Origin of the sequence: Cobetia crustatorum, from assembly GCF_000591415.1 — a bacterium.
GTDB lineage: Bacteria > Pseudomonadota > Gammaproteobacteria > Pseudomonadales > Halomonadaceae > Cobetia > Cobetia crustatorum.
Genome location: NZ_JEMF01000011.1, coordinates 57,672 through 110,407, shown reverse-complemented (window position 1 = coordinate 110,407; position 52,736 = coordinate 57,672). Strand labels below are relative to the sequence as shown.

General features: G+C 58.3%; 46 protein-coding genes and 1 pseudogene (1 of these 47 only partly in view). 13 read left to right on the top strand and 34 right to left on the bottom strand.

What is annotated here, in order from left to right; genetic code table 11:
• Positions 1-278: 278 nt before the first annotated feature.
• The 3 genes and pseudogenes from BF12_RS22610 to BF12_RS23520 form a co-directional block, all read right to left on the bottom strand.
• The gene (locus BF12_RS22610; protein WP_248623603.1) at positions 279-485 is read right to left on the bottom strand and encodes a hypothetical protein; all 207 of its coding nucleotides are present in this window, start codon (positions 483-485) and stop codon (positions 279-281) included.
• A gap of 502 nt (positions 486-987) precedes the next feature.
• Positions 988-1,323, bottom strand: a complete 336-nt coding sequence (gene tnpB / locus BF12_RS0102715) for an IS66 family insertion sequence element accessory protein TnpB (protein WP_024950930.1) — start codon at positions 1,321-1,323, stop codon at positions 988-990.
• A pseudogene (locus BF12_RS23520) lies at positions 1,320-1,640 on the bottom strand (transposase); the annotation flags it as partial. The pseudogene BF12_RS23520 and the gene tnpB, both read right to left, overlap by 4 nt.
• A gap of 311 nt (positions 1,641-1,951) precedes the next feature.
• Here BF12_RS23520 and BF12_RS0102710 point away from each other — a divergent pair.
• A complete protein-coding gene (locus BF12_RS0102710) occupies positions 1,952-3,358 on the top strand; it encodes an APC family permease (protein ID WP_024950929.1) in 1,407 nt (468 codons plus the stop codon).
• Between the two features lie 102 nt (positions 3,359-3,460).
• On the opposite strand, the gene BF12_RS0102705 is transcribed toward BF12_RS0102710, so the two are convergent.
• The 5 genes from BF12_RS0102705 to hpaD all read right to left on the bottom strand — a co-directional run bounded on the left by BF12_RS0102705 (position 3,461) and on the right by hpaD (position 9,057).
• The gene (locus BF12_RS0102705) at positions 3,461-5,086 is read right to left on the bottom strand and encodes a GMC family oxidoreductase (RefSeq protein ID WP_024950928.1); all 1,626 of its coding nucleotides are present in this window, start codon (positions 5,084-5,086) and stop codon (positions 3,461-3,463) included.
• Between the two features lie 293 nt (positions 5,087-5,379).
• Positions 5,380-5,811, bottom strand: coding sequence for a homoprotocatechuate degradation operon regulator HpaR (gene hpaR, locus BF12_RS0102700; protein WP_024950927.1), 432 nt, complete (start codon positions 5,809-5,811; stop codon positions 5,380-5,382).
• Between the two features lie 69 nt (positions 5,812-5,880).
• A complete protein-coding gene (gabD, locus tag BF12_RS0102695; protein ID WP_024950926.1) occupies positions 5,881-7,332 on the bottom strand; it encodes an NADP-dependent succinate-semialdehyde dehydrogenase in 1,452 nt (483 codons plus the stop codon).
• Between the two features lie 58 nt (positions 7,333-7,390).
• The gene (hpaI, locus tag BF12_RS0102690) at positions 7,391-8,194 is read right to left on the bottom strand and encodes a 4-hydroxy-2-oxoheptanedioate aldolase (RefSeq protein ID WP_024950925.1); all 804 of its coding nucleotides are present in this window, start codon (positions 8,192-8,194) and stop codon (positions 7,391-7,393) included.
• 122 nt (positions 8,195-8,316) lie between these two features.
• Positions 8,317-9,057, bottom strand: coding sequence for a 3,4-dihydroxyphenylacetate 2,3-dioxygenase (gene hpaD, locus BF12_RS18385; protein WP_248623604.1), 741 nt, complete (start codon positions 9,055-9,057; stop codon positions 8,317-8,319).
• Between the two features lie 261 nt (positions 9,058-9,318).
• Between hpaD and hpaA the strand changes: the two genes are divergently transcribed.
• Positions 9,319-10,212 carry a 4-hydroxyphenylacetate catabolism regulatory protein HpaA gene (gene hpaA, locus BF12_RS0102680; protein ID WP_024950924.1) on the top strand — a complete coding sequence of 298 codons (894 nt, stop codon included), beginning with the start codon at positions 9,319-9,321 and terminating at the stop codon, positions 10,210-10,212.
• Positions 10,213-10,227: 15 nt separating this feature from the next.
• Here the strand turns inward: hpaA and BF12_RS0102675 are convergent, their stop codons facing one another.
• From BF12_RS0102675 to BF12_RS0102660, 4 genes are all read right to left on the bottom strand, one after another.
• Complete coding sequence (locus BF12_RS0102675) at positions 10,228-11,016, bottom strand: FAA hydrolase family protein (RefSeq protein ID WP_156941113.1); 789 nt, start codon at positions 11,014-11,016, stop codon at positions 10,228-10,230.
• Complete coding sequence (locus BF12_RS0102670; RefSeq protein ID WP_024950922.1) at positions 11,007-11,891, bottom strand: fumarylacetoacetate hydrolase family protein; 885 nt, start codon at positions 11,889-11,891, stop codon at positions 11,007-11,009. Before BF12_RS0102670 ends, BF12_RS0102675 begins: the two co-directional genes overlap by 10 nt.
• Positions 11,892-11,990: 99 nt before the next feature.
• Positions 11,991-13,499 carry a 5-carboxymethyl-2-hydroxymuconate semialdehyde dehydrogenase gene (gene hpaE, locus BF12_RS0102665; protein WP_024950921.1) on the bottom strand — a complete coding sequence of 503 codons (1,509 nt, stop codon included), beginning with the start codon at positions 13,497-13,499 and terminating at the stop codon, positions 11,991-11,993.
• Between the two features lie 32 nt (positions 13,500-13,531).
• Positions 13,532-13,918, bottom strand: coding sequence for a 5-carboxymethyl-2-hydroxymuconate Delta-isomerase (locus BF12_RS0102660; protein ID WP_024950920.1), 387 nt, complete (start codon positions 13,916-13,918; stop codon positions 13,532-13,534).
• A gap of 624 nt (positions 13,919-14,542) precedes the next feature.
• Between BF12_RS0102660 and BF12_RS18380 the strand changes: the two genes are divergently transcribed.
• From BF12_RS18380 to BF12_RS0102625, 8 genes are all read left to right on the top strand, one after another.
• Entirely contained in the window at positions 14,543-16,420 is a 1,878-nt protein-coding gene (locus BF12_RS18380; protein WP_035158734.1) for an FAD-binding monooxygenase, read from the top strand.
• Between the two features lie 287 nt (positions 16,421-16,707).
• Positions 16,708-17,439 (top strand): TRAP transporter substrate-binding protein, encoded by a 732-nt coding sequence (locus BF12_RS23065; protein WP_211242370.1) that lies wholly within the window; start codon positions 16,708-16,710, stop codon positions 17,437-17,439.
• A gap of 17 nt (positions 17,440-17,456) precedes the next feature.
• Entirely contained in the window at positions 17,457-17,768 is a 312-nt protein-coding gene (locus BF12_RS23060; RefSeq protein WP_211242369.1) for a type 2 periplasmic-binding domain-containing protein, read from the top strand.
• 140 nt (positions 17,769-17,908) lie between these two features.
• A complete protein-coding gene (locus BF12_RS0102645) occupies positions 17,909-18,415 on the top strand; it encodes a TRAP transporter small permease (RefSeq protein WP_051510673.1) in 507 nt (168 codons plus the stop codon).
• Positions 18,412-19,731 carry a TRAP transporter large permease gene (locus tag BF12_RS18370; protein ID WP_248623600.1) on the top strand — a complete coding sequence of 440 codons (1,320 nt, stop codon included), beginning with the start codon at positions 18,412-18,414 and terminating at the stop codon, positions 19,729-19,731. The genes BF12_RS0102645 and BF12_RS18370 overlap by 4 nt, the downstream gene beginning before the upstream one ends.
• A 104-nt stretch (positions 19,732-19,835) precedes the next feature.
• On the top strand, positions 19,836-20,798 hold the full coding sequence (locus tag BF12_RS0102635) for an MBL fold metallo-hydrolase (protein ID WP_024950918.1): 963 nt from the start codon (positions 19,836-19,838) through the stop codon (positions 20,796-20,798).
• Positions 20,799-21,021: 223 nt separating this feature from the next.
• The gene (locus tag BF12_RS0102630; protein ID WP_024950917.1) at positions 21,022-22,356 is read left to right on the top strand and encodes an alginate export family protein; all 1,335 of its coding nucleotides are present in this window, start codon (positions 21,022-21,024) and stop codon (positions 22,354-22,356) included.
• Between the two features lie 154 nt (positions 22,357-22,510).
• The gene (locus tag BF12_RS0102625) at positions 22,511-24,001 is read left to right on the top strand and encodes an aldehyde dehydrogenase family protein (RefSeq protein WP_024950916.1); all 1,491 of its coding nucleotides are present in this window, start codon (positions 22,511-22,513) and stop codon (positions 23,999-24,001) included.
• A gap of 72 nt (positions 24,002-24,073) precedes the next feature.
• Here BF12_RS0102625 and feaR read toward each other — a convergent pair whose 3' ends face one another.
• On the bottom strand, positions 24,074-25,015 hold the full coding sequence (feaR, locus tag BF12_RS0102620) for a transcriptional regulator FeaR (protein WP_024950915.1): 942 nt from the start codon (positions 25,013-25,015) through the stop codon (positions 24,074-24,076).
• 199 nt (positions 25,016-25,214) lie between these two features.
• Here feaR and BF12_RS0102615 point away from each other — a divergent pair, with 199 nt between their 5' ends.
• Positions 25,215-26,132 (top strand): helix-turn-helix domain-containing protein, encoded by a 918-nt coding sequence (locus BF12_RS0102615; protein ID WP_024950914.1) that lies wholly within the window; start codon positions 25,215-25,217, stop codon positions 26,130-26,132.
• A gap of 28 nt (positions 26,133-26,160) precedes the next feature.
• Here the strand turns inward: BF12_RS0102615 and BF12_RS0102610 are convergent, their stop codons facing one another.
• The 13 genes from BF12_RS0102610 to BF12_RS0102550 form a co-directional block, all read right to left on the bottom strand.
• A complete protein-coding gene (locus BF12_RS0102610; protein ID WP_024950913.1) occupies positions 26,161-27,462 on the bottom strand; it encodes an NAD(P)/FAD-dependent oxidoreductase in 1,302 nt (433 codons plus the stop codon).
• A gap of 52 nt (positions 27,463-27,514) precedes the next feature.
• A complete protein-coding gene (locus tag BF12_RS0102605; protein ID WP_024950912.1) occupies positions 27,515-27,937 on the bottom strand; it encodes a Rid family hydrolase in 423 nt (140 codons plus the stop codon).
• Between the two features lie 68 nt (positions 27,938-28,005).
• Complete coding sequence (locus BF12_RS0102600; RefSeq protein WP_024950911.1) at positions 28,006-29,145, bottom strand: ornithine cyclodeaminase family protein; 1,140 nt, start codon at positions 29,143-29,145, stop codon at positions 28,006-28,008.
• A 511-nt stretch (positions 29,146-29,656) separates the two neighbouring features.
• Positions 29,657-30,712 carry a LacI family DNA-binding transcriptional regulator gene (locus BF12_RS0102595; protein ID WP_024950910.1) on the bottom strand — a complete coding sequence of 352 codons (1,056 nt, stop codon included), beginning with the start codon at positions 30,710-30,712 and terminating at the stop codon, positions 29,657-29,659.
• 190 nt (positions 30,713-30,902) lie between these two features.
• Positions 30,903-32,621, bottom strand: a complete 1,719-nt coding sequence (locus tag BF12_RS0102590; RefSeq protein ID WP_024950909.1) for an alpha-amylase family glycosyl hydrolase — start codon at positions 32,619-32,621, stop codon at positions 30,903-30,905.
• A 136-nt stretch (positions 32,622-32,757) separates the two neighbouring features.
• Positions 32,758-34,029, bottom strand: coding sequence for an ABC transporter substrate-binding protein (locus BF12_RS0102585; protein WP_024950908.1), 1,272 nt, complete (start codon positions 34,027-34,029; stop codon positions 32,758-32,760).
• Between the two features lie 125 nt (positions 34,030-34,154).
• Complete coding sequence (locus tag BF12_RS0102580; RefSeq protein WP_394805768.1) at positions 34,155-35,822, bottom strand: alpha-amylase family glycosyl hydrolase; 1,668 nt, start codon at positions 35,820-35,822, stop codon at positions 34,155-34,157.
• A gap of 38 nt (positions 35,823-35,860) precedes the next feature.
• Positions 35,861-37,510, bottom strand: a complete 1,650-nt coding sequence (locus tag BF12_RS0102575) for an alpha-amylase family glycosyl hydrolase (protein WP_024950906.1) — start codon at positions 37,508-37,510, stop codon at positions 35,861-35,863.
• A gap of 151 nt (positions 37,511-37,661) precedes the next feature.
• Complete coding sequence (locus BF12_RS0102570; RefSeq protein ID WP_024950905.1) at positions 37,662-38,768, bottom strand: ABC transporter ATP-binding protein; 1,107 nt, start codon at positions 38,766-38,768, stop codon at positions 37,662-37,664.
• Between the two features lie 45 nt (positions 38,769-38,813).
• Entirely contained in the window at positions 38,814-40,454 is a 1,641-nt protein-coding gene (locus BF12_RS0102565) for an alpha-glucosidase (RefSeq protein ID WP_024950904.1), read from the bottom strand.
• A 26-nt stretch (positions 40,455-40,480) separates the two neighbouring features.
• On the bottom strand, positions 40,481-41,323 hold the full coding sequence (locus tag BF12_RS0102560) for a carbohydrate ABC transporter permease (protein WP_035158765.1): 843 nt from the start codon (positions 41,321-41,323) through the stop codon (positions 40,481-40,483).
• Positions 41,324-41,334: 11 nt separating this feature from the next.
• Positions 41,335-42,309, bottom strand: a complete 975-nt coding sequence (locus BF12_RS0102555; protein WP_024950902.1) for a carbohydrate ABC transporter permease — start codon at positions 42,307-42,309, stop codon at positions 41,335-41,337.
• A gap of 15 nt (positions 42,310-42,324) precedes the next feature.
• Entirely contained in the window at positions 42,325-43,593 is a 1,269-nt protein-coding gene (locus BF12_RS0102550) for an ABC transporter substrate-binding protein (protein WP_024950901.1), read from the bottom strand.
• Positions 43,594-43,966: 373 nt separating this feature from the next.
• Between BF12_RS0102550 and BF12_RS0102545 the strand changes: the two genes are divergently transcribed.
• Positions 43,967-45,508, top strand: a complete 1,542-nt coding sequence (locus tag BF12_RS0102545; RefSeq protein WP_024950900.1) for a carbohydrate porin — start codon at positions 43,967-43,969, stop codon at positions 45,506-45,508.
• Positions 45,509-45,712: 204 nt separating this feature from the next.
• On the opposite strand, the gene BF12_RS0102540 is transcribed toward BF12_RS0102545, so the two are convergent.
• Positions 45,713-46,081 carry a PH domain-containing protein gene (locus tag BF12_RS0102540; protein ID WP_024950899.1) on the bottom strand — a complete coding sequence of 123 codons (369 nt, stop codon included), beginning with the start codon at positions 46,079-46,081 and terminating at the stop codon, positions 45,713-45,715.
• Between the two features lie 387 nt (positions 46,082-46,468).
• On the opposite strand from BF12_RS0102540, the gene BF12_RS0102535 reads away from it, so the two are divergent.
• The gene (locus BF12_RS0102535) at positions 46,469-46,663 is read left to right on the top strand and encodes a CsbD family protein (RefSeq protein WP_024950898.1); all 195 of its coding nucleotides are present in this window, start codon (positions 46,469-46,471) and stop codon (positions 46,661-46,663) included.
• Positions 46,664-46,850: 187 nt separating this feature from the next.
• Here the strand turns inward: BF12_RS0102535 and phnP are convergent, their stop codons facing one another.
• The 7 genes from phnP to BF12_RS0102500 form a co-directional block, all read right to left on the bottom strand.
• Positions 46,851-47,666, bottom strand: a complete 816-nt coding sequence (gene phnP / locus BF12_RS0102530) for a phosphonate metabolism protein PhnP (RefSeq protein ID WP_024950897.1) — start codon at positions 47,664-47,666, stop codon at positions 46,851-46,853.
• A gap of 131 nt (positions 47,667-47,797) precedes the next feature.
• Positions 47,798-48,358 (bottom strand): ribose 1,5-bisphosphokinase, encoded by a 561-nt coding sequence (gene phnN / locus BF12_RS0102525; RefSeq protein ID WP_024950896.1) that lies wholly within the window; start codon positions 48,356-48,358, stop codon positions 47,798-47,800.
• Entirely contained in the window at positions 48,358-49,518 is a 1,161-nt protein-coding gene (locus tag BF12_RS0102520) for an alpha-D-ribose 1-methylphosphonate 5-triphosphate diphosphatase (protein ID WP_035158730.1), read from the bottom strand. Before BF12_RS0102520 ends, phnN begins: the two co-directional genes overlap by 1 nt.
• On the bottom strand, positions 49,515-50,309 hold the full coding sequence (phnL, locus tag BF12_RS0102515) for a phosphonate C-P lyase system protein PhnL (protein ID WP_024950894.1): 795 nt from the start codon (positions 50,307-50,309) through the stop codon (positions 49,515-49,517). Before phnL ends, BF12_RS0102520 begins: the two co-directional genes overlap by 4 nt.
• Before the next feature lie 76 nt (positions 50,310-50,385).
• The gene (phnK, locus tag BF12_RS0102510; protein ID WP_035158728.1) at positions 50,386-51,204 is read right to left on the bottom strand and encodes a phosphonate C-P lyase system protein PhnK; all 819 of its coding nucleotides are present in this window, start codon (positions 51,202-51,204) and stop codon (positions 50,386-50,388) included.
• Positions 51,201-52,061: an alpha-D-ribose 1-methylphosphonate 5-phosphate C-P-lyase PhnJ gene (locus BF12_RS0102505; protein WP_024950892.1), complete on the bottom strand. Its 861-nt coding sequence runs from the start codon at positions 52,059-52,061 to the stop codon at positions 51,201-51,203. The genes phnK and BF12_RS0102505 overlap by 4 nt, the downstream gene beginning before the upstream one ends.
• Positions 52,058-52,736: the 3' portion of a carbon-phosphorus lyase complex subunit gene (locus BF12_RS0102500; RefSeq protein ID WP_024950891.1), read on the bottom strand. Its footprint extends 578 nt past the window's final position; only the last 679 of its 1,257 coding nucleotides appear in the window; the start codon falls outside the window, past its right edge; it ends in the stop codon at positions 52,058-52,060. The genes BF12_RS0102505 and BF12_RS0102500 overlap by 4 nt, the downstream gene beginning before the upstream one ends.

The window sequence follows — 52,736 nt, the reverse complement described above, 5'->3', positions numbered from 1 at the left end:
GCGAGGAACTTCCAACACGCTTGATTCCGTCATGATAAGTGTCCACTTATTGATAGGTGGACATCTAACGTGACGGAATTCAGGACTCTGCGGTAGATGGGATCACCGGTCGCTTACATTAGAAGTCCTAGATTCATAGAATAACCGCAGCACTTTGGACCGCACGGTAGAGGCAGGAGGGCCGGCACCGGTACCCTTCTCGGCTCACCGACCAAAGTGAAGCAGAGTATGGAATACCGACAGCTGACCCAGACCCAACGATACCAGATCCACGCCCGCTATGACTTGGGCATGGGCCAGCGCCAGATCGGCAGGTGATCAGCGTATTTGGCGATCAGCACCTGGGCCAGAAGGCCGGCGGTGGGGATGCCCTTGTCGATGATCTGCGTCGGCATTGGTGTTTGGATCAGCTTCTCGCATTGGTCGTAGACCCACTTGCCACGGATATGGCGCTCGACATGGAACATGTCCGGTGTGTAGTTCAACTTCTCACTGATCTCCTCGCCGATCCGCCGTAGCTGACAACTACACGGGCAGTGATCATTCTTCGGGTCATGATGAATCTCGATGAGCGGCAGTTAGGGAGGTAAGGGTGCGCGCTTGAGCATATTCTTTGCCACTGGCGTGGCAGCAGTGAGATGGAACTCTTCCAGCTCGGTCTCGATGGCGGCATCCACCCCTTACTCCAGCAGGCTGATCTGAAGGATATTGAGTAGCTTGCTGCGCTTGCCGAAGGCATGGCGCTTGAGCAATGCCATTTCATAGGTCATCTATTGATTGACCTGCTCGCTGTGCCGTAGCGCTTTCTCATTTCATCTACCTGCTCCATCAGCGTTGCCGCCAAATGTCGGAGTTGGTCGGGAGAAAGCTGAGACAGGTCGGGAGGCGTAGTCATTCTGCAAATATGCCAGCCTGCCGAAGGTGGTGGGGTTGGCGCATCATCGAATAGCGAGCCGGGAGGTTCTGTGCCGTACCTGGCCTGGTGTGTCAGACCACAGAGATGACGCTGTCGGTGCTGAGATGCTGCCAGGATAGGCCCTGCACCAGCGCCATGACCTTCTCGGAGAAGAGCTCGACGCAATCGCCATGTCGGTTGCCAGCCCAGTAGAACTTGCCCTGGTTCAGGCGCCTGGTGCACAGCCAGATGCCCAGGCCATCGTGGAGCAGCACCTTCATGCGGTTGCCGCACCGGTTGGCGAACAGGTAAGCACAGTGTGGGCGAGCCGCACCGACGACCTTCACCACCAGGGCTAGCGCCGTGTCCGGGCCAGCCCGCATATCCAAGGGTTCGATATCCAGCCAGATTTCGTCGATGCGGATCATGCGAGCAGTTCCCGGATCAGAGATCGGCAGATGTCGGCTTCCGAGGCAGGCCACTCGATAACCATCGGACCGTTGGGGTGCGGGATTGTGAGGCGAACACGGTCCGCCACCTGATGCTGCCGAGTGGCCAGCAATGAATCACGGGTCATGGGCGCCGGTACAAACGCCGGTATCTCTGGCGCAGCCGTTAGCTGACAGGTGGTAGGGGGCCAATTGTGGACCTGGTTGGCGTTCAGGCTGTGCTCCAAAGCCACTTCGGCAACTGAGACAGCGGGTTGCTGACACGCTTCGACGATCCTAGCCTTGAAGGCGGCAGTGAAGCGGCGACGCTAGCGAGGGGCTTCCAACACGCTTACTTCCGTCACGTTAGATGTCCACTTATTGATAGGTGAACATCTAACGTGACGGAATTCAGGGCGCTGCGGTAGATGGAGTCACCGATCGCTTACCCTTGTTCTCGTGATTAGCTCAGTTTCATCAGACCTCTCGGCAGTGATGGATAATTGATTGGCAGGGTCAGTCAAGACTAGGGAGTAGGATGCAGGCATTTTGAGACCACGACTCAGCAGAAAGGCTCTGCTATCTGAGTGAACTACAACAATAATGGCATCATGCATGAGGTATCCCCATGGTAGATACTGTAACGACTGGGCTAGAGGATTCTAAGCCCCTAGACTGTTCATCAGCTAAGCCCCCGATTGGCTTCAGAACCATGATCGCCATCTGTGTCGGTTGTGTCGTGGTGCAAGGGGCTATGGCATCAGCGCTGCTAGGATTCGGCATCGGCGGGCTCAGCTTCATTGCCGCGATGGCGCTGGCGTTGGTTTTCGCTTTTTGTAACGCAATGAGCTTCTCTGAGCTATCCTTGATGTACCCATCGTCATCAGGGACGCTCGCGACTTACACGCAGAAAGCTATCGGGCACTTCCCAGCGATCGTGTCTGTTTTCGCCGGATATGTTGTGGTAGCCATGTTTGGCCTGTCTGCGGAGCTGATTCTGGTTGATGCGCTGCTGCAGACCCTGTTCCCCGGAATTTTGCCCGAGCGTGTCATTCCGCTCGTCTTGCTGCTAGGACTGGCCACCTTGAACATCCTCGGGACTGATGTTTTCGCGAAGTTACAGAACTTGTTTACCTTTGCCATGATTGCGGCGATTCTTCTCGTAGGCGCTACGGCACTGCTGGATACCCCTAATGCAACCGTCTCTCAGGTGGCGGCTGGGATGAATTGGGGCTTCGATGGGATCACTGATGGGAGCTTCATCGCCCTGACGGCACTCGCGATGTGGATGTTCGTCGGATGTGAGTTCATCTGCCCGATGATCAAGGATATCCGACAGCCCGAGCGCCGTGTGCCGCGTGCCATGTTTCTGTCGCTGATCATCATCTTCGTGCTGTTCGTGTTGTTCTGCCTGGGGGCGAGTCGCTATCTGTCCTTGGATATCATGACGACGTCGCCCTTGCCCTATCTTGATCTGGTGGATGGTGTCTTTGGAAAGGCCGGTCTTGTCATTGCGACAGTCATGGGCTTGACGGCCACTTGTAGTACCGTCAATACCGTATTGGCTTCAGTACCGCGCATGCTCTCTGGCATGGCAGAAAACGGTCAGGTATTTTCGATAATGGGCAAGATGCACTCGCGGTTTGATACACCGTGGATCGGCATCATCTTCCTAGCCTTCGTGGTAGCGATCCCGTTTCTACTGGTGAAACCGGATCACATCATACTGTTGCTTATCGGTGCCTCTACCAGTTGGATACTGGCTTACATCGTGGCCCACATAAATGTCATCGTGTTGCGTGTGAGAAGTCCGAGTGTCAAGCGTCCTTATCGTACGCCGCTTTACCCGATTCCTCAGATCATCGGTATCCTCGGTATGGGCTATATCGCGATGAATGCATCGCCTGCCCCCGAAATGACGACAACGGTCTATACATTGCTTGGCGCGGTCCTAGGGACTGTCAGTGTCATTGCCATCTTCTGGGTCAAATTGAAGATGAAGAAGGGGTTATTTGAAGCAGACCTTACTGACTGATTATCCAGGCCAGAACACTGAACGCTGTTTTCTGAAGGCACAAACGAGAAGGCCGCCCGATATGGGCGGCCTTCTTGTTTGTGATAGTAGCAGGTGGTGGCGTTAGTAGGCAGCGGCGATTAAGAGCTCTGCAGCTTTTTCTGCCACGGCAATGGTGGGGGCGTTGGTATTGCCGCGGGGCAAGGTCGGGAAGACAGAGCAGTCAATGACCCGCAATCCCTGCAGGCCATGCACCTTGAGTTCGAGGTCCACCACGGAACTCTTCGGATCAGGGCCCATGCGACAGGTACCCACCGGGTGATAGGTGGTCTTGCAATGGCCTCTGATGAACGCTTCCAAGGCTTCGCGGGAGGCATCCTCTTCTAGTGCCATCAATTCCTGCGCTTGTGGTGGTGAGAAGACTTCATCAATCAGTTCAGCAAGTGCTGACGTCTTGAGAAATGCCAGACCTGCGCGCAGAGCCCGCACTTGATGCTCGACGTCGATCGCTTCCGCCAGGAAGTTGGCCTTTATCACCAGGGGCTGATCATGCCGTGGGCCACCGAGCAGCACTCGGCCACGTGAAACAGGCTGAAGGTGACCCACCTTGAGAGTCAATCCGTGGGTACGGCCTTTGCCTATACCTGACGGGTCATCCCAGGAATCGAGCATTGGCATGAAGTGGATTTGGGTGTCGGGCCGGCCTTCGTTGGCCGTATCCAGAAAGGCGCCACCTTCCAGGATATTGGAGGTGATTACCCCGCGACGACGCAGTAGCCACTCGATGCCATGCCCCCAGGATTTCGGACCGCTATCTTCTCCGTAGAGCGAGATCGGGTCTTTCAGCGTCGCATTGATCGACATGTGCAGGTGATCCTGCAGGTTTTCCCCAACGGGCAACTCTTCACGACATTCAATGCCGTGTTCTGCCAGGTGTGAGGCTGGGCCGATACCTGAGCGCAGCAGAATTCCCGCGCTACCGATGGCGCCGGCACAGACGATGACCTGCTGACGTGCTTTGAGAGTCATCGTCCCTTTCTTGGCATGATGCGCCACAATGCCACGGGCATGGGGACCTTCAAAGATGATGTGGTCCACTTCTGTGTGAGTCATCATCGTGAGGCGTGGATGATCACGCAAACCATTGAGATACGCCTTGGCAGAGCTGCAGCGTTCACCATTGTGTGTCGTCGTCTGATAGTAGCCGACGCCGTGGCGCCCGTTGTCATTGAAGTCATTGACGTACGGCAGGCCCACTTCCTGACCGGCACGGATGAAGGCCTGGGTCAGAGGATGGCGATAGCGGTTCTCGCTGACCTTGAGTGGGCCTGCGACTCCATGCAGGGGGTGGGTCAATGACTCATTGCCTTCACAGCGCCGAAAATAAGGCAACAGATCGTCATAGCCCCACCCAAGGCACCCCTCATCCTGAACCCAGCCATCATAATCAGCACGATGCCCCCGGATATAGATCATGCCGTTCACCGAGCTGCTGCCACCGATCAACTTGCCTTGGGCGATGCTCATCTCACGGTTGTCCGTGGCGGCATCTGGTGTCGTGACATAAGGCCAGGTACGGGTGGGAATGACCTTTCCCACTGCAGCCGGCATCTGGATGAGCAGGCTGTTGTCATTGCCTCCGGCTTCGATGAGAAGCACGCTCTTGTCGGTCTGTTCCAATAGGTGATGTGCGATGACGCATCCGGCCGATCCGGCGCCGACGATGATGTAGTCGTAACATGTCTGCATGGCTGGCTCTTTTTTATTGGACAACGCTGAAAGGCTGTCGAGAGACCAGAGTAGGGAGAGGAATATCAAGAAAATTGAATTTACATGCCAGCGTGTTGATCAGGCATGACGACATGGCATCGTGGGGGCGTTCTGGAGAAGAGAGGAAAAGACAAGAGGGGATGAATTGAAAGGAAGGAAAGGATAGGGGAGGGAAGCGAAGGAAAAGGATCACCGCTGTCTGCCGGAAGCCAATGATGGCTTTGACGGTGGTGACCCTGAACTGGCGTTTGTCTTTGCTGATGCAGGCGCTATCAATGCTCTGACGGAAGGTCTTTGACTTCCTCCAGCAGGTTCATGAGGGTGCGGTATTTCTCCGGCCCCAAGGACTCTTGAATCTTCCGATACTGGCTCATCATCTCGTCTTTCATGTCATCAAACAGTGCATTGCCCTGTGGAGTCAGGGTGACGCAGAGACGACGTTGATCATTGGCCGGCTTCCAACGGCGTATCAAGCCATTCTGTTCAAGTCGCACCAGTACCCCGGTCAGACTTGGGCGCAGAATGCACGCCAGCTCCGACAGTCTTCGGCTCTCCAGAGTCTGCTCATCGGATTGCCAGAGGATGCGAATGACCCGCCATTGTTGTTCGGTCAGGCCATGCTGATTCAGGTGTGGCCTGAAAAATCCCATCGCGGATTCTCGAGCCTGAAGCAATGCGAGGGTCAAGGAAGGGGTCGGGCGCATGTCATTACCTTGTCAATGACGCCGGGGGTACTGACTCCCCGGCGTCGTCTGCATGAAAATGGACCGTGATCAATGGATGCCCATGCAGAGATATTTCACTTCAAGATAGTCTTCAATGCCGTAGTGGGAGCCTTCACGACCCACGCCAGAGGCCTTGATACCACCGAAGGGTGCGACTTCCGTTGAGATGATGCCTTCATTGATGCCGACCATACCATATTCAAGTGCCTCTCCCACGCGCCAGCTGCGGGCCATGTTCTGGGTATAGGCATAGGCTGCCAGACCGAACGGCGTGTCATTGGCCATGCGAATGGCGTCTTCTTCCTCCTTGAAGCGGAACAGTGCGGCGAGGGGGCCGAAGGTTTCCTCGTTGGCGACATCCATTTCCTGCGTCACTTCACCAATGACGGTAGGTTCAAAGAAGCTGCCGCCCAGTGCGTGTGATTTGCCGCCACACAGGACCTGGGCGCCTTTGCTTATGGCATTGTCGATATGCGCCGTCACCTTGTCGACCGCCTGCTGATTGATGAGCGGGCCTTGTTGAGCGCCTTCATCGTCAGCTGCTGCCACCTTCAGCTGCTTGACGGCTTCGACCAGCTTCTGGCTGAAGGCATCGTAGACGGAGTCCTGTACCAGGATGCGATTGGTGCAGACACAGGTCTGACCGCTGTTGCGGAATTTTGACGCCATGGCGCCTTCCACGGCAGCGTCCAGGTCGGCATCGTCGAAGACGATGAAGGGCGCATTGCCGCCGAGTTCCATGCTGACTTTCTTGATGGTCTCGGCGCAGCCCTTCATTAGTTCACGGCCGATCTCGGTAGAGCCGGTGAATGACAGCTTGCGGACCAGCGCGTTCTGCGTCAGTTCATCACCGATCTCACCTGCACTGCCCGTGACGACATTGAAGACACCTGCCGGGATGCCGGCGCGTTCAGCCAGCACTGCCAGAGCCAATGCGGACAGCGGCGTGCTTGAGGCAGGCTTCAATACCATGGTGCAACCCGCTGCCAGAGCAGGGCCTGCCTTGCGAGTGATCATGGCTACCGGGAAGTTCCAGGGCGTGATGGCCGCGACGACACCGACAGGTTGCTTGATGACGACCAGGCGACGGTCAGGCTTGTCGTTGGGAATGATATCGCCATAGACACGCTTGCCTTCCTCGGCAAACCATTCGATGAAGTTGGCGCCATAATCTATCTCGCCACGGCTCTCGGCCATCGGTTTGCCTTGTTCCTCGCTCAGCAGTCGAGCGAGATCTTCCCGATGCTCCTGCATCAATCTGAACCAACGCTGCAGCAGTGCGCCGCGTGCCTTGGCTGTCATGTCACGCCAGGCAGGGAGGGCGGCGGAGGCGGCATCGATGGCACGACGTGTTTCCGTCGCTCCGACACGCGCAACCTCGGCGATGAGGGAGCCATTGGCTGGGTTGGTGACGGTAAAGGTCTTGCCATCATCGGCATTGGTCCATTCGCCATTGATGTAGGCAGACTGCTTGAGCAAGTGGGAATCCGTGAGGTTCATGACTATGTCCGATAAGTGAGAAAGAATAGTGGGGCGCTGAATTGCCCAGAAAATGTTGTCAGTACACCGACGGTCCGGTGGGCGCAGTCTCCGAGCTGCCCTTGAACTCGCCAGCCAGTGATTTGAGCGCTCCCATCAACAGGCTGGTGTCGACACCGACCGCGACGAAGGTGCAGCCAATCTCGAGATAGTGTCTGGCAAGTCCTCGATCGGCCGACAGGATCCCGGCAGCCTTGCCGGCTTTGCGGATGCGACGAATGCCCTCATCAATGGCGAGCTGTACGTCCGGATGACCGGGGTTGCCGCGATGTCCGAGAGAGGCACTCAGGTCGGCGGGTCCAATGAAGACGCCATCCACGCCATCGACCGCGGCGATTTCGTCAAGGTTCTCAAGGCCCTTGAGCGTCTCGACCTGTACCAGCAGGCAGATCTCATCGTCTGCCTTGTCCAGGTAACCCGGGATGCTGTTCCAGCGCGATGCGCGCGCCAGCGCACTGCCGACACCGCGGATGCCGGCGGGGGGATAGCGGGTCGCGCGGACCATGTCACGTGCCTGTTCTTCGGTATCGATCATCGGGATCAGCAAGGTCTGCAGGCCGATGTCCAGGTATTGCTTGATCAAGGCGCTATCGCCGACAGGAGGCCTTGCAACGGGCGCCACATCGTAGGGGGCGACCGCCTGGACCTGGTCAAGAATGGTGCGCAGGTCGTTGGGCGCATGCTCTCCATCGATCAATAGCCAATCAAAGCCGGCGTTGGCCGTCAGCTCGGCGCAGTAGCCATTGGCCAGGCCCATCCACACGCCAATCTGTGCTTCATCGTTGGCGAGCGCCCGCTTGAAGGTGTTGAGTGGCATTTTCATGAGAGGCTCCTGAAGGGGGGCAGTGTTGTCCAGGCAAGCACGTCGCTGAACGCCAGGGCTTGGGTCAACAAGGGGCGAGCCTGAGCCCTGGCGAATGGCATGCCTGGCGGGTAGAGAAAGGCTTAGAGCGGGAAGACGGCGTTGATCTGCCCCGTCCCTGAGCTACCGAAGGGCTCGGTCAGAATCTCTGCCTTGCCGTGATAGTCCTTGCCTAGCACACCCATCAGCATCGCGGTGTCATGCATGCCACCTTCGCCATAACAATGCTCGGCATAGTCCGGCAGCATGGCCTTGAATTCGTTGAATTTTCCCTGGCGCCACAGATCTACCACGTGAAGGTCTACCTGATGATCGAATTCACGTGACCAGCGGTGCATGTTCTCCGCTGCCGAACGGTTATCCGTGAAGCGGTGGGAGAGGGAGCCAGACGCGAGCACCATGACCTTGTAGTCACTGGCTTCGATCGCGGAGCGCACGGCGGCGCCGAAGGCAATGCTGTCTTCCAGGTCATGCCAGGCATCCCAGGACGCCACGGAAATCACCTTGAATGCCTGATCCTTCTCGGCCTCCATGTGCATGTAGCGCATCGGCACGAGAGTGCCATATTCCAGCTTCAGGCTATCGATGTTGTGCGCCAGGGTACGGACACCCGAGGCATTGGCCGCTTTGGCGATCTTCTCGCCCAGCGCCGGACAACCGTCATAGGAATACTCGAGATCCTGGATGAAGTGCGGGAGCTCATTGCTGGTGTAGACGTCTTCAAAGTGCGCGCCACAGTTGATGTGGTAGCCACTGTTCACCATCCAGTGCGTATCGAAGACCACGACGACTTCAGCGCCTGATGCCCGCGCCCGGCGCGCAATTTCCTTGTGGGCTTCTATGGCTTGTGCACGACAGCCTGGTGAATGCCCGGCTGTTCCGAGAGATACATGGAAGGGACGTGCGTCACCTTCGCTGCGAGTACGATCTCACCCATGGGAAATACCTTTGCTTCCGTATGGCCCCGGCTGGCCAGAGGAGTTGGAGCGATACCGCACGCCGGGAATGGAGTGGCGGTTCACTACTTTGTTAATATGTGAACAGGCTGCTGGGCTAGTGAGCCCAGTCAAAGACGAGGTGGCACGATGTCGGACCCCATCCCGAATATCACGATCGGGCAGGAATATGATCAGCGTTATGCCGATGCGGCCGTTCACTATGATTCTCTCGGGCGTATGGCGGACTTCTATGGACGCAACATGCCGGTCCATCATCACGACCGGTTCTTTCAAGTGCACTATGTCAAAAGCGGCATGGTGCGCGTTTACCTGGATGATCGGCCCTACCATCAACAGGGGCCGATGTTCTTCCTTACTCCGCCTGGCATACCGCATTCCTTCACGACCGAAGAGGAGTGTGATGGCCATGTCCTGACGGTACGGCAACAGTTGGTGTGGTCGCTGCTCGAGGAAAGCACCGAGCTCGGGAGCATGTCCGAGGTGGCGCCGGTCTGTGTCGCGACCGGTCGTGTCAGTCAGGAGGCGCGCATGGATGTCACTCGCCTCGAGCGTCTGTTCGAGGAGCTGGCGCTGGAGTTTGACCATCAGCGCCCGGAGCGAGAACTGGCACTCACTACCCTGACGCGCCTGATCTTCATCGGCCTGTTCCGTCTGTCCGCGAACTCGATCAAGGCGCAGTCCGTGCGTCATGACGACCTGATGCTGTTTCGGCGCTTCAATCTCGAGATCGAGGCCCATTATCGAGAGCATTGGACCCTGACACGATATGCGACGACGCTGGGTATCACCGAGGCTCGCCTCAACAGTGTCTGTCGCCGTATCGCTGGCGAACCCAGCAAACGCATCGTCCATGATCGCCTGATGCAGGAAGCGCGACGGATGCTGATATTCACCCGCATGTCGATCAACGAGATCTGCTACCGACTCGGTTTTCAGGACCCGGGCTATTTCAGTCGCTTCTTCACTCGCCATGTGGGTACCACTCCGTCGCGCTATCGTCATCAGCAGGACGCTCCCTGAACCGTTATTCGAAGCTCAACGAGACGTGCCCGAAGGTCCGAAGTCGGCCTCGATCTCGGTCCCCGCAGGACATTCCACCGGGCCGATGAACGACCCCGAGAGCACCACCTGACCTGCCTCGATACGCTGGCCATATTTCGCCATGCGTCGCGCCAGCCACACGAGTCCTGTGACGGGGTCATCCAGCACACCGGCACCAAGCCCCGTGGCCACCACATCGCCATTCTTCTTGACCACCGCGCCGACCCAACGCAGGTCGAAGTCTTGTGGCGCGTGCTGCTCCTTGCCCATCACGATGCCGGCATTGGCGGCATTGTCAGAGATGGTGTCGAAGATCACGCGCGTCTTGCCGCTGGCCTCGTCCTTGCGAACGATGCGGGTGTCGAGAATTTCCAGTGAGGGCGTCACATGATCCGTGGCAGCGATAACCTGCTCGCGCGTGACCTCACCTTCCAGGGGGGCTTTCAGCACGAAGGCGATCTCGGCCTCGATACGTGGCTGAATGAAGCGATCCTTCGCGATGACAGCCCCTGACTCGTAGCGCATGAAGTCATAGAGCACTCCGCTGTCTGGCGTAGTGATGCCCAATGCGTCCTGCATGACTTTGGAGGTCAGGCCGATCTTCCAGCCGATGACCTCGTGGGAGCGCTGCTGACGAGTCATCTGCGCCACCTGGATGGCATAGGCGTCATCCAGCGTCATGTCCGGATACTTCAATGACAACAGGCCAATCTGCTGACGCTGCGTCTCTGCATTGAGCAGGGCCTCCGCGGCCTCGGTGATCTGCGTGTCCGTCAGCGGCATGCTTCATCCTCGATTCCGTTGACCAGCTTGCCGATGCCTTCCGCTTCCACTTCCACCACGTCACCCGGCTTGAGCCAGATGGGCGGATCAAAGCGAGCACCTGCCCCTGTCGGAGTTCCGCAGACAATCACGTCACCCGGCACCAGCGTGGTGAAGGTCGAGACGTAATTCACGATATAGCGGAAGTCGAACATCATGCGCGAGGTGCGATCCTGCTGGCGGATTTCCCCATTTACGCGCGTCGTCAGCTCGATATCATCCAGCTGTGCGGCATTGGTGAAGGGCACCAGCCACGGGCCGATGGCACCGGTCGCATCGAAGTTCTTGCCCTGGGTGACATTGAACTTGGCATGTCGGACCCAATCGCGAATGGTGCCTTCATTGCACAGTGTCAGTGCCGCGATGTGCTCATAGGCCTTCTCTCTGGGAATGCGACGGCCCCCCTTGCCGATCACGATGGTCACTTCGCCTTCGTAATCGAGTTGCTCACTTTCCGGAGGGCGTACCAGGTTCTGCTGATGGCCGGTGAAGCTGCGCGGGAAACGAATGAACAGGGAAGGCTTGCTGGGTGCAGCCTGGCCATCCTTGTATTCTTCATTGCGCGACGGGAAGTTGACGCCGACGCAGATCAATTTCTCGGGCTGCGCGACGGGAATCAGGTAGCTGACATCCTCTTCGCGGTAGCCGGGACGGCGGTCCTTGGCGGCCTGCACCAGCTCATCGATGGCACCGGCTTCGATGACTTCCTTGAGTCCCTTGAAGCGGGTGCCGAATTCTGGCGTCAGATCAATGATGCCGTCATCGGTGACAAGGCCATATCGGTCAGCACCATTGGCATGGAATGACGCTAGGCGGGCGGGCTGAGTGCGGTTCATGACGTCTCTCTCGATATCAGTCTGAAGGGGACAGGGCGTTGGCGTGTGCATGCGAGGTGGCGAACCACCTCGCATGTCAGCATGTCTGGCGGAGTGCGCTCAGCCGAGTGCCGGTACCTGATGCATCTTGCGCGGGAAGGAAACGTTGACGGTTTCCATATAGAAGTCGAAGGACCAGTCACCACCATCACGACCGATACCGGAGGACTTCACGCCACCGAACGGCGCCGGCAGGTGACGGACGTTCTCGGAGTTGACCCACATCATTCCGGCCTCCAGTTCGTCGGTCATGCGCATCGCACGGTTGAGGTCGTTGGTCCACAGGTAGGCTGCCAGACCGTATTCGGTATCGTTGGCCATGTGCAGGGCCTCGGCTTCGTCCTTGAAGGCAATGGCGGTCAGCACCGGGCCGAAGATCTCTTCCTGGGCGACGGCCATGTCCTGTTTGGCTTGCGTGAACAGCGTCGGGCGCACGAAGCAGCCTTCGCTTCCCACTTTCTCTCCGCCGGTGGCGATGGTCGCGCCTTGCTCGCGGGCCTTCTCGAAGTAGGACAGCACCTTGGTCTCGTGCTCCGGGTGGATCAGCGGGCCGACGACGGTGGACGGGTCGAGCGGGTGGCCGACCTGGATGTTGTTGGCAATGTCAGCGACGCGACGGGTGACTTCGTCGTAGATGCTGTCCTGAACCAGCAGGCGAGAAGAGGACGTGCAGCGTTCACCGTTGAGGGAGTAGATCATGAAGCAGGCGGCATCGACGGCACGGTCGATGTCGGCATCATCGAAGATAATCACCGGATTCTTGCCGCCCAGCTCGAAGTGGAAGCGCTTCAGGGTAGGAGCGGCCTGCGCCATGATCATCTGGCCGGTGCGGCTCTCGCCGACAAAGGCGATGGCCTTGATGCCCGGGTGCTCGGTCAACGCCTTGCCGGCATCTTCGCCCATGCCGTTGACCAGATTCAGTACACCCTTGGGCAGGCCAGCTTCTTCGGCGATCTCGACCAGCAGCTTGGCGGTCATCGGTGAGAATTCGGCAGGCTTGTGCACCACGGTACAGCCAGAGGCCAGTGCCGGAGCAATCTTCCAGGTCGACAGCATGAACGGCGTGTTCCAGGGCGTGATCACCGCGATTGGGCCGATAGGACGCTTGGAAGTGACGTTCATCTGATTTTCATTGCGCAGTGCCAGGCCATCCTCGGCATCTGGCGCCTTGTCAGCGAAGAAGCGGAAGTTGGCCGCCCCTCGAATCGCTGCCTTGGACATGAAGCGCAGCGCCTGGCCGGTATCCATGCACTCGGTGAAGGCGATCTCTTCTGCGCGCGCTTCAATGGCTTCTGCCACCTTGATCAGGATTTCGCGACGTTGCTTGCCTGGCATCTTGCTCCAGGTCTTGAAGGCTTCCTGAGCAGCTTTCACGGCGCGATCGACATCGCTGGCGCCGCCTTTTGCCACATTGGCCAGGGGGGTGAGGTCCACGGGAGACAGTGTCTCGAAGGTCTTGCCTGAGTCAGCCGGGACTGACTCGCCATTGATGTGGTTCAACACACCCTGTTCACGAAAACGCTGCATGTAAGCCTGGGCGCGCGCGATGTTGTCGTTCAAGTCACTCATCGATGAATCCTCTTTGTTCTTGGGGTCAGGGCTCACTGTGCAGACAGGCGAGCGTGAATGGGGGTGTCTTTCCAGCTCAGGTCCGCGTTGATCTCGCGTATCTCCAGCGAGAGCGCGAAGTGGGGCGTGGACAAGGGCAGTTCCAGTGCGTGTTTCATGGTCGTGAAGAGATGATCGCCGGCAGCCTTGAGCGCCTCCGGCTCGCGTCCAGCGCCCACGGAGAGCGTCATGGCGAGAAAGTCATTGTCCGGATGGTTGTCGGCGACGATGCAATGGTCTGCCGCAAAGGCACGAACGCGTATCCCCGCGAGCGGAAAGATACCGCTGTCCTTCATGGCGCGATGCGCTGCCAGGCAGACTTCGTGCAAGTCAACGCGTTGCTCGAGTGCCGGTGAGTATTCGATATGTAGGTGTGGCACATCATTCTCCTGATCGGTTGCGCAAGGCCGCGTATGCAGCGGGGAGACGCTTATCATGCTCAAGTGATGAAATGTGGTATCTCAATTACGTTAACATATTAATGATTGATCGGGCCTTCATTGTCAATAGGGCTTGTGGCGAAGGTTTTCCTCGACGAAAAGGATCTTGCTTGGATGCCATGGGTCGCAAGGTATTGCGCATGTGGTCTGTGATTAAAGAGTCTTGAGATGAGAGGACGGTGTATCGAAGAAGACAATGTTCATAGGTTAACGATATTTTCCGACATATTTCCCGTCTGGCGACTAATGTCGGTGGGTCATCTTCGAAAAGTACAATTGAGTCGATGAAAAACACATCCCCAAGAGGCTCGAACTTCCTCAGCATGAGTAGTGCCTGCTCTTTCAGCGATGCGTTCCGTGTGAAAAGGCTTGAGGCAACAGCACGACACAACAACACGACACAAGAAGTGTCCCGCCGTTTCAAAGGCACCTATCACGTCGCAAGCGTATGCCGGTCAGTGCGAACGAGAGGTTGGCAGCGTGTCTGCCCAATGCCCCTCCCCTGGTCGACGAAGATCGTTTCCCGGCATGCGAATGCACTGCGCCATCACGAGGTAACTGTTCATGCAATTCCATCACTACGGCTATGTCTCGAAAGATCCACGCGTTCAGCCTGCAAAAGGAGAGGGCGTGAATCGCGCCGATGTGCTGCCTGAAGAGGTTGACGTTCTCATCGTGGGAACCGGCCCTGCGGGCATGATGCTGGCGGCTCAGCTCGGCCAGTTCCCGGGCGTCAAGACGCGCATTGTCGAACGACGCGGCGGGCGTCTGGAAATCGGGCATGCCGATGGTATTCAGGCACGTAGTGTCGAGACCTTCCAGGCGTTCGGTTTTGCGGACCGCATCATCGCCGAGGCCTATCGCATCAGTGAGATGGCTTTCTGGAAGCCCGATACCGAGCAGCCAGGCAATATCGTGCGCACGGCACGTACACCGGATGATCCGGCGGGTATCAGCGAGTTCCCGCACCTGATCGTCAATCAGGCACGAGTGCTGGATTATCTGGCGGAATCTGCGGTGAATGGACCGGCACGGGTCCGTCCTGACTATGGCTATGCCTTCGTGGATCTCGAGGTCGCCGAGCAAGGCGAATATCCCGTGACGGTGACGCTTGAGGAGACCGAAGGAAGCCGTAAGGGCGAACAGAGAACGGTTCGAGTCAAGTATGTGGTGGGCAGTGATGGCGCGCGCAGCAAGGTACGTTGCGCCATCGGGTGCAAGCTGGCGGGAGATCAGGCAAATCATGCCTGGGGTGTCATGGATGTGCTGGCGGTCACGGACTTCCCGGACATCCGTACCAAGTGTGCTATCCAGTCGCATTCCGGCGGCAGCATTCTGCTCATTCCGCGTGAGGGTGGCCATCTCTTCCGCATGTATGTCGATCTCGGCGAGGTGCCGGTCAATGACGACAATGCGGTGCGTGCCACCCCGATCGAGCGGATCATCGCCAAGGCCAATGAGATTCTGCATCCCTATACGCTCGACGTGCGAGATGTTGCCTGGCACAGCGTCTATGAGGTGGGCCATCGCCTGACGGACCGCTTCGATGATGTGGTGGATCCGGACTCGGGCGCGTTGCCGCGAGTCTTCATCACGGGGGATGCCTGCCATACGCACAGTGCCAAGGCGGGACAGGGCATGAATGTCTCCATGCAGGATGGGTTCAATCTGGGCTGGAAGCTGGGCCATGTGTTATCCGGCCTGAGCCCTGCCTCTCTGTTGTCGACCTATTCCGCAGAGCGCCAGGTCGTTGCCAAGAATCTGATCGACTTCGACAAGGAGTGGTCGTCCATGATGGCCAAGCGCCCTGAAGAATTCGAGGACCCCGCGGAGCTTGAGAACTTCTATACCCGTACCATCGAGTTCCCTGCGGGATTCATGACGGAATACACTCCATCGCTGATCACAGGCAAGGCAGACTACCAGCACCTTGCGACCGGTTTCCCCATGGGCAAGCGTTTCAAGTCTTCAGCGGTTTCCCGCGTCTGTGATGGCAACCCGCTGCAGTTGGGGCATCTGGCGCGTGCTGATGGTCGCTGGCGCCTCTATGTCTTTGCCGATGCAGCAAGTGCTGAGCAGGCCTCCGCGACCAGAGACCTTTCCGAGTGGTTGATGCGTTCCGAGAACTCTCCTCTTCAGATGGCGCGGGAGAATGTGGCGGGCGATGGCTGGTTCGATATCAAGGTGATCTATCAGCAGCGTCATGACGCCATTGATATCAATCAAGTCCCGGCTGCCTACAAGCCCATTGTCGGTCCGTTTGAGCTGGTTGATCAGGAAAACGTGTTCGGCATTGACCCACAGAGTGACATCTTCGAAGAGCGCGGTATCGATCGCGGCGGTGTCGTGGTCGTGGTGCGTCCTGACCAATATGTCGCGAATATTCTGCCGTTGACAGAGACGTCAGCGCTGGCGGATTTCTTCACTCCTATTCTCGCTTGATCGTTCTCAAACCCTGAGAGTATCGCATCAAATAGTCGATAAGAATGACCGGTGAGCCCAGTGCTCACCGGTCATGTCATTTTCTTTCCAGGAGAGATGATTCTCTGCCCGATGTTTCGTGTCAACGACAGTCGATGCTGCGCTGAAACCAGGCAGTCGTGTCGCGATCATGCTGACAGAATGACTGAATTTGACAGTGTTTGGCTTTGGCTAAAGTCTACTCATTAATATATTAACAATAACGTATTCTGAATCTTGTAGGCTTCGATCACGAGAGGAGATAAGCCATGAAAATGAATGAATCCCTGATGCTGAAGTCCTGTCTGGCACTCGGGTTGGGTGTGATGACGACGCTTGTCGCGCCCACTGCCTCTGCAGTCACGACGCTACGTATCACTCACTTCCTGCCAGCCGTTTCCAATGCTCAACAGCAGGTGTTGGAACCCTGGTGTGAGGACCTCGCCACCCAATCCGATCAGCAGCTCAAATGTCAGCTCTACCCCTCCATGCAGCTTGGCGGCACTCCTGGCCAGTTGGCTGACATGGTGCGCAATGGCGTCGTGGATATTGCCTGGACAGCACTCGGCTATTCGGCTGGGCGATTCCCGCGCAGCGAGGTAATGGAACTGCCCTTCATGCTGCCGGCCGGGGGAGAGGATGCCAGTCGCATCGTCTGGGATTTCAGTCAGGGGCCCGCCGCACAGGATTTCAAGGGCTACAAAGTACTGGCGGTTCATAGCGACGGTGGCAGCGTGTTCCACACACGCAGTGGCCCGATCAAGACGCTGGACGACATGCAGGGTCTGAGACTAAGGGCACCGACGCGTCTGGCCTCCAAGCTGGTCGATGCGCTGGGTGCCTCAGCGGTCAGCATGCCGCCCGCGCAGATTGCGGACACTCTGTCCAAGGGGGTGATCGATGGTGCCGCCGCTGCCTGGGAAGTCGTGCCGCCCACCAAGTTGGATGAAGTCACTGCCTTCCATACCGAGACGGCCGAACATCAGCCACGCCGACCGTGACGGTGTTGGCATTGTTGATGAACAAGCGCAGCTACGACCGTCTCTCGGAAAAAGATCGCAAGGTGCTGGATTCACTCAGTGGTGAGGCGTTGTCGCTGCGCTTCGGCAAGGCTTGGGGCTCTGCGATAGCCAATGCTCGCCAAAAGGTCGCGGCAGACCCTGAGCAGACGATCACGACACTCGATGATGCTGCATATGACGATATGCGCGATGCCACTCGCGGTGTTGTCGATGATTGGGTCGCCTCCGATAGCGGTGGCATCGATCGTCAGGCGTTGGTTGATGAACTCCAGCAGGAGGTCAAGCAGCAGCAACCAGACCTGCATTGAGGCAGGCAGTGGTGACTTCGTCTGCAGCGCGACCGCCAAGCGAAAAGCCGGTAATGAAAACAATGAAAGGATGGCATGAGCCATCTGCCATGGGATATGTGCAGCACACGAGTACGGGTACGCCACCCGGGGAGTGAGTCATGCAAGAGAGAATATTGAAGCGACTGGCCATTGGTCTGGCCTTGGCAGGCGGCTTGTTACTGCTGTCTGCCATCACGATGTCGCTGGTGTCGATGCTGGGTCGCAGGCTGTGGTCGACCCCGATCACGGGGGATATCGAGCTATTGCAGATGATGGTGGCCGTCGCGGTGGCATGCTTCCTGCCACTGTGCGAAGTCAAGGATCGCCATATCCGGGTCGATATTCTCGCCAATCTGTTGCCTGCAGGGCTCAACCGTCTGCTGTTGAGTCTCTCTCACCTGATGCTGGCGATCGTCAGTGGTCTGCTGGTATGGCGGACCGGGCTGATGGTGTCGGAGAGCCTCACCTATGATGCCCAGAGCGTGCAGTTGGGGGTGCCGCAGTGGATTCCCCAGGCTGCCATGTTGCCAGGGCTTGCGCTGCTGGGGGTGTGCGCACTGCACCAGAGCATTCGCCAGTGGATGAAAGACGGCATCGATTCCCCCGTCAAGGAGCCATGCACATGATGGGCGGACTGGAAGTCGGGGCCATATCGCTAGGCGCGATGCTGGCCATGCTGGGCCTGCGCTGGCATGTCGGGGTCGCGATGCTGCTGGCTGGGGCGGCCTGTTACTGGCTGGTCAACGACGGCGATATCGGTGCATTGCTGTTCACGCTCAATAATCTTGTCTACGCGCGATTCTCAAGCTATGACCTCGCCGTCATTCCCATCTTTGTCTTGATGGGACAGTTTGCTGTCCATGGCGGGTTGTCAGCGGCACTGTTTCGGGCCAGCGCTCGCTGGATAGGACATTGGCGCGGCGGGTTGGCGATGTCGGCCGCCGGGGCATGTGCCGGCTTCGGCGCTATTTGTGGCTCCTCTCTCGCCACGGCAACCACCATGAGCCAGGTCGCATTGCCGGAACTGGAACGTCATCACTACAGCAAGGAACTGGCAACGGGCACCATCGCGGCAGCGGGGACCCTGGGGATATTGATTCCGCCATCCGTTCCGTTGATCGTCTATGCGGTACTGACTCAGGAATCCATCGCAGCGCTCTTCATGGCCGCCATCGTGCCGGGGCTGCTGGCAGTTGCAGGCTACTTTTTGGTGATTCGTCTGGTCGCGATGCGCACCATGCGCCATATCGAGCGTGCGCCGCGTTACTCCTGGAAGGAGCGGCTGGCCAGCCTGGGAGATATCGCCCCGATTCTGGTGATTTTCCTTGTCGTCATCCTGGGCCTTTACGGTGGCTGGGCCAATCTGACGGAAGCGGCCTCCATTGGCGCTGCAGCCTGTGGCATCTATGCCATCTGTCGCGGGGGAATGCGCTGGGACGGCCTGTATCGCAGTCTTGTCGGTACCGCTGAAGCCACGGCCATGATCTACCTGGTCGTGATCGGTGCAGATCTACTCAACAGCGGCCTGGCGCTGGGGCAACTGCCGTCAGACCTGGCGAGCTGGATTCTGGCCAGTGGTTTTGCACCCTTTGTTGTGCTGTTGATGATCTTGCTGATCTATCTGCTTCTGGGCTGTGTCATGGACTCACTGTCCATGATCCTGCTGACCATCCCGATCTTCTATCCGATCATTCTGCAGCTTGATCTCTTTAGTCTCGATGCTGCAGCCAAATCCATCTGGTTCGGGATAGTGGCATTGATGGTGGTCGAGATAGGCCTGATTACACCACCGATGGGCATGAATCTGTTCATTGTCCAGCAATACAGCCGCAACACCTCTCTCTCGACAGTCAATCGCGGAATCCTGCCTTTCATCGGTGCAGATATCCTGCGAATAAGCATTGTCGTCATGGTGCCAGCATTGTCATTGGTGTGGCTGTGATGTCTTTTGCGTACGCGAATATTTATGGAAATAGTGCATTGGTGTTAGGTACTACGATTGATTCAGGGATAATAAATTTATTATTTTAATGACAGGGTGGTGCCATGAAAAATAAATCTATCTTTCGCCTGCTAGGAACTCTGCTGGTCGGCATATCGCTATCTTTTGCATCAGTGGCAATATATGCCTCTGATGACGTGAAATTGATTTTACTTGGTACAAAAGGCGGACCATCTATCGCTGAGGACAAAAGACTTCCACAGTCCGCCACGTTGATGATTGGTGATGATATATATATGATTGACGCTGGCTATGGCGCTAGCTTGAGGCTCGTTCAAGCTGGCGCCAAGCTGACTGACTTGAAAGGGATTTTTATTACTCATTTACATGCAGATCATGTGCTCGATTACCCATCATTACTGATGAATTCCTGGGCTACAGGCCTCAAGGATGAGGTCTCAGTCTATGGTCCTGAGGGAACGCGTTATATGACAGATAGCCTTTGGGAAGCATTCAAAGTAGATATTGATCTACGGATACCGGATGAAGGGAAGCCGGATATTCGTAAGCTTGTCAAGGTACAGGAAATACAGGAAGATAATGTCTGTGATTGCGATGGCGGTAAACTGAAAGTATCTGCATTACCCGTTCCGCATCCTCCTTTTAAATTTGGGCAGGCTTTCGCATACAAATTTGAAGTAGGAGGGAAAGTCATTGTCATGACTGGTGATATGAATTATTACCCACCTTTCGAGAAATTTGCCAAGGATGCGGATGTGCTTGTCAGTGAAGTCGTGAATGTACCCGCTGTTGAAGCATTGGCTGAGCGGTTAGGGGGTGGGGATAAATTTGCTCATGCTATTATTTCTCATCATATCACTGGACAAGATGTAGGGCGTATGGCGAGTGCTGCTAATGTCAAAAAAGTTGTATTGACGCATTTCGTACCGGCGAATGATCCAAGCTTGACTGATACAGTATGGAGAGACTCCGTCAAACAAAACTATGATGGACCTGTTGTTGTAGGTCATGATGGTATGAAGATTGATATAATCAAGAGGCTTTGATGCAACAAGAGATATAATATAAAATATACGACTTGTGTTTATATAAAAAACCGATCTCAGGGTCGTTTTTTATATAAGATTTTTATTGATAACAAGGTTGGCAGTGAATCGCCGATGTCTGTCATGGATAGACAAGTGCTGCTTCTGTGAAATGGATAATCTCCCTTGAACGTTCCATGTGTCTGTCCGGTACTGCACAACAATAACAAGGGGAGAGAAATAGATGACGACTCGTTATCCGAGGTTTCTATTGATGCTTGCGGCAGGGACCGCAGTCGCTTTGCCAGCCACTGCCGGTGCGGCGGAGATCTATAGCGACAGTACAACTCAGGCCAATGCCAACATCGAGGGTGTAGTGGGGGTGTTTCATAGTCAGAAAGGCTATGGCCAGTCAGGGACTGCCAGTGACAGTGGGCGAGACTGGCAGGAGGGGTATCTGAAGTATGGCGTTGATACCTCTCATACTCTGAGCGCGCTGCCTGGTTCTCTCTATGGCAACGTGGCATGGGTCTCCAGTGCTACCACTGGGCAGGGGGACGCCGCCGGTTTCACGACAGGGGATGAGCGTCGCACTCATATCGAGGACTTCTTTGGCGGTTGGAAATCGGGAGAGCTCTTCCCTGCGCTTGGCAGTGATGGCCTGGATATTTCCGTTGGCCGCCAATACGTGCAGGTAGGCGATGGTTTCCTGATCTCTGGGGATTCGCTCAATTTCGGTGAAGGCATCCTTGATGGCGATCTTGATCGCGGTGGCGCTTACTATCTTGCATCACGCCGCTCCTTTGACAAGACAGCTGTCGTCAGAATCGGGGGTGAGGAAGGTTGGCGTGGTGATCTGATGTGGCTGCAATCCGATAATCGTTCTCAAGCACGAGCGGAACTGGCCATCGCGACACTCGAGAATGTCTCTGAAAAGGGCACCGTGGGGCTTACCTATATCGACGTGCTGGATATTGATGATGATTACGCCTACCTCTACCCGGGCCGCGATAACTCGAAGACGTATAGCCTTAGAGCTCAAGGCAATGCGGGGGTCGAGAATCTGTTTCTCTCGGGTGAGTATGCGTGGCAGAAGAATGATAGCGATGACAAGGAATCAGCCTGGTACCTGGAGGCAGGATGGACTTTCTCCGAGCTTCCTTGGACGCCGAGTATCAGCTATCGCTTCAGCCGCTTTTCAGAAGGATATGACCCACTCTTCTATGGGAATGGTCGAGCAATGGGCACCTGGTTCCAGGGTGAAGTTGCCGCCAATTATGCTGGCCCTTTCAATTCCAACAGCCGTGTCCAGCAGATCAACCTGTCTGTGGCGCCCAACGAAGCAATGAACTTCGGAGTCATGCTCTATGACTTCAAGACATTATCGACCGATGCAGGGGCCAATATCGATGGTACCGAAATCGACCTCTATGCTTTCTGGGCGATCAATGAACACTGGTGGGTCATGCCGCTGGTTGGCCGCTATGATCCAGAGGCATCTGCCAGTTCAGGTGGGACTCAATTGGGCGACAGTGACGCCAATTACTACACCCAGCTACTGTTAGGTTTCAATTTCTGAATCTGGCACTCAGCGTCATGTTGTCGGCAGCAGGAGGCCAGTGTTGTGAAAGCTGCTGAGCTAGTTTGAGGTCAGCAGCATTCACTTTGGGGTTGAGCCGGGCGATTGCGGTGAAGTGACGTACCGTTCGGGGCATTGAAGGTAAGGAGTTAAGATGAGTCAAGACAATACATCCGATGTTCAGGCCGTAGAGGCATTTTTCACACGTGTCACCGGTTCTTTCCTGAACGGTGCCTTTGTCAATGAAGGCAAGACACGTGAGGTGCTCGATCCCTCCAATGGCCAGTGTTTGACGACCGTCCTTGAAGGTGATAAGGCCCTGGCTGAGCAGGCTGTTGCACAGACCAAAAAGAGCTTTGATGACCGTCGCTGGTGTGATCTATCCCCAGCGGTGCGTGAACGTATACTGTTGCGCTTTGCAGACCTCGTCGAGCAGCATGCGGAAGAGTTGGCCCAGATCGAGACTCTCAACCAAGGCAAGTCGATCCATATTTCACGAGCTGTCGATACTGGTTTTTCGGTAGATTTCATTCGCTACATGGCGGGCTGGACCACCAAACTTGAGGGGAATACTCGCAACGTCTCGATCGGCATGCCCGAAGGTGCCAAGTTCAATGCTTACACCCTGAGGCAGCCCGTCGGTGTCGTGGCCGCCATCGTGCCTTGGAACTTCCCGATGATGATCGCGCTCTGGAAGGTGGTGCCAGCGCTCGCGGCAGGGTGTTCCGTGGTGCTCAAGCCTGCCTCCGAGACACCACTGAGTGTCCTGCGACTGGCAGAACTTGCAGTTGAAGCAGGCGTACCTGCAGGTGTCTTCAACGTGATTCTTGGCTCGGGATCTGTGGTCGGTACCTGCCTCTCCGAGCATCCGGATGTCCACAAGGTCACCTTTACCGGCAGCACTGCCATCGGCAAGCAGATCGGTCATGCAGCAGTGGATCGCATGGCTGAGTTCTCGCTGGAGCTGGGTGGCAAGAATCCGATGCTCGTGCTCGAAGATGCCGATCTGGACAAGGCGGTCAATGGCGCACTGATGAGCGGCCTTCTCAACCAGGGGCAGGTCTGTGCGGCGGCTTCGCGCTTCTATGTCCACCGCAGTCTGCATGATGAATTCTGTCGCCGTCTGTGTGAGGCTGTCGATGGCATGCAGGCGGGCCCTGGCATTGACCCACAGGTCCATATCACGCCTTTGGTCTCGCGTCGTCAGCAGGAGAGCGTATTGGGGTTTGTTGAGCGAGCCCGCGAGCAAGGCGCCAACGTACATGTTGGCGGAAGTGTGCCCAAGGAAGGTTATTTCGTGTCTCCTACGATCATCAGTGGTGCCAGCCATTCGATGGAAGTCGCGCGCGAAGAAATCTTCGGTCCAGTGCTGACGGTGATTCCCTTTGACGACGTCGAAGACGGTCTTGCAATGGTCAATGACAGTGACATGGGGCTAGCGGCAAGCCTGTGGACTGATAGCCTGTCGAACGCGATGCGCCTGACGCCACGTATCGAAGCAGGAACTGTCTGGGTCAATACGCACGTGACACTTGACCCGTGTCTGCCCTTCGGTGGATTCAAGCTGTCAGGCATCGGCAAGGAGTTCGGTCCTGAAGCCATCAATGCCTATACGGAACTCAAGTCAGTCTGTATCGCGTATTGAGTCTCCGCTAATCATGATCCCCCGGATGGCGGAAGGCATCCGGGGGATTTTTCCATGTGTCACTCTCATGCATCAGGCGACGTTCGCCACCAATCGAGCTTGTCGGTATTTGCGCGGTGAAGTTGCGAGCTCTCGTTTGAACGAGCGACTGAAATGCGCTGAGTCGGTGAACCCCCAGCGATAGGCGATTTCAGTGATGGAGCGACTGGCCTGCAATGGGCTGGCCAGATCTTCTGCACAGCGCTCCAGGCGCTTGCGTTGCACGTAGCGGCAAACCGTCTCATCGCGTTGCTCGAACAGTCGGTAGAGTTGGCGAATCGAGATATGGAACTTGTGTGCTAGGCACTCCGGGCTCAGCTCCGCTTCATGTAGATGCTGATCGATGTATTGCTGTATGCATAGATAGAGGTTGCCATTATTGCGTTCCATCAATGTCGGAGAGGCTGATTGATGTTGATGAATGGCGGGTAATAGCGCGATCAGTGAGTCTGAGATACCGCTATTATCATCACCTTCCGCCGCGAGCTGGCCAGTCAGCATGCGACTGATGATCAATTGAATGATCTGTCCGCTGGCACAGTCAGCGGCAATCTTCATGAATGGTACTGCTTGATGGCCAAAACGTTGCATGACTTCGCCACGTGGCAGATGGAATGAATCGTGCTCGATAAGGCCGTGCGGCATGATCTCGCTGGCTTCTGCCGAGTCCATCAACACCATTTCTCCCGGGCGCATCGTGATCTTGTTGCTATCTTGCATCAGTGTGGCGCTGCCCTGTTTCTGAACGATCAGAAAGCAGTAACTCTCGTCGTCGCTCCGCTCCGGTCGGTGATGCACGATCCTCTCGGCGTTTGTGGTGATGCCGGCGATCTCGATGCCGCCGAGGTTGCGTTTCGAGACACTGCCCTGGAAATTCCATCGGCTGAGCGGAGTGGAATCGAAGCTGCCGCAGACATTGCGTAGCGCGTCCAGCCAAGTATCAAATGAGAGAGTCACTGAATCGGCGGATTGCATGAGATCTCCGTGGAAGCTTAATTCGTTAACATTTTAATGTTTCTGGGGTAGTCTAGTGAACGCAGTCGTGAGATACCATCGTCTGTTGGTCGTGAGGTAGTGAGCCACTGCTACCGTGAATGTAGGTCTTGATCACTACTGTTGAAATATCTGCATGATGACTCGGTATGTCACCAAGCATTCAGGAGGCCGGCGCTTCATGGTTGAGCTGCATCATAGTGAAGATATCACTGAACACGCACTACAGCTGAATGGTTGGCAGCAGGAATTCAATCAGATCGAAGAAGGGCGCTTCTGCGGTGATATCCTTGATATTGCGTGTCCTGGTGTACGCCTGTTCCGTGAAAGCGCCAATCTGGGCTTTACACAACTGGTGCGCTCTCCGCCATCACAGTGGCATCTTGCCCTGCCGATTCACTGGCCCAATGGGTTTTTCTTTCATACAAACGCCATCACGGTGTTTCCCCACTGCGAGCAGTTCTGGAGTGTGACTCCCGCGAGTTATGATCTGATGGTCGTATCTGTCGAACGAGATCGTTATGGCTGGCTTGAGCAAAATGAGCAGCATCTGCGGACGCTCGAGGTATCTTCACCATTGCTGGTGGCTGTCAAGCAGCAGTGGCAAGCACTGACAGATTACGTGAAGACGACTCAATCACACCGTGCGACATTGTCAGTGCTTCAGCAATCGCTCCTTCAGAAAGTGATCACCCAGCAATTGCAGGAGGGTGTCGAGCTATTGCTGGGTGAGTGCTCTCGCTCACCGGTTCTTGATGATGCCAGCTACCGAACTCGCCGTTACATCGTTGATCGATGTCATGCACTGATCAATGCCCGTCCCGATGATCCACCCTCGCTGATGGCACTCTGTCAGCAGTTGAAGATCTCTCGCCGCACGCTGCAATACAGCTTTCAGCGAGAAACTGGTCAGGCGCCGTTACACTACCTTCGGGCACTTCGATTGAATGCCGTTCGGCGCAGACTGCTTCAGAACCCGAGATTGCAAGTAGCTGATGCTGCCGCGCTGCACGGTTTCTTCCATCAGAGCTATTTCAGTCGGGAGTATCGGCGGCTGTTTAAGGAGCTGCCTTCTGTCACACGCCAGCGTGCACTATGAGTGGCGTCAGGTGCTGGCCATTGTGACGCTAGAAGCGATCGAAGCGATCGAAGCGATAAGGGGATGGGTCGATGATAGGCTCTACTGCGCAGATGAGGTCTGCGGCCAACTGTCCCGCTGCTGGTGATGTGCCGAACCCGTGACCAGAGAAGCCGGTCGCTACCATCAGTCCGGGAATCTTTTTGACTGGACCGATGACAGGGTTGGAGTCTGGTGTGATGTCGATCATGCCAGCCCAGGCATCCTCGATGATCGCTTGTTGGAAAGCTGGCCATGCAGCCGTTAGATTCTTCAGGGCTTCATCATTCAGCGCCTGATTGGCTTTCGGATCGATCTCACGGACACGCTCGAAAGGAGAGACGCTCTTTTTTCCCCAGCGCCGTGGTAAAGCCAGATCCTTGATGAAGTGTTTACCTAGCGAAATCCGCAACAAGCCACGCTGTGCTCCCAGAGATTTCAGATAGCGAGATCCGATCAACAGATGATCAAGCGTCAGTGGCGCATCAAGCGCACCCCGTTGCGTGATGATGAAGCCGCCATCCTTGTGCTTACGGAAGGAGAAGTCTGGCCCACCTACCGCGATATCCGTCGGACCTTCCATCGGAGCAGTCTTGAAGACGGAGCACACGACCGGCAGCGTCGGCAGTGAGACGCCGAGATTACCGAGGAAACGGCGTGACCACATGCCCCCGGTCAACAGTGCCTGTTCACAGGTGATCTCGCCTTTCTCGGTCACGACGCCGCTGACACGACCGGCGGACATGGAAAGCGTACGCACGGCGCAATGCTCGATGATGATCGCTCCCTTGGCAATAGCGGCTTCAGCAATCGCACTAGAGGCTAGTGTCGGCTCTGCTCGACCGTCTGATGGTGTGTGGATACCACCGGTCCATTTCCCTTTTCCACCCGGCACGCGGCTGTCGATCTCTGCTGCACTCAGTAGCTGTGAATCCAGTGACAGTGACTCAACTGACGCCTTCCAGGCTTCATGCGCTGCCATCTGTTCTTCCGTTCGGGCAAGGAACATGATGCCTACCTGTCGATAGCCGACATCTTTACCGACACGCTCTGCCATGCCAGCCCATAGGCGATCTGCTGCCAGTGCTAGAGGCACATCTTCTAGGTGACGGCTGGTCTTGCGGATCCAGCCGAGGTTGCGCGATGATTGCTCGCCGGCGATCTTGCCCTTTTCCAGCACGACGACGGGGATGTTGCGTTCCGCGAGTGCTAGTGCGGCAGTCAAGCCGATGATACCGCCACCGATGATGACGACACTGGTAGAGGCAGGAAGCGTCATTGATGTTTGAACAGGCATTATTGTTGGTGACATGTCAGGAGTTCCTGGGGAATTGGAGTGCCGACGAAGCGAGCGGTGTGTATTGCTAGGCAGAGGTGTCGATTCGCACGACATCAGCACTGCCAGCGCCACGATAGGCGGTCACCTCCAATTCTACCTTGTAGACCTCAGACCCCAATGGTGGGCATGTCACGGTGATGGATGGATCCACGCCGCGCATCTTCTCACCGAAGAGCGTCATGACGGTTTCGGTATTGCTGGGGGTCTGGATGAAGATCTTCGCGGACACGATATCGGAGAGGTTGCTATCCACCGATTTAAGGGCTATTTCAATGTTGGCGAAGACCTGCAGAAGCTGCTCGCTCACATCTTCCGGAATCTCTTTCGTCTCCGGGTTACGGCCTGCAGTGTTGGATACGAAGATCCAATTATCCACGGCTACCAGACGAGAATAGCTGGCGTGTTCTTCAAACTTTGAGCCGGTTTTGACTTTGATGATCTTGGTCATGATGGTGTCCTGTGCAGAATGAGCAGTGAATTAATATGTTTTAGGTGTGTCGGGAGTACGGGCCTGCTTTAGCGCAATGCCGGTTCATCCCACAGATTGAGTTTGACGCCGATACCCTGTTCGATCGCCTTGCGATAGACCACGGTTGCCCAGGCCACATCCTCGACCGGCATGCCGCCGACCGACATCATGATGATTTCATCGTCGTTCAGGCGTGCTGGCGCATCACCTGCGACGATGGCGCCCAGATCCTCAAGAGCATCGGCAGAGAAGTGGCCAAGCTCAATCATGTCCATGAACTTCATGCCGATCAGCGGAATGCAATGATGGGCCGGCTTGGGGATTTCTTCGTACCAGGCTTCATATAGACCGGTATTGTCCAGTACCTTGCGCACATCAGAGGCTTCCATGCCTGAATCGAAATTGCAGGGGGCGGGCATAGCCAAGAATGTTCCGGGGCTTACCCACTCTCGCTTGACCAGTGGGTAGGTGTCAGGATCGCCCACCTCGCCGGAAGCGCAATAGGTGACGATGTCTGAGTCACGTACGACAGACTCGATATCATCGACGATGTTGATGTGAGTAATCTGCGGATAGTTCTCGCGAACCCAGTCCGTAAACGCCGTGAGACTCTTTTGGCCGCGACCTTTTACCTTGACTGTATCGATCTGCGGGCAAGCCGCGATGAAAGCCGCCAGTGATGTACGCGCCATGACCCCAGGGCCGAAGATGCCGACGACCTTTGAATTCTTGCGTGCCAGGTAGCGTGCTCCAACACCCGGTACTGCACCGGTCCGATAGGCTGACAGCAGGTTGGCTGACATATAAGCCAGTGGAGCGGCAGTATCGGCATCGCTGAGCATGAACATCAGGATAGAACGCGGTAATCCTTTTTCCTTGTTTGCGATGTTTGAGCCGTACCATTTGACGCCTGCAGTACCGAAGTTGCCGCCCAGATAGGCCGGCATCGCCATCATGCGGCGGTCAGCCGTCGGTTTGGGCATGTTGGAGAATGGCGAGTCATCCGGAAACGTGATCATGGCGCCATGAGAGTCATTGTTTGGCCCTGCCATTCGGTAGTCACCATGGTAGAGCAGGCCAAACATCTCTTCCATCGTATCGACACAGGCCGTCATGTCGGTGACACCCGCGCGGATCATGTCTTTTTCTGAAAGATAAATAAAATCAATTGTTGTATTGTGTTTCATGCCAAGCTCCGATTTTATTATTGGGTTATAGCTTTAATAAAAGTTTTGATAGAAATGTCTTAGAAGCATGCATTGAGGCTTTGGTGACTCGATGTTGTATTGATAATCATGTTGCTAGGCTATCCAACTAGGATCGTAGGAAGATGATTTTCGAAACATATCGATGGAGCATATTCCAAGTGCCCCCATCTGATACATAAAGCTGGATCTCCCACGTGTCCTAAGCAACCTTGAGCCATGGTGCGGGATCGGCGTTGACAGCGTTAGCACAAATTGGCAATTCGACATTCTGGTCTGGCATGGCGCACCTAAAATTTTCAGATGCAAGTCTGATCTTTTATACAGGCTTGAAATGCTCGGATGGGAAGTCTCAAGCCTATAGTCTGGTTTCAATTGTCGATTAGTAGCTTGGTGGGAAAGGGAGGGGGCGACTTTAGATTGAGAAATCAATGCCCAGCTGCTGTAAGCGACTCGTATGGCTGGTGCTACATGGTCATCCTTGATAGAAGCATCACGGACAGGTTTCACCCTGGATCAGCCGAGTCGTGAGCAGGCGAGGCGAGGCGGGTTCCAGTCCCAGAATCATTCGCGCGGCAAGGCGGCCTTTCTCGGTACTGTCCTGCTGGACGGTGGTCAGGCGTGGCGAGCGATATTGCCCTTCCTCGATACCATCAAAGCCGGTGATACGCAGGTCTTCGGGAATGCGGATACCACGTTGTTCCGCCAGGGTCACGGCGGTCAACGCGATGCGGTCGGACATGCACAGCAGGAGATCCGGTCGCTCGCTGGCCGGAAGATCCAGAATCTCTGCCAGCACCGGCGCGCAGACCTCGTAGGTATTTTCCTCGATGTTCCACATCGTCACAGAATCGGGGGAGATATCCCGCTCAGCCAGCGCACGATGAAAACCCGCCAGTCGCGAGCGGGTGATGGTTCGACCCGCTGGGAGCAGTGTGTGGGCCTCGGTGATGCGGCCGTTGCAGGCCGTTTCGGTCAGGCGCAGGTTGACGATGCCGATGCGACTGGCGGGTGTCTTCAAGGCATGTTGCGCGATGGCGTAGCAGGCGGGCTCATCATCCACGTGGATGGCAGGGTGATCGCCCAGATCGAAGTCGACCGCCACGATGGGCTTGTGACCCGCGCTCTGGAGTTCTTCCACCAGCGCCATGCTGGCCATCAGCCCGTAGACGATGAAGCCATCGGCAATGCTGGAAGACCCCGGCACCTGAGAGGCATCCTGGCGACCCGAGAGCAGCAGCAGGGTATGGCCGTGGGCGTCCAGCACTTCGGCGATGCCCGACAACAGCTCGCTGGCGACGGCATCCTTGAGGCTGTAGGTCAGTGTCTCCGCGAGTACCACGGCGATGATCCGTGAGCGCCCCGTACGCAGGCTTCGCGCCTTGGCGTCCGGACCACGATAGCCCAGCCGTTTGGCCTCCTCGAGAATCCGCTCGCGCAATGCAGGCGAGAGCTGGTCAGGGCGGTTGAAGGCGTTGGAGACGCTGGCGGTGGAGACGCCCAGTTCTGCGGCTAGCTCCTTGAGAGTGATACGGCGAGGCGATGACACAGGCGTCGGGTTCCTGAAGATGAAAAGCTTGAACGATTAAGTGCAGAGATAGCATATCGCCACGTACCAGAAATGCCCAGAAAGTGTTGGAGACGGTGCGACCAGGCTGAGCTGCCTTTCCACGCCAGGTGCCCGGGCCAATGCCCCGGGCATGCAGTCGGTCGCAAGCGCCCCTTGCTGGCCCTTTCCTTTACCCATCCCGGTCTCTCGACGCATCGGCTGGCACGACCAGCCAGGCTGCCATCCCCGGCGGCAGTCTCAATTGGCCCGCCTCAAGGATAGGCGTGGCCATGCCGGGCAAAGAGATGATCTCTATCGGGTCATGATGCTGGCCATGCAGTGTTCGCGAGCCCAGCAGGGCTGTCAGGTCGAGCATGACGGGGGCGTTGTCGTTTTCCGGGGCGTGGTCTGATTGGTGTCCCAGGTTGGCCAGGCACATCATCTGCTGATGACGGTCGTGACGTATCACACCAAAGACACCCTTCGGCAACACGGACGGGGAGATGAGCGTCTGTTGCCCCGTCTTGAGCAGCGTGCTTTCGCCACGCAGTCTCAGCAGCCGGCGAACGTGATTCAGCAGACTCTCGGGCACCTCTTGTTGCAGCGAGACCGCCTGTGACTGATGAGGGGCATGGACGGGAAGCCAGGGCGACAGGGAGTCAGCGCAGAAACCACCATTGCGTTGAGGCTCCCACACCATGGGCGTGCGACAGCCATCGCGTCCCTTGACCTCGGGCCATAGCGCGATTCCGAAGGGGTCCTGCAGCTCGGCGTAGCTCAGCTCCGCTTCCTCGAATCCAAGCTCTTCGCCCTGATAGAGGCAGAGGCTGCCCCGCAATGAGCAGAGTACCGTCAGAGCCAGCAAGGCGCGTGCGCTCCCCCAGCGGCTGGCACTGCGCGGAACATCATGATTGGACAATGCCCAGCACGGCCAGGCGTCTTCGCCATGCTCGGCAAAGCGTGCCAGAACGGCGTGCAAGTCCACGGCATCGCCTGTGCTGTTGAGCAGGTCGAAGGTGTAGGCCATATGCAGGCGGTGCTGGCCCGCGGTGTAGGCTGCCATGGCGGGAAGCGGGTCGCTGCCCCCGACCTCGCCGACGCTGGTGGCGCCGGGGTATTCCTCCAGCAGGGCACGAATCTCTTCCAGATAGTCGAGATTCTCTGGCTGATCCGCATTGTGTTTCAGCAGTTGATAGCTGCGGGGATGCCCACGGCTACGGTAGTCGTCCGAGGACGGCGGATTGTCCGTCAGCGCCTGGTCATGGAAATAGAAGTTGGCGGTGTCGAAGCGGAACCCGTCGACGCCCAGCTCCAGCCAGAAGCGCAGATTGTCGAGCTGTGCCTGACGCACCTCCGGATGATGAAAGTTCAGGTCCGGCTGGCTGGCGAGAAAGTTGTGCAGATAATACTGGCAGCGCCGTGAATCGAAGGTCCAGGCCGGGCCACCGAAGGCGGCTAACCAGTTGTTGGGCGCACCGCCGTCCGGGCGCGGGTCCGCCCAGACATACCAGTCAGCCTTGGCATTGTCCCGGGATTGGCGACTTTCCCGGAACCACGCATGCTGATCGGAGCTGTGTGACAGCACCTGATCAATGATGACGCCCAGCCCGAGCTCATGTGCGCGGGCGACGAGCCGCGAGAAGTCCTCCAGAGTGCCGAACAGGGGATCGATGTCACGGTAGTCCGAGACGTCATAGCCGAAGTCCTGCATGGGCGAGGTGAAGATGGGGGAGACCCAGATGGCGTCCACCCCCAGGGTCGCGAGGTAGTCCAGACGTTGGATGATGCCGGCAATATCGCCGACACCATCGCCATTGGCGTCCATGAAGCTGCGCGGATAGATCTGATAGAGCGTTGCGCCGCGCCACCAGTCGTGTGCGGCATGGCGATGGAGTTGGGTAGATGTCATTGCACGATCCTTGTTGTCGAGGCGGCAGGGGTCACGGGCATGCTAGAGCGCCGGAAAGGCCCCGCGTCTCTGCGCGAGACCTTCCGGGCGTCATCAGTCTGCAGGCGCAAGGCCTGGCGGGGTGAGGCCGTTGGCGTTACCAGCCGCGGCGTCCGATGCGGGTGAGTTCTCTCCCGAGCGCTTCCACCGCCTGAGCACCGGTCTCCTCGCCCGACAGCACCTGATGGGTGCGGTTGAAGAAGGCATTGGAGACGCGAGCGTAGGCATCGCCCGTCACCGAGGCCGGGCGCGCGACGCCGGTTCTGAGCGCTTCATAGAGCTCCCCCATCGAGGGGTTGCTCGCCAGCACCTCATCATCCTGATAGAGGTGTTCGATGGTGGGGTTGCGCCCCATCTTCATGGCATGGGCCTTTTGCTGCGGGGCGGCGGTGATGTAGGCGACCAGCTCCGCTGCGGCCTGTGGGTGCTCCGAGTAGCGTGATACCGCAAGATTCCAACCGCCCAGGGTTGCGCGTGACTCGCCCTGCGGGCCATGCGGGAGGGGGGCCATGCCGACCTTGCCTGCCACCGGACTGCCCTCGGCCTGGCTGAGCTTCCAGACATAGGGCCAGTTGCGCAGGAACAGCGCATTGCCCGACTGGAACAACCCACGTGACTCCTCCTCGGTATGATTCAGCGCACCTTCCGGAGCGATGCTGCCGATCCAGGAGGCGGCAAGATCGAGTGCCTCGGCGGCGCGCGAGTTGTCGATGGTGACCTCACCGGCATCATCCACCAGGGTGCCGCCGCCCTGGCTTGCGACCCACTCCAGTGCGTTGCAGGTCAGCCCCTCGTAGGCGCGCCCCTGGAAGCTGTATCCCCAGAAATCGGCATTGCCGGCGTCACGTTCCGCCGCCTGGATCGTGCGCGCCGTCTCGGTGAGTTGCTGCCAGGTCTCCGGCACCTGCTGGTCGTATTTTTCCAGCAGGTCCTTGCGGTAATAGAGCACGCCTGCGTCGGTGTACCAGGGCATGGCCACCAGACGTCCCTCTACGGTGCCGTTGTCGACCAGCGCGGGGAAGAAGCCCTCGGTGGCGTCGTCGGGCAGATAGCGGGAAAGGTCGACCAGGTGATCGTCGAGCAGCCCTGGCCACGCCATGTCGACGATCAGCACGTCGATGTCACTGGAGCCGCTGCTCAGCAGCTGCTGATACAGCGAGAGCTTCTCGGTGGTGTCGTTGGGAGTGGAGATCACATTGACACGATTGCCGGATTGCTCAGCCCATTGCTGGGCGAGCTCCGGGCACATGTCGGAATCTCCGCCAGGGCCACAGGCAATCGTGACCTCGGTGGCCAGTGCGAGGGGTGCCGTCAATGAGGCCCCGCTCAACAACAGGGCACCGGCGCTACCCTTGAGGGTCGTGAGCATCCGTTGGCGTGGGGTGCTGATAACAGAAGGCATGGCGTGCGACTCCATCATTGTGATTGTTGTTGCGGCGTCCGGGATGACCGTCATCCACCGAGCATCCCGTGAAGCATCGAATCTGCCAGGCGTCAGTTGAGGGCGAGCCACATGGCGCTGCCTGGCATCAGCGACAGGGGGTGGTGAGAGGCGTGTGTCGCCGTGACACCGGCGATCTCGAGGGTGGTCCAGGTGGTGATATCTGGCGCCAGTTGACTCGGGTCGATCACGCTCGGCGTATCGCCTGTCCCGAGGTGTGCCAGACACAGCAGGCGTTGCGCTCCATGCTGGCGCACGCTGGCGAAGACGTTGTCCGGGAGCCGCTCGGGGGCAATCAGGGTCTGATCACCCTCGCGCAGCACCTGGCTGGTCCCGCGATAGCGCAGCAGGCGACGTGCTCGCGACAGGAAGCTGTCATCACGGTTTTCCTGCTGCGCCACCGACAATGGCAACTGGCGTGGGGAGACCGGTAACCAGGGCGTGGCCTCAACGCCGGACTTCGTCGCGCAGCGGCTGAATCCACCGTTCAGGCTGTCATCCCAGACCATCGGCGTGCGACAGCCATCGCGGCCCTTGATCTCGGGCCACAGGTTGATGCCAAAGGGGTCCTGCAGGTCCTCGAAGGCCAGCTCCGCTTCGGGAAGCCCCAGTTCTTCTCCCTGATAGAGGCACAGGCTGCCACGCAGCGAACACAAAACCGTCAGGGCGAGCAGGGCGCGCGATTCTCCCCAGCTGGTCGCACTGCGTTCCACGTCATGATTGGACAGGGCCCAGCAAGGCCAGGTGTCTTCGCCTTGCTCGGCAAAGCGCGTCAGCACGTCGTAAAGCGCGCGGGCATCGCCATCACTGTTGAGCAGGTCAAAGGTGTAGGCCATGTGCAGGCGGCGTTGGCCGGCGGTATAGGCAGCCATGGTCGGGAGAGGGTCATTGCCGGCGATCTCGCCGACACTGGTGGTGCCCGGGTACTCATCGAGCAGGTCGCGGATGCGCTCCAGATACGCCAGATTCTCCGGTTGCTCGATATTGTGCTGCATCCGCTGATAGCTCTGCGGGTTGCCCGGGTTGACGCCTTCGCGCGCCATCGCCGGGTTGTCGGTCAAGGCGCGGTCATGGAAGTAGTAATTGACGACGTCGAAGCGGAAGCCGTCCACCCCTAGATCCAGCCAGAAGCGCAGGTTGTCCAGCTGCGCCTGGCGCACCTCGGGATGATGGAAATTCAGATCCGGCTGACTGGCCAGGAAGTTGTGCAGATAGTACTGGCGGCGCTTGGCATCGAAGCTCCAGGCGCGACCACTGAAGGCCGCCATCCAGTTGTTGGGCGGGTTGCCATCCGGAAGCGGGTCGGCCCAGACATACCAGTCGGCCTTGGCGTTGTGGCGGTCCTGACGGCTTTGCTGGAACCAGACGTGTTGATCGGAGCTGTGAGACAGCACCTGGTCGATGATCACGCGCAACCCCAGCTGGTGGGCTTGCGAGACCAGGTGCTTGAAATCCTCCAGGTGGCCGAACATCGGGTCGACATCCCGATAGTCCGCGACGTCATAGCCGAAATCCTTCATCGGCGAGGTGAAGAAGGGGGACAGCCAGATGGCATCCACGCCGAGGCTGGCCACATGGGGCAGGCGCTCGATGATGCCGGCCAGGTCGCCGATGCCGTCGCCGTTGGCATCCATGAAACTGCGGGGGTAGATCTGATAGATCGTGGCACCACGCCACCAGTCGAGGCGTGCGTGAGGATCGAGTTGAGACAGGGTCATCATGACCTCCTTGTGAGTCGCGTGATCGGCAAGCGGGAGATTCAGTGCACCTCGCCAACACAGCGCGCGATGGCAACGCCGTGGGGCGGCAGCGTCAGGCGACCTGCCTGCCAGTGACCATTGATCATGCCGGGGGCATCCTCGAGGGCTTCCGCTCGCCAGGCGGTCTCCAGAGTCAGGGCCTGAGCAGAGAAGTTGAGCGCGATCAGCAACGACTCGCCGCCTGAGAGACGCGTGAAGCAGATGACTTCCTCATGCAGCGAGTGGAAGTGGATCTCTCCTCGGCTGAGGGCGGGGTGACGGCGGCGGAAGGCGAGCAGCTCCCGGCTGGCATTCAACAGCGATGCCGGGTCGTGTTCCTGATGGTCGACGGCCAAGGCATGATGGAAGTCGGGAACCGGCAACCAGGGAGACACGCGAGAGAAGCCCGCATGTGACTCACCGGCCTGCCACGGCATGGGCGTCCGGCAGCCGTCGCGTCCCTTGTAGCGTGGCCAGAAGGTGATGCCGGCGGGGTCCACCAACTGGTCATGGCGTAGCTGGGCTTCACTCAGCCCCAGTTCTTCGCCCTGATACAGACAGACGCTGCCGCGCTGGGTCAGCAGGAAGGCGAGATAGAGGCGCAGGCGCGCCGGCGAGGCTTCGGCGTCCCAGCGCGTTGCCAGACGTGTGACATCGTGATTTCCCAGCGCCCAGCACGGCCAGCCGTCCCCGATCTGCGCTTCCATCGTCTGTAGGGTCGCCAGGAGGTGGCCGGGTGAGGCGTTCTCGGTCAGCAGATCGAAGGAATAGGCCATGTGCAGCCGCTGGTCGCCCCGGGTGTACTCGGCCATGACGCGCAAGGAGTCATCGTCGCCGACCTCGCCAACGCTGGTGGTGCCGGGGTATTCATCGAGCAGACTCCGCAGCCGTTCGAGAACGGCGAGGTTCTCGGGTTGGGTCTTGTCGTGAAGATGTTGTTGATAGCCGTAGGGGTTGTCCGGGCGCACGCCAATGAAGCCCTCGGCGATCTCACGCCGCGGCGGGTTATCCTTTAGCTCACCATGTGTGCAGAAGTTGATGGCGTCCAGGCGGAAACCATCCACCCCCCGCTCCAGCCAGAATCGCACTTCTTCAAGAATGGCCGTCACGACTTCGGGGTGATGGAAGTTGAGGTCCGGCTGCTCGATCAGGAAGTTGTGCAGGTAGTACTGGCAGCGGCGAGTGTCCCATTGCCACGCGGAGCCCCCGAAGATCGATTGCCAGTTGGTGGGCGGTGCGCCATCGGGTCTGGGGTCTGCCCAGACATACCAGTCGGCGCGCGGGTTATCGCGGCTCTGGCGGCTTTCCTCGAACCACGGGTGGGCGTCGGAGGTGTGTGAGAGCACCTGATCGATGATGACTTTCAGGCCGCGCGCATGCGCTGCCTCGACCAGACGGTCGAAGTCCTCCAGGGTGCCGAACATCGGGTCGACATCGCGATAGTCGCTGATGTCATAGCCGAAGTCCTTCATGGGCGAGGTAAAGAAGGGGGATAGCCAGATCGCATCGACATTCAGCGAGGCGATGTAATCCAGGCGCTCGAGGATGCCCGGCAGATCACCGATGCCATCGCCATTGCTGTCCTGAAAGCTGCGCGGGTAGATCTGATAGATGACGGCGCCGCGCCACCAATCGTGGGCCGACACCTGGGTGTCTCGAATCGTGGACATGCGAGTCTCCTGGGCGGGAACCATGGCTCCCGCCCGTGGGGTCCTTGCGGAGAATGAAGCGGTTGGCCTGAGGCGCCGTGAGCAGGCGCTGGATACTCAGTCCTGGCTGCCAGGCCCTCGAGAAAAAGCCCTGCAGAACAGGCCCTGAACGTCAGGCTGCCTGGCGTTGCCGGGTCAGGCTCAGCGCGCGATCCTGGCTGTCGAAGAGATGCACGTGCTCCAGGTCCGGCACCAGCGCGACGCGTTGGCCGATCTTCCACTGACTGGGGGCTTCACTGCGGTGGATCAGCAGGCTGTCGCCGACTTTCGGATCCAGATAGACATAGACTTCGTTGCCCAGGTACTCGACGTTGACGATCTCGAAGGCGTTGTCGCCACGGGCCTCTTCCAGGCAGAGGTGTTCGGGACGAACCCCCAGCATCAGACGGCTACCAACGCGCTCGCTACCGGCATCGCGAGGCAGGCCCAGCTCGCCGATCCCGGCCGTCGTGATGCGACAGTTATTGGCATCGCTGCTCAATAGCTCCGCCGGCAGGAAGTTCATGGTCGGGGAGCCGATGAAGCCGGCCACGAAGCGGGTCGCCGGGGCCTGATAAAGTGTCTGGGGACTGCCGACCTGTTCGATACGGCCATCACGCAGTACCACGATCTTGTCGGCCAGGGTCATGGCTTCGACCTGGTCGTGGGTGACGTAGACCATGGTGGAGCCCAGGCGGTGGTGCAGGCGGGCGATCTCATTGCGCATCTGCACCCGCAGTGAGGCATCCAGGTTGGAGAGCGGCTCATCGAACAACAGGATCTTCGGCTCACGCGCCATGGCGCGCCCCATGGCGACGCGCTGTCGCTGGCCGCCGGAAAGCGCCTTGGGCTTGCGGTGCAGCAACTCCTCGAGCTGAAGGATGCGCGCCGTTTCCATCACGCGTTGTTCGACGCTTTCCTTGTCGGTCTTGGCAAGTTTCAGACCGAAGGCCATGTTCTCGTACACCGTCATGTGCGGATAGAGGGCATAGGACTGGAAGACCATGCCCACGCCGCGCTCACGCGGGGGAAGGTCATTGACCAGGTCGCCGGCGATATGCATTTCACCGGCGGTGATCGATTCCAGCCCGGCAATCAGGCGCAGCAAGGTTGACTTGCCACAGCCGGACGGGCCAACGAAGACCACGAATTCGCCACTGCCGATCTTCAGGTCCAGGTCCTTGATGATGTGCGTGCTGCCGAAGGTCTTGTTGATCTTGGAGAGGGTTACGCTTGTCATCTTGCGGCTCCCAGCCGGTGCAAGGCACCGGCTTTCAAAAGAAGATTAGTCGAGTGCCAGGAAAGCAGCCTGGTAGGCCGGAAGCACCAGCCGCGCTGCCCGGGGCTGAGCCGTGTCCAGCTCGGCAGTAAAGCCTGCGCCTTCGAGCAGACGCGCGCTGCCTGCGTAGGCTTGCGGCAGTGCGGTGACCTGTTCAGCGCCCGTGAGATTGAAGAGGCACAGCATGCGCTTGCCGTCATGCTCGCGCAGGAAGCCCAGCAGCTCGTCACCCACGTCCACCAGCTGAATGTCCCCCTCACGCAATACCGGATGCTGACGGCGGAAGTTCAGCAGAATCCGCGTGGCATGAAGCACAGAGTTAGCGTCGTCTTCCTGGTTGGCCACGGCCAGTGGCAGGTGGCGCTCATCGACCGGTAGCCAAGGCTCGACACTTGAGAAGTCCCCTTGCGCCGCTTGACGCCAGGGCATGGGGGTCCGGCAGCCATCACGGCCCTTGAACTCCGGCCACAGCACCTTGCCGTAAGGGTCCTGAATACGCTCGAAGGGCACCTCGGCTTCTGGCAGGCCCAGCTCCTCACCCTGGTAGAGGCAGACGCTGCCGCGCAGTGACAACACCATGGCCAGGGCGACCTTGGGGTAGGACACCGGGTCTTCGTGGGCCCCCCAACGGGTGGCGCTGCGCACCACGTCGTGGTTTGACAGGGCCCAGCATGGCCAGGCATCACCGGCCAGGCGCTGGAAGCGCTCGATGACTTCTCGGATATAGCCTGCGGAATGCGGCGCATTGAGCAGATCGAATCCGTAGGCCATGTGCAGCTTGTCGCCCCCAGCGGTGTATTCCGCCATGCGCTCCAGCGGCTTGTCGTCACCGATTTCACCGACCGTGGTGGTGCCGGGGTATTCATCCATCAGGGCACGTAGGTCTCTCAGGAAGTCGAGATTTTCCGGGCGGCTCAAGTCATAGACGTGGCGCTGCCAGGTATAGGGGTTGGAATCCGGCGCGCCCAGTGTCTTGGCTTCGCCTGCTGGCACTGGCGGATTGTCGCGCAGAGCCTGATCGTGGAAGTAGAAGTTGACGGTATCCAGTCGGAAGCCATCGACGCCGAGTTCCAGCCAGAAGCGCATGTTGTCGAGCTGAGCCTGACGGGCCTCCGGGTGATGGAAGTTCACGTCGGGCTGGCTGGTCAGGAAGTTATGCAGGTAATACTGCTGGCGGCGCGAATCGAAGGTCCAGGCCGAGCCGCCGAAGATCGACAGCCAGTTGTTGGGCGGCGTGCCATCGGGCTTGGGGTCTGCCCACACAAACCAGTCGGCCTTGTCATTCGTGCGGTCCTGACGGCTTTGCTGGAACCAGGGGTGCTGGTCGGAGGTGTGGCTGATCACCTGGTCGATCATGACCTTGAGATTGAGCGAGTGAGCGCGCTCCAGCAGGGCCTTGAAGTCCTCCAGGGTGCCGAACATCGGGTCGACATCACGGTAATCGCTGATGTCATACCCGAAGTCGAGCATCGGAGAGGTGAAGAAGGGCGACAGCCAGATGCCATCCACGCCCAGGGAGGCCACGTAATCGAGTCTGGCGGTGATGCCCGGCAGATCGCCGATCCCGTCGCCGTTGCTGTCCAGGAAGCTGCGCGGGTAGATCTGGTAGATGACGCCACCGCGCCACCAGTTGGAGGAGGTCTGCATTTGGGCTTCGAGCAATGACATGAAAATTATCCTTTGACGGCGCCGGCGGTCAGGCCGGAGACGATGCGGCGCTGGAAGATCATCACCAGGATGACCAGCGGTATGGTGACGGTGACGGAGGCGGCCATGATCGGGCCCCAGGGGAGCTCATGCTGGCTGCCGCCGGAGATCAGGGCGATGGCGACCGGCACGGTGCGTTCGCTGTTGGTCAGCGTGAAGGTCAAGGCGAACAGGAACTCGTTCCAGGCCGCGATGAAGGCGAGCAACCCGGTGGTGGCCATGGCTGGCCACATCAGAGGCAGGAAGACCTTGGTGATGGTCTCCCACGGCGTGGCGCCGTCCATGATCGCGGCCTCTTCCAGTTCCATGGGCAGCTGACGCATGAAGGTCGTCAGCACCCAGACGGTGAAGGGCAGCGTGAAGATGGTGTAACTGAGAATCAGGCCACCGGGGTTGTTGTAGAGATTCAGGCTGCGAATCACCTCGAACAGCCCTGACAGCACCGCGACCTGAGGGAACATCGAGACCCCGAGGATGATCAGCATCACGGTGGAGCGGCCGCGAAAGCGCACGCGTCCCAGTGCATAGGAGGCGGTGATGCCCAGCAGCAGCGCGATCAACACGACGCTCAAGGCGATCAGGATCGAGTTGCCGATCGCCTGCAGGAAACTCTTCTGCGCAAAGATCTGGGCGTAGTTGCTGAAGTCCAGTGAGGTCAGCCAGTAGTTGACCTCGAACAGCTCACTGGACGGTTTCAGTGAGGTGATGACCGCGTAATAGAAGGGGAACACGGCGTAGACGATGATGATGGCGATCAAGGCCCATTTGCCGACATGCTTGGCGAGTCGGGTCAGCTGGTAGCGATTCATCGGATGCTGATTCATTTATCCACTCCCAGTTGGCGGCGGCCAAGGTAGAGGTAGACCACGACGGCCAGCGCGATGATCAGGAACAGCATCGTGGAGGCGGCACTGCCGTAGCCCACGTCCTGGAACTCCACCAGTTGCTGGCGGGCGTAGATCGACATGGTCATGGTGCTGGACGAGTTGGAGGTCAGCACATAGATGACGTCGAAGACGCGCAGTGCATCGAGAAGACGGAAGATCACGGCGACCAGCAGGGCCGGGGTGATCAATGGCAGGGTGACGCGGAAGAACACCTTCACCGGGTGGATGCCATCGACCTCGGCGGCTTCATAGCAATCCTTGGGCAGCATCTGCAGCGCGGCGAGTACCAGCAGTGCCACGAAGGGGATGGTCTTCCAGACATCGACCATGATCACGGCCCACATCGACAGATCGGCATCCGCTGTCCAGGCCAGGGGCGCATCGATCAGCCCCAGCCCCATCAACATGTGGTTGATGATTCCGAACTGGTCATTGAGCATCCAGGCCCACATCTTGGCGGAGACGATGGTCGGGATGGCCCAGGGAATCAGTACCGCGGCCCGGACCAGCATGCGTCCCTTGAATTCGGCATTCAGGAGCAGCGCCACGATGATGCCGAAGACGACTTCCAGCGATACCGAGATGACGCTGAAATAGACGGTGTTCCAGACGGAGTTCCACCACACCGGGTCAGCCAGCAGGCCGTACCAGACGCCGTCGTCCTTCACGAGATAGTTCTCGAAGCCGATGAAGGCGGCACCGGTCGTGTCCGAGAGCGAGGCATCGGTCAGGCTGAGATAGAAGGTTCTCAGCAGGGGCCAGCCGGCCACCAGCGCCAGTGCGACCAGCATCGGGGCGAGATAGGTCCAGGCCGCGCGTACCCGCTGGCGTCTGACCTTGGTACCGCGTTTGCGGGTCCGGGCCGAGGGCGTGTCCGTCGGCACTGACTCATTGAGCGTGGTTGTCATGCGAAACCTCCCGGGTTACCAGCGACGACGTTTGATGCGTGACAGTTCGCTCTTGAGCTGGGCAACCGCCTGGGCACCGCTCTGCTCGCCGCTCAGCACGCTATGGGTCGCATTGAAGAAGGCGTTGCTGACCTGGCCGTAGTTGTCTCCGGTGACGGCTGACGGACGGGCCACGGCATTGGTGAAGGTGTCGTAGAGCGTGCCGAAGAAGGGCACGGCGGTGAGCACTTCCTCGTCCTGATACAGCGCCGTGAGGGTCGGGTTGTAGGCGGCCTGGATGGCTCGGCGTTTCTGCTCGGGTTCACCGGTGAGGAAGGCCACCAGCTGAGAGGCGAGCTCGGGATTCTCGCTGTACTTCGAGACCGCCAGATTCCAGCCGCCCAGCGCCGCCGCGCTTTCTCCCTCGGCGCCATGGGGCAGCTTGACCACCCCGACCTTGCCGGCCACCTTGCTGTCATCGCTCTGGGTCAGCGACCAGGCGTAGGGCCAGTTGCGCATGAAGACGGCGTTGCCGGACTGGAAGATGCCGCGGGCTTCTTCCTCGGAATAATTGAGTGCGCCCTGCGGGGTGATCTCGCCGATCCAGCTGGCGGCCAGGTCGAGTGCAGAGGCCGTGTTGGGGTTGTCGATGGTGATCTCGCCATCGGCATCGACAATGGCGCCGCCGTCATTGCTGGCGACCCACTCCAGCGCGTTGCAGGTCAGGCCCTCATAGGCACGCCCCTGGAAGACGTACCCCCACATCTTGTCGCTGCCCGCCTCACGCTCCTTCGCCTGGATCTGCGTGGCGGTCTCTGTCAATTCCTGCCATGTCTCGGGAGGTGCGAATCCGTACTTCTCCAGCAGGTCCTTGCGGTAGTAGAGCACCCCGGCATCCGTGAACCAGGGCATGGCCACCAGGCGGCCATCCACCGTGTTGTTGTCGACGATGGTCGCGAAGTGGCCTTGCGCCGCCTTTTCGCCGAGCGTCTGGTGCAGATCAAGCAGGTGATTGGCGAGCAGCCCCGGCCAGACCACATCGATCTGCAGGACGTCGATATCCCCGGACTGGGCCGACAGAATCTGCTGGTAGAGCGAGAGGCGTTCCGTCGAGGAATTGGGCGTGGAAACGATGTCGACTTCATGGCCGGTCTTTTCCTCCCAGGCCGCGACGCCCTGTTCACAGAGTTCCAGCTCGGCCCCGACCGCGCCGCAGGAGATGGTCAGGTCCGCGGCCATGGCGGGGGCGGTGGTGGCCACTCCCAGCAGGGCGACGCTTGAGGCGATCAGTGTCTTGCGTTGCATGGCAAATCCTCGTCACTTGTTGTTGTTGGGCATTCATCGGCCATCTGGCGGGGGAGAATCCTGAGGTTGTCCGATGGTGCTTCTTAAACGATTAAGGCGTGATCACAGTCAAGCGATTGGCGTCGATATCCGCAACCTGAACTTTGGTCTTGCTGTCGCTGATATGTCGCCAGAAATGGGAGTTTTACGCGGTGATCGCTCCCCTTTGGTCGAATTTCGACATAGGTCGTGTGTCTGAGAGGCCAGATTGCCACTAGGGTCTTAAACGATTAAGTAAGTATGGCGCCTACGACAACGCCAATGACGAAGGCGCCACTTCGCTGATCATCGCCAAGCGAGTGATTCGTCAACAACAACAAAGGCTCTCTCCAACATGACTACTTCCCCCCAGCGCCCGCTCAAGGCCCCTCTGGCCATGGCTGTTGCCATTGCCATCATGAGTACCAGTGGTCTCGCCACTGCCGACAGCACGGGCGACATCGAGGCGCGGCTCGCAGAGCTGGAGCAGCGCATCAATGACGCCGAACAGCGGGCCAGAGCAGCGGAACGCCGCGCCGCCGAGGCAGAGCAGGCGATGGCCGTTCAGCGCCGAACGAATGAGACTGATCAACCTGTGCGCGTGACCGCGCAGACCGAGGATCTCGAAGAGCGTCTGGCCGCCGTGGAGCGTCAGGCCAGTGGCGAGGAAGGTTTCTCCTTCAATGCCTATGCCCGCTCAGGTCTCCTGATCGGGGAGGGTGGCAAGAGCATTGACGGCGGCCCCTATCTCACCCCGGCGGGGTCGGTGGGGGGCGCGGTCGGGCGGCTGGGGAACGAGCCCGATACCTATGTCGAGACGGTGCTCAATTACAAGACGCGCTACGACAACGGGGCAAAGGCGCACTACCGCACCATGATTGCCGACGGGGTGGAGACCAGCAACGACTGGACCTCGGACGAGTCCAGCCTGAACGTACGACAGGTCTACGTGGAATTGAGCGATCTGCCGAGCTTCACTGGCGCCTTCGAGAATTCCGCCATCTGGGCCGGCAAGCGCTTCGATCGGGACAACTTCGACATCCACTGGCTCGACAGTGACTTCATCTTCCTTGCCGGCACCGGCGCGGGTATCTACGACGTCCAGCTCACCGATGACTGGAAAGCCAACTTCTCGGTCTACGGACGCAGTTACAGTGAATATCCGACCGAGGATTCCGACACTGGCGGCGATACCGACAACCTGACCTTCACGATGAACAACTACGTCGGCAACTGGCAGTGGATGGTCAGTGCATTGTCTGCCGCAGACAACGAAGAGCGCGCGATGGACACGGGCGCCACAGCCGCGGATTCCGGGTTCCATACCATGCTGGCCTACCATGGCGACAGCTTCTTTGGTCTCGCCGGCGGCAGCTTCAAGGCCGCCGTGCTGCATGGCCGAGGGCTCGGCGCGGAGACGAAGGTCATCGGTGGGGACGGGAATCTGACAGATGACGCGACCTCGACTCGACTCGGCCTGTATGGCACGACCTATCTCGCGCCCAAATGGCGTCTCGCACCAGCTGTGCTGGCGGAAGTCAGTGAAGACCGTTATGCCGAAGGCGATGAATACTCATGGGCGACGTTCAATGCGCGTCTTGCCAATGAGCTGACGGCGAATTTCGAGATGCAATACGAACTCAGCTATCAATGGATGGACCTGGATCCCGGCTCGACAGGCAATGCCGTGGAAGGGAGCTATCGAAAATTCACCATCGCGCCGACCTTCAAGCCTGAAGTCGGTGGCTTCTGGAAACGTCCGGAAATCCGCCTGTTCGCATCCTGGAGTGACTGGGATGAGGAGCTCAATGACTTCTCGGATGAAGATGCGCTTGGGAGTGCAGGCTTCACGGGAGGCGAATGGGCCTTTGGTGTCCAGAGCGAAATCTGGTTCTAATCTATACATTGACTTGGTAGCGCTTAAAACGGTTTCGATCCTGCCTGCACTCAGGTGCAGGCTTTTTTAGGTTACTTGAGTACTGATCGCTATTTTTATTATGGATAGATGCTGGGTATGGCACTTTACAGAAAGCCTCTGGTATTATATTCAATATCTGTGGTTAAAATATAATTTTATTTATTATCTAAAGCAAGAGCATTGTTAAAGTATATATTTGGAAATGAATTTTGAAATTTCGACGATCTCTGTCTTCCCCGTGAATTCGAATTTTATTTTGCCAAGTGAGGAAAAATATATTTCCAGTTCCGAATCCAGATCGAAGGTGCCAGAAGTTTCAATTGAGTAAGCGACTATGTTTTTATAAGGCAGTGAGGTGAAGTCTTTTTTACTTCCGGTGAGACCTTGTACGTTGACAGCGATAATGCGCTTATTCGTGAAGACGACTCCATCGCGCATGGATTTATAAGCATCAATCACATTTTCGCCATCCAGTAGTAAAGTACTGACGCGATCAGCATATTCATTATGTTGCTTGAGTTTTAAGAAACCTTTATTGTCGAAATCTATCATGTCGTGATTATCCTTGTCCGGAGAGTATTGTTAGTGATCCGAATCAATGTTGGTGAGTGTTTGATGTAACATTCTGAACGTTTACTCATATAATGTGAATGATAATTTTACACTACTGTTTACGTTATGCTTGGGAAGGCGCTCCAAGAGGCTGGCCTGCATGGAACCTTTTATCGATATTGTTGTATGGGGTCTTCCAACTTGGACTTTGCTTTTATTCAAGGACAATGATGATGCTGCCCATTGATCAAGATGATAGAGTTGTTGTTGAATCCTAACATACGTGCTAGCTTATATTTTGATCAGATATGAGGCGTGTCAGCCTCACATCATTGATCAGTAATTGAGTTTATTTGTCGCATTACCTGATTGACTTAGGAGGCTGCCATGAATAGCGATATCGCTGAAGGTAAGTGGAAACAACTCAAAGGTAAGGTTCGTGAAGGTTGGGGAGAACTTACTGATGATGATGTCGACGAAATTGCTGGTCGTCGGGAAAACTTTGTAGGGAAGGTTCAAGAGCGATATGGCATGAAGAAAGACGAAGCTGAGAAAGAGTGGGATAAACTATCCGATTCCTGAGGCTTTGCTAATATATGCTTCATGTAGCCGATGCTTGCACTATGCAGGTGTCGGTTTTTTAGTTTTATTTTATCGCAGTGATCTATCGTCTTGCGTACCCAGCGATATGCTCCTGACGAAATACATCCAAACCCGCTCTCTTGAGTCAATCATGACGCAATGGCGTTGACCGATGTCATGGTGATGATCACCTGCGGCCTTGTATTGAGGGTGATGCACTAGCCGCGACCTTCCCGGACAATCGATCCCAGTCCTCCAGCGTTTCACCGTCTTGGGCAATACGCACCTTCGGGGGGAGTGGTGGCGGTACTGCCAGGCACTCAGCATCGAGTTCGTGACTGATATGTGTCAGGTAGGCGCGTGGCGGGTTGAGTCGCGCGATGATATCCAGCGCTTGAGTGATGGTGTTGTGATTGCGAGGCGTGGTGAACGCGGCGGGGTGGCTGGAATCCAGTATCACTACATCGGGCTCCCAGCTGCGTAGGAAACGCTCGGTTTCCGGGGGCAGGCCGAGCGTGTCAGTGAGATAGGCCAGCCGTGTGCCACCGTCATCCAGGCAATAGCCAAGTGTCGGTTTCGAGTGATTGAGCGGCACTGGTGTCACCGTCAGGCTATCCAGCTTCAAGGGCTTGAACGGCTTGAGTCCGGACTGAAAGTCCAGAATGCCGGGATTGCGGTAGAGGTCCGCGCAGCCTTGTGGGTCCTTTGGGCCGTAGACAGGAATGCGCTCTCCGCACCCCCAGCGCAGATGGAAAAGCCCCTGTACGTGATCAGCATGATAATGGGTGATCAGGATTGCCGTGGGACGCTCGAGCTCACAACTGTGCGCCAGATCCATTCGGCCTGCATCCAGCAGGTAGCGCTTGCCATCGATGTGGACCTCCGCTGAACACGGTCCACGCTTGAGGTTCGTGAAGACGCGTGCCCGATTGCAGGCTGCGCAATCGCAGCCAAAACAGGGCACCTGGGCGCTATCGCCGGTACCTGAAAACCGAAACTCCATCGTAAGCTCTCCTGACCTGCGTTTCCGGCACCGCGATGCGGTGCCGGTCTCTCGTGCCTGCATATCTTGTCGAACCACCGAACCACCGAACCACCGAACCACCGAACGACTGCTGTCTGATGTTCGAGGCGTCAGGCCAGTGTCGCGCCATGCCCTTCGATGATATCGCTCAGTGCCGCGAGGCTTTCCGAGAGCGCTCCACCGTTGTCGATGCTGGCGACATCGGCGCAGACGCCCATCAGCTCGGCCTGTACCTCCTGATGACGTTCCAGTCGACGTTCGATGTCGTCACACGACTCTCGACCGCGCTGAGTCAGACGCTGACGCAGCACCTCGGTCGAGGCCGTGATCAGCACCGGCACCAGCGCCGCCCCGAAGCGTTGTCGTGCCTGGGGCAATGCCCGTCGGCTGCCGTTGAGCAACACGGTAGCACCACGCGCCAGCCATGCCTCGATTTCCACGCCGATGCCATAGTGCAATCCATGCGCCTGCCACTCGAGGCATAGCACCTCCAGCTCACGGCGCACGGCAAACTCGGTATCACTGAGCGTCACGCATTGCTCATGGGCGCCACTGGCCCTTGTCAGATAGCGATGCGCCACCAGCCAGTCAGGTTGTTGATGGCGGACAGCCTTCAGCAGGCTGTCCTTGCCGACGCCACTGGCGCCCATCAGGTAGATCAAGCGCCCCATCAGTGCACCTGCTTGCCGGCGCTCCAGACGCGCTGCACCAGCGGGTGGCCATCCACCTCACGGACGCGCACAAGATCGGCACGCAGCCCCACCGCGATACGCCCACGGTCTTCAAGTCCTGCCGCGGCCGCCGGATTGCGCGATGCACAGGCCACGGCACGCGGCAGGTCATAGCCGTCTGGCAGTTGAGTGATCCGGAACACGGCATCCAGCAGCGCAGCGGGATAGTAGTCCGAGGACAGAATGTCGAGCACTCCCAGCGTGACCAGTTCACTCGCGGCGATATTTCCGGAGTGGGAGCCGCCCCGTACCACATTGGGCGCACCCATCATCACCGCCATGCCGTGCTGGTGAGAGGCACTGGCGGCTTCACGCGTGGTGGGGAACTCGGCGATTCGGGTGCCGTATTCGAGACTTTCCACGACGTGCTCCACGGTCGCATCGTCATGACTGGCCAATGCCAGCCCACGGCTGCGACAGGCCTCGGCGATGGCCTTGCGATTGGCGCTGGAATACTGGGCGCTGAAGGCCTGCTGGCGGACGATGAAGTCTTCCAGGCTGGCATCATCGAAACCGTGCTTGCCCTTGTAGTAGATGCGATAGGCCTCGAGGCTCGCGAACTGGCGTTGCCCCGGCGAGTGGTCCATCAGCGAGACAAGTCCGAGTTCAGGCGTGTCGGCCAGTGATTCAAACCGCGCGAGGGTGTCCGGATGGCAGACCTCGCAACGCAGGTGCAGGCGATGATCGACCCGCGCCATGCCGCTGCGGTTGATCTCGCTCAGGGCCTCGACCATCTTGTGCAGCGCATCGTGGCGCATGCTCTGATCATCGACATCACCGATGGAGACGGCATCGAACACCGTGGTAATGCCGCTGGCCGCCATCTGTGCATCGTGTGCCAGCGCCGCTGAGCGCGCCGGCCATGACACTTTCGGGCGTGGCTGGAAGTACTTTTCCATGTTGTCGGTATGCAGCTCGATCAAGCCGGGGATCAACAGATCACCCTCGCAATCGATGGCCCCTGGCAGAGGGGAGGGCAGTGGGGTCGCGCCTTCCGCGATCGACAGGATCTTGCCGTCTCGAATCACGAGGCTACCGAGCACCACCTCATCGTCGAGTACCAGGCGGGCGTTGGTGAGAATCTGGTCTTGGGAACTCATTGCAGTGACTCCTTGTGGGACGGTGTGGTGGCGGACGATGACTCGGATGAGACGGGCATGGCGGATGAGGCAGGCATCTCGGTACCGCCCAGCATGTGGCCTTCCAGCGGTAGCAGACGATCGGCCACCCGCGTACGCACCTCCTCATCGTGGAAGATGCCCAGCATGGCCGTGCCGCGGGCCTTGGCTTCCTGAATCAGCTCCACCACGACATCGCGATTGGCGCTATCCAGCGAGGCGGTCGGTTCATCCAGCAGCAGCAGGGGATGTTCGGCGATGAAGCCACGAGCGATATTGACGCGTTGCTGTTCGCCCCCCGAGAAGGTGCCTGGTGCCAATGCCCATAGACGCTCGGGCAGATTGAGTCTGGCCAGCAGCGTTTCGGCGCGTTGATGGGCGTCGTGGGTATCACACCCACGGGCCAACAGCGGCTCCATGACGACCTCGCGGGCAGATACTCGCGGCACCACGCGCAGGAATTGACTGACATAGCCGATCACGTCGCGACGCAACCTGTGCCAGGCCTGGGCAGGCAGGTCTGAGAGCTCCAGCGCACCGTCATCGAAGTGAAGCGTCAACCGGCCACCGGAGACGCGATAATTGCCGTTGACCATCTTGAGCAGCGTGCTCTTGCCGATACCGCTGCGGCCCGCCAGTACCAGACATTCGCCCGGTGCCAAGCTGAGTGACAGTCCACGCATGACAGCCAATTGCTGGCCGCCCTGTGCATGCAGCACGAAGGTCTTGTCGAGCGACGAGGCGCTCAGAAAGGGGGAGCTGTTGGCGGTCATGATGGCCTCTGGATAAGGGGATCTTGCGCTGAGCAGTGACGCGACAGGTGGCAGATGCCAGGGAGGAATATTCCGCTCATGGCGTCAGCACCGATGACACCAGCAGCTGGGTATAGGGGTGCTGCGGATCGTCGAGGATCTGGTCGGTCAAGCCGGCCTCCACGACACGGCCTTGGCGCATCACCATCAATCGATGGGCCAGCAGGCGTGCCACGGCCAGATCATGCGTCACCAGAATGACGGATAGCCCCAGCTCCCGCGTCAGGGTACGCAGCATGTCGAGCAGACGTGCCTGCACGGACACATCGAGGCCGCCGGTGGGCTCATCCATGAAGACCAGTCGCGGCTGAGTGACCAGGGTGCGCGCGATCTGCAGGCGCTGCTGCATGCCGCCGGAGAAGGTGCGTGGCGCATCATCGATACGGCGCGGGTCAAGCTCCACCCGCTCCATCCAGTCCTGTCCGGCTGCGCGTAGATCCCCGTAATGGCGTTGTCCCAATGCCATCAGGCGCTCACCGACATTGGCTCCGGCAGAAACCCCCAGGCGCAATCCATCGCGGGGATTCTGATGCACCAGCCCCCATTCCATGCGCAGTAGCGCTCGGCGACGCGCTTCCCCGATCGCGTAGAGATCGAGATTCTCAGTGGCGCTCCCAGCGGCGGCGCTGGCCTGTTGAGTGCTGTGATAGATCACCTGGCCCTCATCGGGTGCTTCCAGGCCTGATAGCACGCGCAAGAGCGTCGACTTGCCGGAGCCGGACTCCCCGACAATGCCCAGCACTTCGCCCTGATGCAGGGTGAAGTCGATGTCCTGACAGCCCTGATTGGGGCCATACAGCCGCGTGATGTTGCGGGCGTCGAGCAGAGCGGGACGCTTCAGCTGAGGGCGTTTCATGCCACCTCCTCGCGACGGTTCTGGCAGTAATCGGTGTCAGAGCACACGAACATGCGTCCACCCTGATCATCGGTGATGACTTCATCAAGAAAGCTGTCCGTGGCGCCACATAGTTCACAGGGCGTGTCCCACGCTTGAATCTCGAAGGGGTGATCCTCGAAATCGAGACTCTTGACGCGGGTGTAGGGCGGAATGGCGTAGAGGCGCTTTTCACGTCCCGCCCCGAACAGCATCAAGGCGTCACTCATGTTGAGTTTGGGATTGTCGAACTTGGGGATGGGCGAGGGATCCATCACATAGCGCTCGTCGACCTTGACCGGATAGGCGTAGGTGGTCGCGATATGGCCATGGCGAGCGATATCTTCATAAAGCTTCACGTGCATCACGCCGTATTCCTCAAGGGCATGCATGACACGAGTTTCTTCCTCACTGGGTTCGATGAAGCGCAACGGTTCCGGTATCGGCACCTGATAGACCAGAATCTGGCCCTTGGAGAGCGCTTTTTCAGGAATGCGATGGCGGGTCTGGATCACGCTGGCGGCTTCGGTGCGGGTGGTCGTCTCGACATGGGCGACGCGCTCGAAGAAGGTGCGAATGCTGACGGCATTTGTCGTGTCATCGGCACCCTGATCGATCACCTTGAGGACATCATTCGCGCCCAGGATGCTGGCGGTCAGCTGCATGCCGCCTGTTCCCCAGCCATACGGCATCGGCATCTCGCGCCCTCCAAACGGCACCTGATACCCCGGGATGGCGACCGCCTTCAGCAGGGCGCGGCGAATCATGCGTTTGGTTTGCTCGTCCAGGTAGGCGAAGTTGTAGCCGCTGTACTGGCTGTCTTGACCAGAAGTGTTCATGCCGAGGTCTCCTGTGAACGCCGCGGCGCTGAGGGTGCAGAAGAAGGTGCAGAAGAAGATTCAGAAGAGCTTTCTGACGGGAGTTCTGACGAGGGCGCAGACAGCGGAGCTGATGCGGTCGTATCTTTCAGCCCAGCATCCATCTCGTGCGCTCTTGCGCTCTCGACTTCATCAGCAGTGCCACCGCCGTCGCGGGCCGCATGCTCACGGCGCAAGCGACGCAGCAGCTCAAGCTCGGACTGAAAGTCGACGTAATGAGGCAGTTTCAGGTGAGAGACGAAACCGGACGCCTCGACGTTGTCAGCATGCGCCAGCACGAACTCTGGTTGCTGAGCCGGGCTTTCGACGGGCTCGCCCAGCTCCTCGGCGCGCAGTGAACGATCGACCAGCGCCATCGCCATGGTCTTGCGCTCATTGCGGCCAAACGCCAAGCCATAGCCCCGCGTGAATTGCGGTGCTTTCTCACGGCTGCCGCCGAATTGATTGATCATCTGGCATTCGCTGATGATGATCTCCCCGATACACAACGGGCCATCGAAGCCCTCTACCTCGATTTCCACCTCGACTGCCCCTTGGCGAATCTCACCGCTAAAGGGGTGGTTGCGGCCATAGCCCCGCTGAGTGGAATAGCCCAAGGCTAACAAGTAGCCTTCATCACCGCGTGCCAGCATTTGT

Excerpts from the sequence above, each read along its gene's own strand:
- BF12_RS0102625 (WP_024950916.1), top strand. The coding sequence starts at position 22,511 with ATGAGTCAAGACAATACATCCGATGTTCAGGCCGTAGAGGCATTTTTC.
- BF12_RS0102545 (WP_024950900.1), top strand. The coding sequence starts at position 43,967 with ATGACTACTTCCCCCCAGCGCCCGCTCAAGGCCCCTCTGGCCATGGCT.
- BF12_RS23065 (WP_211242370.1), top strand. The coding sequence starts at position 16,708 with ATGAAAATGAATGAATCCCTGATGCTGAAGTCCTGTCTGGCACTCGGG.
- BF12_RS0102550 (WP_024950901.1), bottom strand. The coding sequence starts at position 43,593 with ATGCAACGCAAGACACTGATCGCCTCAAGCGTCGCCCTGCTGGGAGTG.
- BF12_RS0102520 (WP_035158730.1), bottom strand. The coding sequence starts at position 49,518 with ATGAGTTCCCAAGACCAGATTCTCACCAACGCCCGCCTGGTACTCGAC.
- BF12_RS0102560 (WP_035158765.1), bottom strand. The coding sequence starts at position 41,323 with ATGAATCGCTACCAGCTGACCCGACTCGCCAAGCATGTCGGCAAATGG.
- BF12_RS0102585 (WP_024950908.1), bottom strand. The coding sequence starts at position 34,029 with ATGCTCACGACCCTCAAGGGTAGCGCCGGTGCCCTGTTGTTGAGCGGG.
- BF12_RS0102610 (WP_024950913.1), bottom strand. The coding sequence starts at position 27,462 with ATGTCACCAACAATAATGCCTGTTCAAACATCAATGACGCTTCCTGCC.
- BF12_RS18380 (WP_035158734.1), top strand. The coding sequence starts at position 14,543 with ATGCAATTCCATCACTACGGCTATGTCTCGAAAGATCCACGCGTTCAG.
- BF12_RS0102535 (WP_024950898.1), top strand. The coding sequence starts at position 46,469 with ATGAATAGCGATATCGCTGAAGGTAAGTGGAAACAACTCAAAGGTAAG.
- BF12_RS0102675 (WP_156941113.1), bottom strand. The coding sequence starts at position 11,016 with ATGCCGCTGACGGACACGCAGATCACCGAGGCCGCGGAGGCCCTGCTC.
- BF12_RS0102570 (WP_024950905.1), bottom strand. The coding sequence starts at position 38,768 with ATGACAAGCGTAACCCTCTCCAAGATCAACAAGACCTTCGGCAGCACG.
- BF12_RS0102710 (WP_024950929.1), top strand. The coding sequence starts at position 1,952 with ATGGTAGATACTGTAACGACTGGGCTAGAGGATTCTAAGCCCCTAGAC.
- BF12_RS0102590 (WP_024950909.1), bottom strand. The coding sequence starts at position 32,621 with ATGACATCTACCCAACTCCATCGCCATGCCGCACACGACTGGTGGCGC.
- hpaI (WP_024950925.1), bottom strand. The coding sequence starts at position 8,194 with ATGAAAATGCCACTCAACACCTTCAAGCGGGCGCTCGCCAACGATGAA.
- hpaR (WP_024950927.1), bottom strand. The coding sequence starts at position 5,811 with ATGCGCCCGACCCCTTCCTTGACCCTCGCATTGCTTCAGGCTCGAGAA.
- gabD (WP_024950926.1), bottom strand. The coding sequence starts at position 7,332 with ATGAACCTCACGGATTCCCACTTGCTCAAGCAGTCTGCCTACATCAAT.
- phnL (WP_024950894.1), bottom strand. The coding sequence starts at position 50,309 with ATGACCGCCAACAGCTCCCCCTTTCTGAGCGCCTCGTCGCTCGACAAG.
- BF12_RS0102630 (WP_024950917.1), top strand. The coding sequence starts at position 21,022 with ATGACGACTCGTTATCCGAGGTTTCTATTGATGCTTGCGGCAGGGACC.
- BF12_RS0102580 (WP_394805768.1), bottom strand. The coding sequence starts at position 35,822 with ATGATGACCCTGTCTCAACTCGATCCTCACGCACGCCTCGACTGGTGG.
- feaR (WP_024950915.1), bottom strand. The coding sequence starts at position 25,015 with ATGCAATCCGCCGATTCAGTGACTCTCTCATTTGATACTTGGCTGGAC.
- BF12_RS0102575 (WP_024950906.1), bottom strand. The coding sequence starts at position 37,510 with ATGTCCACGATTCGAGACACCCAGGTGTCGGCCCACGATTGGTGGCGC.
- phnP (WP_024950897.1), bottom strand. The coding sequence starts at position 47,666 with ATGGAGTTTCGGTTTTCAGGTACCGGCGATAGCGCCCAGGTGCCCTGT.
- BF12_RS0102705 (WP_024950928.1), bottom strand. The coding sequence starts at position 5,086 with ATGCAGACATGTTACGACTACATCATCGTCGGCGCCGGATCGGCCGGA.
- BF12_RS0102505 (WP_024950892.1), bottom strand. The coding sequence starts at position 52,061 with ATGAACACTTCTGGTCAAGACAGCCAGTACAGCGGCTACAACTTCGCC.
- BF12_RS0102615 (WP_024950914.1), top strand. The coding sequence starts at position 25,215 with ATGGTTGAGCTGCATCATAGTGAAGATATCACTGAACACGCACTACAG.
- BF12_RS0102540 (WP_024950899.1), bottom strand. The coding sequence starts at position 46,081 with ATGATAGATTTCGACAATAAAGGTTTCTTAAAACTCAAGCAACATAAT.
- hpaA (WP_024950924.1), top strand. The coding sequence starts at position 9,319 with ATGTCGGACCCCATCCCGAATATCACGATCGGGCAGGAATATGATCAG.
- BF12_RS23060 (WP_211242369.1), top strand. The coding sequence starts at position 17,457 with ATGAACAAGCGCAGCTACGACCGTCTCTCGGAAAAAGATCGCAAGGTG.
- BF12_RS18370 (WP_248623600.1), top strand. The coding sequence starts at position 18,412 with ATGATGGGCGGACTGGAAGTCGGGGCCATATCGCTAGGCGCGATGCTG.
- BF12_RS0102555 (WP_024950902.1), bottom strand. The coding sequence starts at position 42,309 with ATGACAACCACGCTCAATGAGTCAGTGCCGACGGACACGCCCTCGGCC.
- BF12_RS0102645 (WP_051510673.1), top strand. The coding sequence starts at position 17,909 with ATGCAAGAGAGAATATTGAAGCGACTGGCCATTGGTCTGGCCTTGGCA.
- tnpB (WP_024950930.1), bottom strand. The coding sequence starts at position 1,323 with ATGATCCGCATCGACGAAATCTGGCTGGATATCGAACCCTTGGATATG.
- phnK (WP_035158728.1), bottom strand. The coding sequence starts at position 51,204 with ATGAAACGCCCTCAGCTGAAGCGTCCCGCTCTGCTCGACGCCCGCAAC.
- BF12_RS0102635 (WP_024950918.1), top strand. The coding sequence starts at position 19,836 with ATGAAAAATAAATCTATCTTTCGCCTGCTAGGAACTCTGCTGGTCGGC.
- phnN (WP_024950896.1), bottom strand. The coding sequence starts at position 48,358 with ATGGGGCGCTTGATCTACCTGATGGGCGCCAGTGGCGTCGGCAAGGAC.
- BF12_RS0102605 (WP_024950912.1), bottom strand. The coding sequence starts at position 27,937 with ATGACCAAGATCATCAAAGTCAAAACCGGCTCAAAGTTTGAAGAACAC.
- BF12_RS0102565 (WP_024950904.1), bottom strand. The coding sequence starts at position 40,454 with ATGCAGACCTCCTCCAACTGGTGGCGCGGTGGCGTCATCTACCAGATC.
- BF12_RS0102670 (WP_024950922.1), bottom strand. The coding sequence starts at position 11,891 with ATGAACCGCACTCAGCCCGCCCGCCTAGCGTCATTCCATGCCAATGGT.
- BF12_RS0102600 (WP_024950911.1), bottom strand. The coding sequence starts at position 29,145 with ATGAAACACAATACAACAATTGATTTTATTTATCTTTCAGAAAAAGAC.
- hpaE (WP_024950921.1), bottom strand. The coding sequence starts at position 13,499 with ATGAGTGACTTGAACGACAACATCGCGCGCGCCCAGGCTTACATGCAG.